Annotated in this window: 46 protein-coding genes and 4 tRNA genes (2 of these 50 cut by a window edge); 35 read left to right on the top strand and 15 right to left on the bottom strand. The window is 52.5% G+C overall.

The window, feature by feature from the left end; all coding sequences use genetic code 11:
• From A6301_RS08130 to A6301_RS08120, 3 genes are all read right to left on the bottom strand, one after another.
• Positions 1-1,912 carry the 5' portion of a Tat pathway signal sequence domain protein gene (locus A6301_RS08130; RefSeq protein WP_234257522.1) on the bottom strand. The gene continues 860 nt to the left of window position 1, outside the view, so only the first 1,912 of its 2,772 coding nucleotides appear in the window; the start codon lies at positions 1,910-1,912; its stop codon lies beyond the left edge, outside the window.
• A gap of 4 nt (positions 1,913-1,916) precedes the next feature.
• The gene (locus A6301_RS08125) at positions 1,917-4,187 is read right to left on the bottom strand and encodes a TonB-dependent receptor (protein WP_107169116.1); all 2,271 of its coding nucleotides are present in this window, start codon (positions 4,185-4,187) and stop codon (positions 1,917-1,919) included.
• A gap of 82 nt (positions 4,188-4,269) precedes the next feature.
• Entirely contained in the window at positions 4,270-5,277 is a 1,008-nt protein-coding gene (locus A6301_RS08120; RefSeq protein ID WP_205540480.1) for an ABC transporter substrate-binding protein, read from the bottom strand.
• 567 nt (positions 5,278-5,844) lie between these two features.
• On the opposite strand from A6301_RS08120, the gene A6301_RS08115 reads away from it, so the two are divergent.
• Genes A6301_RS08115 through A6301_RS08095 form a run of 5 tightly spaced genes read left to right on the top strand, consistent with a single transcriptional unit; the run spans position 5,845 to position 10,249 of the window.
• Positions 5,845-6,726, top strand: a complete 882-nt coding sequence (locus A6301_RS08115; RefSeq protein ID WP_234257521.1) for an energy transducer TonB — start codon at positions 5,845-5,847, stop codon at positions 6,724-6,726.
• A 10-nt stretch (positions 6,727-6,736) separates the two neighbouring features.
• Positions 6,737-7,453 (top strand): MotA/TolQ/ExbB proton channel family protein, encoded by a 717-nt coding sequence (locus A6301_RS08110; RefSeq protein WP_107168989.1) that lies wholly within the window; start codon positions 6,737-6,739, stop codon positions 7,451-7,453.
• A gap of 1 nt (position 7,454) precedes the next feature.
• Entirely contained in the window at positions 7,455-7,856 is a 402-nt protein-coding gene (locus tag A6301_RS08105; protein WP_107168988.1) for a biopolymer transporter ExbD, read from the top strand.
• Between the two features lie 21 nt (positions 7,857-7,877).
• The gene (locus tag A6301_RS08100) at positions 7,878-9,488 is read left to right on the top strand and encodes an ABC transporter permease (RefSeq protein WP_234257520.1); all 1,611 of its coding nucleotides are present in this window, start codon (positions 7,878-7,880) and stop codon (positions 9,486-9,488) included.
• A gap of 17 nt (positions 9,489-9,505) precedes the next feature.
• Positions 9,506-10,249 carry an ABC transporter ATP-binding protein gene (locus A6301_RS08095; RefSeq protein WP_107168986.1) on the top strand — a complete coding sequence of 248 codons (744 nt, stop codon included), beginning with the start codon at positions 9,506-9,508 and terminating at the stop codon, positions 10,247-10,249.
• Between the two features lie 170 nt (positions 10,250-10,419).
• Here A6301_RS08095 and A6301_RS08090 read toward each other — a convergent pair whose 3' ends face one another.
• Entirely contained in the window at positions 10,420-11,313 is an 894-nt protein-coding gene (locus tag A6301_RS08090) for a hypothetical protein (protein ID WP_234257519.1), read from the bottom strand.
• A gap of 401 nt (positions 11,314-11,714) precedes the next feature.
• Between A6301_RS08090 and A6301_RS08085 the strand changes: the two genes are divergently transcribed.
• Entirely contained in the window at positions 11,715-12,458 is a 744-nt protein-coding gene (locus A6301_RS08085; protein ID WP_234257518.1) for a DUF2461 domain-containing protein, read from the top strand.
• Positions 12,459-12,476: 18 nt separating this feature from the next.
• Here the strand turns inward: A6301_RS08085 and A6301_RS08080 are convergent, their stop codons facing one another.
• Both A6301_RS08080 and ilvY read right to left on the bottom strand, forming a co-directional pair.
• Positions 12,477-13,277, bottom strand: a complete 801-nt coding sequence (locus A6301_RS08080; RefSeq protein ID WP_205540476.1) for a lysozyme inhibitor LprI family protein — start codon at positions 13,275-13,277, stop codon at positions 12,477-12,479.
• The gene (gene ilvY / locus A6301_RS08075) at positions 13,274-14,164 is read right to left on the bottom strand and encodes an HTH-type transcriptional activator IlvY (protein WP_107168982.1); all 891 of its coding nucleotides are present in this window, start codon (positions 14,162-14,164) and stop codon (positions 13,274-13,276) included. The genes A6301_RS08080 and ilvY overlap by 4 nt, the downstream gene beginning before the upstream one ends.
• Positions 14,165-14,351: 187 nt before the next feature.
• Between ilvY and ilvC the strand changes: the two genes are divergently transcribed.
• A complete protein-coding gene (gene ilvC / locus A6301_RS08070) occupies positions 14,352-15,830 on the top strand; it encodes a ketol-acid reductoisomerase (RefSeq protein WP_107168981.1) in 1,479 nt (492 codons plus the stop codon).
• 93 nt (positions 15,831-15,923) lie between these two features.
• Here the strand turns inward: ilvC and A6301_RS08065 are convergent, their stop codons facing one another.
• Positions 15,924-16,577 (bottom strand): NADPH-dependent F420 reductase, encoded by a 654-nt coding sequence (locus A6301_RS08065; protein ID WP_234257517.1) that lies wholly within the window; start codon positions 16,575-16,577, stop codon positions 15,924-15,926.
• A gap of 101 nt (positions 16,578-16,678) precedes the next feature.
• On the opposite strand from A6301_RS08065, the gene A6301_RS08060 reads away from it, so the two are divergent.
• Positions 16,679-17,566 (top strand): LysR family transcriptional regulator, encoded by an 888-nt coding sequence (locus A6301_RS08060; protein WP_234257516.1) that lies wholly within the window; start codon positions 16,679-16,681, stop codon positions 17,564-17,566.
• A 43-nt stretch (positions 17,567-17,609) separates the two neighbouring features.
• Here the strand turns inward: A6301_RS08060 and putP are convergent, their stop codons facing one another.
• Complete coding sequence (putP, locus tag A6301_RS08055) at positions 17,610-19,094, bottom strand: sodium/proline symporter PutP (RefSeq protein WP_205540473.1); 1,485 nt, start codon at positions 19,092-19,094, stop codon at positions 17,610-17,612.
• A 195-nt stretch (positions 19,095-19,289) separates the two neighbouring features.
• Here putP and putA point away from each other — a divergent pair, with 195 nt between their 5' ends.
• Positions 19,290-23,237, top strand: a complete 3,948-nt coding sequence (putA, locus tag A6301_RS08050) for a trifunctional transcriptional regulator/proline dehydrogenase/L-glutamate gamma-semialdehyde dehydrogenase (protein ID WP_234257515.1) — start codon at positions 19,290-19,292, stop codon at positions 23,235-23,237.
• Positions 23,238-23,314: 77 nt separating this feature from the next.
• Here putA and ppiC read toward each other — a convergent pair whose 3' ends face one another.
• On the bottom strand, positions 23,315-23,596 hold the full coding sequence (gene ppiC, locus A6301_RS08045) for a peptidylprolyl isomerase PpiC (protein ID WP_011095687.1): 282 nt from the start codon (positions 23,594-23,596) through the stop codon (positions 23,315-23,317).
• Between the two features lie 160 nt (positions 23,597-23,756).
• On the opposite strand from ppiC, the gene rep reads away from it, so the two are divergent.
• On the top strand, positions 23,757-25,778 hold the full coding sequence (rep, locus tag A6301_RS08040) for a DNA helicase Rep (protein WP_107168976.1): 2,022 nt from the start codon (positions 23,757-23,759) through the stop codon (positions 25,776-25,778).
• A 283-nt stretch (positions 25,779-26,061) separates the two neighbouring features.
• On the opposite strand, the gene ppx is transcribed toward rep, so the two are convergent.
• Complete coding sequence (ppx, locus tag A6301_RS08035; protein ID WP_234257514.1) at positions 26,062-27,558, bottom strand: exopolyphosphatase; 1,497 nt, start codon at positions 27,556-27,558, stop codon at positions 26,062-26,064.
• Between the two features lie 6 nt (positions 27,559-27,564).
• Complete coding sequence (gene rhlB / locus A6301_RS08030) at positions 27,565-28,857, bottom strand: ATP-dependent RNA helicase RhlB (RefSeq protein WP_107168974.1); 1,293 nt, start codon at positions 28,855-28,857, stop codon at positions 27,565-27,567.
• Between the two features lie 118 nt (positions 28,858-28,975).
• Here rhlB and trxA point away from each other — a divergent pair, with 118 nt between their 5' ends.
• The 18 genes from trxA (at position 28,976) to A6301_RS07940 (ending at position 46,015) form a co-directional block, all read left to right on the top strand.
• The gene (gene trxA, locus A6301_RS08025; RefSeq protein WP_107168973.1) at positions 28,976-29,302 is read left to right on the top strand and encodes a thioredoxin TrxA; all 327 of its coding nucleotides are present in this window, start codon (positions 28,976-28,978) and stop codon (positions 29,300-29,302) included.
• Between the two features lie 489 nt (positions 29,303-29,791).
• Positions 29,792-31,051, top strand: coding sequence for a transcription termination factor Rho (rho, locus tag A6301_RS08020; protein ID WP_025919665.1), 1,260 nt, complete (start codon positions 29,792-29,794; stop codon positions 31,049-31,051).
• Positions 31,052-31,461: 410 nt separating this feature from the next.
• Positions 31,462-32,559 (top strand): UDP-N-acetylglucosamine--undecaprenyl-phosphate N-acetylglucosaminephosphotransferase, encoded by a 1,098-nt coding sequence (wecA, locus tag A6301_RS08015; RefSeq protein ID WP_107168972.1) that lies wholly within the window; start codon positions 31,462-31,464, stop codon positions 32,557-32,559.
• A gap of 21 nt (positions 32,560-32,580) precedes the next feature.
• Positions 32,581-33,627, top strand: coding sequence for an ECA polysaccharide chain length modulation protein (wzzE, locus tag A6301_RS08010; RefSeq protein ID WP_234257513.1), 1,047 nt, complete (start codon positions 32,581-32,583; stop codon positions 33,625-33,627).
• Between the two features lie 67 nt (positions 33,628-33,694).
• Complete coding sequence (gene wecB, locus A6301_RS08005) at positions 33,695-34,825, top strand: non-hydrolyzing UDP-N-acetylglucosamine 2-epimerase (RefSeq protein ID WP_107168970.1); 1,131 nt, start codon at positions 33,695-33,697, stop codon at positions 34,823-34,825.
• 116 nt (positions 34,826-34,941) lie between these two features.
• Positions 34,942-36,204 carry a UDP-N-acetyl-D-mannosamine dehydrogenase gene (gene wecC / locus A6301_RS08000; protein ID WP_234257512.1) on the top strand — a complete coding sequence of 421 codons (1,263 nt, stop codon included), beginning with the start codon at positions 34,942-34,944 and terminating at the stop codon, positions 36,202-36,204.
• Positions 36,195-37,268, top strand: a complete 1,074-nt coding sequence (gene rffG, locus A6301_RS07995; protein WP_205942470.1) for a dTDP-glucose 4,6-dehydratase — start codon at positions 36,195-36,197, stop codon at positions 37,266-37,268. The genes wecC and rffG overlap by 10 nt, the downstream gene beginning before the upstream one ends.
• A 38-nt stretch (positions 37,269-37,306) precedes the next feature.
• The gene (gene wecD / locus A6301_RS07990; RefSeq protein WP_234257511.1) at positions 37,307-38,038 is read left to right on the top strand and encodes a dTDP-4-amino-4,6-dideoxy-D-galactose acyltransferase; all 732 of its coding nucleotides are present in this window, start codon (positions 37,307-37,309) and stop codon (positions 38,036-38,038) included.
• 4 nt (positions 38,039-38,042) lie between these two features.
• A complete protein-coding gene (gene rffA, locus A6301_RS07985) occupies positions 38,043-39,173 on the top strand; it encodes a dTDP-4-amino-4,6-dideoxygalactose transaminase (protein ID WP_107168967.1) in 1,131 nt (376 codons plus the stop codon).
• A 1-nt stretch (position 39,174) separates the two neighbouring features.
• A complete protein-coding gene (gene wzxE, locus A6301_RS07980; protein ID WP_234257510.1) occupies positions 39,175-40,425 on the top strand; it encodes a lipid III flippase WzxE in 1,251 nt (416 codons plus the stop codon).
• Entirely contained in the window at positions 40,422-41,507 is a 1,086-nt protein-coding gene (locus tag A6301_RS07975; protein WP_234257509.1) for a TDP-N-acetylfucosamine:lipid II N-acetylfucosaminyltransferase, read from the top strand. The genes wzxE and A6301_RS07975 overlap by 4 nt, the downstream gene beginning before the upstream one ends.
• Positions 41,504-42,895, top strand: a complete 1,392-nt coding sequence (gene wzyE, locus A6301_RS07970; RefSeq protein ID WP_205540464.1) for an ECA oligosaccharide polymerase — start codon at positions 41,504-41,506, stop codon at positions 42,893-42,895. The genes A6301_RS07975 and wzyE overlap by 4 nt, the downstream gene beginning before the upstream one ends.
• Positions 42,892-43,641: a lipopolysaccharide N-acetylmannosaminouronosyltransferase gene (gene wecG / locus A6301_RS07965; RefSeq protein WP_107168963.1), complete on the top strand. Its 750-nt coding sequence runs from the start codon at positions 42,892-42,894 to the stop codon at positions 43,639-43,641. The genes wzyE and wecG overlap by 4 nt, the downstream gene beginning before the upstream one ends.
• A 314-nt stretch (positions 43,642-43,955) precedes the next feature.
• Positions 43,956-45,344 carry an amino acid permease gene (locus tag A6301_RS07960; RefSeq protein WP_234257508.1) on the top strand — a complete coding sequence of 463 codons (1,389 nt, stop codon included), beginning with the start codon at positions 43,956-43,958 and terminating at the stop codon, positions 45,342-45,344.
• 142 nt (positions 45,345-45,486) lie between these two features.
• Positions 45,487-45,563: transfer RNA gene (locus A6301_RS07955), tRNA-Arg, on the top strand.
• A 117-nt stretch (positions 45,564-45,680) separates the two neighbouring features.
• Positions 45,681-45,756, top strand: a tRNA-His gene (locus A6301_RS07950).
• Positions 45,757-45,808: 52 nt separating this feature from the next.
• A tRNA-Leu gene (locus A6301_RS07945) sits at positions 45,809-45,895 on the top strand.
• Between the two features lie 43 nt (positions 45,896-45,938).
• A tRNA-Pro gene (locus tag A6301_RS07940) sits at positions 45,939-46,015 on the top strand.
• A gap of 174 nt (positions 46,016-46,189) precedes the next feature.
• Here A6301_RS07940 and A6301_RS07935 read toward each other — a convergent pair.
• A complete protein-coding gene (locus tag A6301_RS07935) occupies positions 46,190-46,999 on the bottom strand; it encodes a transporter substrate-binding domain-containing protein (RefSeq protein ID WP_234257507.1) in 810 nt (269 codons plus the stop codon).
• A gap of 254 nt (positions 47,000-47,253) precedes the next feature.
• Here A6301_RS07935 and A6301_RS07930 point away from each other — a divergent pair, with 254 nt between their 5' ends.
• The gene (locus tag A6301_RS07930) at positions 47,254-48,330 is read left to right on the top strand and encodes an iron-containing alcohol dehydrogenase family protein (protein WP_234257506.1); all 1,077 of its coding nucleotides are present in this window, start codon (positions 47,254-47,256) and stop codon (positions 48,328-48,330) included.
• Positions 48,331-48,393: 63 nt separating this feature from the next.
• Here the strand turns inward: A6301_RS07930 and A6301_RS07925 are convergent, their stop codons facing one another.
• Positions 48,394-49,695 (bottom strand): histidine-type phosphatase, encoded by a 1,302-nt coding sequence (locus A6301_RS07925; RefSeq protein WP_234257505.1) that lies wholly within the window; start codon positions 49,693-49,695, stop codon positions 48,394-48,396.
• A gap of 248 nt (positions 49,696-49,943) precedes the next feature.
• On the opposite strand from A6301_RS07925, the gene purB reads away from it, so the two are divergent.
• From purB to A6301_RS07895, 6 genes are all read left to right on the top strand, one after another.
• Positions 49,944-51,308 carry an adenylosuccinate lyase gene (gene purB / locus A6301_RS07920; protein WP_014916939.1) on the top strand — a complete coding sequence of 455 codons (1,365 nt, stop codon included), beginning with the start codon at positions 49,944-49,946 and terminating at the stop codon, positions 51,306-51,308.
• Between the two features lie 9 nt (positions 51,309-51,317).
• Positions 51,318-51,860: a GNAT family N-acetyltransferase gene (locus tag A6301_RS07915; RefSeq protein WP_107168959.1), complete on the top strand. Its 543-nt coding sequence runs from the start codon at positions 51,318-51,320 to the stop codon at positions 51,858-51,860.
• Positions 51,857-52,648, top strand: a complete 792-nt coding sequence (locus A6301_RS07910) for an amino acid ABC transporter substrate-binding protein (protein WP_107168958.1) — start codon at positions 51,857-51,859, stop codon at positions 52,646-52,648. Before A6301_RS07915 ends, A6301_RS07910 begins: the two co-directional genes overlap by 4 nt.
• Before the next feature lie 139 nt (positions 52,649-52,787).
• Positions 52,788-53,459, top strand: a complete 672-nt coding sequence (locus tag A6301_RS07905; RefSeq protein WP_011095665.1) for an amino acid ABC transporter permease — start codon at positions 52,788-52,790, stop codon at positions 53,457-53,459.
• A gap of 9 nt (positions 53,460-53,468) precedes the next feature.
• A complete protein-coding gene (locus A6301_RS07900; protein ID WP_107168957.1) occupies positions 53,469-54,230 on the top strand; it encodes an amino acid ABC transporter ATP-binding protein in 762 nt (253 codons plus the stop codon).
• Positions 54,231-54,307: 77 nt separating this feature from the next.
• Positions 54,308-55,465, top strand: a complete 1,158-nt coding sequence (locus tag A6301_RS07895; RefSeq protein WP_215482721.1) for a M20 peptidase aminoacylase family protein — start codon at positions 54,308-54,310, stop codon at positions 55,463-55,465.
• A gap of 667 nt (positions 55,466-56,132) precedes the next feature.
• Here A6301_RS07895 and hemY read toward each other — a convergent pair.
• Together hemY and hemX are read right to left on the bottom strand one after the other, a co-directional pair.
• Positions 56,133-57,326 (bottom strand): protoheme IX biogenesis protein HemY, encoded by a 1,194-nt coding sequence (gene hemY / locus A6301_RS07890; RefSeq protein ID WP_107170513.1) that lies wholly within the window; start codon positions 57,324-57,326, stop codon positions 56,133-56,135.
• Positions 57,327-57,328: 2 nt separating this feature from the next.
• Positions 57,329-57,671: the end of a uroporphyrinogen-III C-methyltransferase gene (gene hemX / locus A6301_RS07885; protein WP_234257504.1), read on the bottom strand. The gene runs 782 nt beyond the window's last position; 343 of the gene's 1,125 nt are visible here — the last part of the coding sequence; its start codon lies beyond the right edge, outside the window; the stop codon is at positions 57,329-57,331.

The following is a 57,671-nucleotide window of genomic DNA, read 5'->3' as shown; positions in this document are numbered from 1 at the left end:
CCCAGTGGCGGACATTGTGCCGGGACCCTAGCGGGCTAAAGCGTCCCAGATGATGCACGTCGACTTCACCGGTGTGGCGCGTCATGGCTTCCGCCATACGAAACACGTCGGCGCGTCCGCTGTGCAGGAAGTAATACCAGAGCCACAGATCGGTACTCAGTTCCGAGTTATCCCACGCATAGCCGCCCACATCGTAGCGCCAGACGTGACGGTCGCTGTCATAGGTGTGCATGACATCGCCGAAATCCCAGAAGCCGTACCATTTTCGCTGCTCGACCTCCTGCTGGTAGGCGTCGAAATACGCGCCCAACTGTTTTTCCAGACGGGTTCGGGCCGGTGTTGCAGCGGAGGCGGGAGCCCACATCGATCCAAATGCCTGCGCACGATACAAATCCGGTGAGTTCGCCACCAGCAGCGGCGGTTGCTGCATACGCCGTGCTCGCGTCACCAGATTTTCCGCGTCGGGCGTCGTGGGCAGCACATCGATAAACAGTTCACTGGTGCGCGCCACACCGACCGCCGAGCCGAAGCCCGGTTCGTAATCTTCATAAGTGATTGCCAGCCCTTCACGCTGTTTGTCATGGGTATCCTGGCCTAAGCCGTCATGATAAAAGCGCATATCCATCGGTTCCGCCCACGGCGACCACAGCCAGAGCGTGACGGTCGCCACGTCGGTGTGGGCATTGTCGATTTCCAGACCGGCGGGGTAGCTCTGCCAGAAATTACGCAGGCCGAACGCCACGCCGCCTGTTGGCGTGCCCAGATAACCGACGCCTGCTGCCCGTTCGCCCGTGGCGGACAGCAACCAACCCTGTCCGGCCTCGGTGCGCTTATGGATCTGAAAACCGTCGGGATGGTGCTGGGTCAGGCGGTAGCTGCCAAACGCGGGAATGTAATCCAGCCGTTTGCCAACCTCCGGTGAAAAATCTGCGATCGGCGGCGTTGCTTGCCCGGCTAGCTGGGCTGCGATAACGGCCGCACCGGGGTCGCGGCGTAATCCGCTCAGACCGCGTACCGCTTCACGAAAGAGTCCACCTTGGTCGGAGACGAAGCGTACATGGCGATCGTGCAACTCTCCCTGTAACGGAACGTCAAATGCCAGCCCAAGTCCCTTCAGGCTAAGCTGTTCGTCATCGTTGTCATAGAGGAGGGTGTGTACCACGCGCAGCGAATCGGTGTTCGCGTAGCTGTACAACCGGATAATAAAGGGGATGTGCTTAACCCCTTGTTGCTGCGCATGGTGCGTACCGCGTAGCGCAATCACCGTGCGCTGCGCCCCGCTTTGCTCTACGGTGACCGTGTCGATCACGCCCTGATAGGTGTCCTGTGTCAGCGTACTGTCTGTCTCTGCTCCGCGCTGCATACGCAGTACCAGTCTGCCGTTGGTTAACGCTAGCCGACCCTCTCGCCATATTTCTTCGATCAGGCGAGAACCTGAACGTGGAATGACGCAGCGAATACGGCCGGTATCTATTGTCCAGCCGCGCGCGTGCTCGCTAACCATCTCTGAACCTGTCGGCACGTCCTTAACGGAAATCGGACGCAGCGTCAGGCCGTCTTTCGGCGCGGCATCGCCGCCCAGAGCATGTGCCGACCATTTAATCGAGCCGTCCGGCCAACGGGCGAGCGGCCAGCTTTGCAGGCCATAGGTTTGCTGCTGCGCATCGTACAACGCGAAATCACTATCGCTGCGCACCGCCCCCCGCGGCCAGGGAACGCCCCAGGTGACGCCGGTAAACGAACGGGGGATCTGCCCGTCCAGCCAGCGCAGGCTGACCTGCGGTGCAGTTCCGCCAGCGAGGTTGGAAGCCGCCGCCAAAGGCGCAGCGGCAGAGGTCCAGAACGGTGCCGACAGCGCCAGCAGCGTGCTGTCACGTAGGAAGCGTCGGCGTGAATACGTCATCTGCTTCATGACATTACCCCTTGAAGTCGTAACCGACCGATATTCCGACCATGCGCGGTTCGCCAATCACGCCCGTTGTGGCGCTGGAGCCTCTGACGGAGCGGTAGTAGTTCTTATCCAACGCATTTTTCACCCACAGCGATACGTTCCAACGGTTGTCGCCTTGCTTGCCACTCAGTCCGCTAGACAGATTCAGAACACCATAAGCGGGAATACGGTTGCTCTCGGAATCATCAAGCGTACCGTAAGCCCAGCTCCGCCATGACCATTGCCCGGAAACCGAAGCTTGCAGATTGTTTGGCGTATCCCACTGGTAACGCACGCGCGTGTTGTAGCTCAACTTGGGGGATTTGAAGACGCGCTTTCCTGACATATCGCACGAGACGGCGGAAATTTCTGCCGGGCAGCGGGCGTTAGGGAAGTTCAGATAACTGGCATCCAGCAGCGTACCGGCCAGACTGATGCTCAGGCCATCAAGCGGGCGCAGCGTCAGCTGAGATTCCCCGCCGCGCGAGCGGAATTTCCCGGCATTAATCAGGTAGCTGGTATCCGTTTCTTCGTCATAGGCGTTATTCTGGAAATCTTCAACGACGCTCCAGAACAGCGCGGTATTCCATTCCACTTTGCGCTGTAGCCAGTGGGTTTTAACCCCCAGCTCCGCCGAGCGAGTTTTCTCTGGATCGACGTACAGCGAGTCGATTCCCAACTGCCTTGCTGCCCCAGATGACACGTTCAGGCCGCCGGATTTTTCCCCGTAGCCCAGCGTGAGATAAGGGGTGACGTTGGGTGCCGCAAACCAGTTTAGGCTGACGGAGCCCGAAGGCAGGCGGTTGGTTTGCGAGAGTGGGCCAGAATCAAAGGTTGCGCGGTTCCTGCGGACAAACGTTCCCTCTTTTTTCTCGTAGGTCTGGCGCAGGCCGACAATGACGTCCAGCTTATCGGCGGCGTGCCAGGTTCCGCGACCATAGACGGAATAAACGGTGTCATCTAACGTACCAAAGCGCTGAACGTTAATGCCCTGATAGCCATTTCCTACCCATGTCCGTACGCGATTGTCGTTGTAGTAGCGACTGTTTGCCTCGGTATCGAGGTTCTCTCCCCAGTAATCGACGCCGAGTGAGTAATCGACCTTATTGCCTTTGGGTGAATCTAGCCAAAAACTTTGCGACCAGACGCGATCGCGTACATCGGCACCGCTGTCGTTATAGAGCGGAATGTTCCAGTTATCCGCCGTACTGGGCAAGACGCGGAAATAGCGCAATGAGGAGAGGGAATTCAGGCTAAATCCACTCTTCAGTTTCCAGTTGGCCTCGACCGAGCCTCCGCCTTGCGCAACGCGAATGACGTTCTCGTCATCCATAGCGACCTGACGACCGCCGACGACCTTGAGGCCAGTTTGTTCGGCGCGAGTGCGAAAGGCGTCGGTTGCGCTCACCAGAACCGAAACGGGGCGCTGAGTAGAATCACTGTAGTCGCCGGTGATTCTGAGGCTAAAGCTGTCATTGGGCTGATACAGTAACTGTCCGCGCACGCCGTTATTGGTGCTGCCTCCGAGTTTATGGCCGTTTTCGATATTCGTGACGTTGCCGCCGCGTTCAGTGCGTGACAGATTGATGCGCCCCGCCCAGTGGTCGCTGAGTGGCCCGGATGCCATCAGTTTGGATTGCAGATAGCCGCGTTGTCCGAATGATTGCTCCAGTGAGTATTCGGGGGTGAAGGTCGGTTTGCGGGTGCGAATATCAATCGCGCCGCCGGTAGTATTAAAGCCATAGGCGGCACCCTGCGGGCCTTTGAGCACGCGGGTGCTGTCGATATCCAGCAAATCGTTAGAGATAACGCCGGGGCGAGACAAATAGACGCCATCGACAAACAGACCCACGCTGCCCGGCATACCGATGTTGGTGCCGCTCTCGCCACCATCGCCAATCCCACGAATGGTTACGGTCGTGTCCATCACATCGACGGTATCGACATCCAACCCCGTCACGAGCTGTGACAGCTCCTCAAAGCGGTAGAGCCGCTCTTCTTCGAGCGTTTTGCCGTCGATCACCGATGCCAGCGTGGTCGGTGGCTGAATAGGCGTACGCTGGGCGTTCACTTTCACGCGTTTTAGTTGGACGGGGGCAGCGGTTGTCGCCTCGGTTCGAGGAGCATTGTCCGTTGCGATTTGCGGATCGGCTGCCTGCGTCGTGGCGGGGAGCGTTAAAACGCAGCTCATTAAAATGCCTGACGTTATTTTGTTCTGGTGTTTTTTTAAATACGGTTGGTGCTTTTTAAAATACATGGCGTCTTCCGAATGTCGTCAATAGGTGGCCGATTGCCGTGAATGTCACGGCAATACGTGGGTTATAATTTGGGGGGGTAAATTACTGCGTTGCTTTTAGATAAGAATCATCCAGCCATTTATCGACATCAAATGGTTGTCGAATAAGACGCGATTCATCGGCTAATGTGACGGCACGTTTTAATTTTTCCACGAAAGCGGCATCTAATTCGGGTGAAAGACGCTCAGTTAATGGCGGTAATGTATCCCATTCGACGCGTAATATATTTTCCGGGTAGCCTGACTGAGTGGCTAATAGCTGAATAAATTCATCTTTATTTTTATTGTCGCTAGCCCAGTTTGCTGCTTCTCGCTGAACTTTAACTAAGCGCCGCAGAATATCTTCGTTGCCTTTGGCAAATTTCTCATCCACCAATAGGAAGCCGCTGAGCTGACCCGCCCCGTTCAGGTCGCGGCTGGAGAGTGGAATATCTGCCAGCCCTTTGTCCCGCAATGAAAGCGTATTGCTGCCGCCCCAGGTGGCATCAATCTGTCCGGCGGCTAACGCCGCGCTGGCGGCGGCGAAATCGAGATTAATCAGCTTAACGTCAGAGGGCTTCAGGCCTTGTGAGTCAAGCGCACTAACGAAGGAAAGTTCACCTGCTGTTCCACGAAAGATCCCGATGCGTTTGCCTTTCAGATCGGCAATTTTCTCAATACCAGAGCCTTTTGCCACGGCCAGATAGTGATTGATGCCGCGTGACGCTACGGCGATCACGCGGGTATCCAGGCCGCGCGAACGACCGATAATGCTGGCTAAATCACCCAGATAGGCCACATCGACCTGATGGTTGCCAAACGCTTCATTAATGACGGGGCCAGCGCCTTTGATGAACGTCCAGCGTACGCTGATCCCATCTTTGCTAAACTCGCGCTCCAGCAGTTTTTGACTGTGGATGACATCGAGCAGGCCGCCGCCGCTGGGTTTTGTACCTGCGCCAATGTCTGGCGCGGCAATACGAATTTCAGTGATTGCGGAGGTGAAACCCGACCAGACCATACCCATTGCCAATACGCTGGTCACTAACCATTTTCGTCCTGATGTCGTCATTATTTTTTACCCGCCAGTAATGAAATCGATGAATAGAAATTGTGTTATTGCGCCCGTTTCGAACGGCGTCATATCGTTGCAGAACCACATTTAAAGGCTTGGCAATAAACTGACTAATACAAAAAAAGCATTATTATTTTTAATAAATAGCTAAATCAGTATTCATCGTCTATTTCACCGCTATGCAGCGAACGAAAAAAAACTATTCCAACTATGCATTAGCCTGACAGCAATTTTTCCCTTTAGTCTGAGTGTCGATTATTAACGCTATCGTCTTATTAAATAAAGAATGAAATGAGTATGCTCAAAATAATTCGAGTTTCAGGAAGGCGGCAAGAGAAGGAATCCCGATGAGCTTACACAAGTAAGTGATTCGGGTGAGTGAACGCAGCCAACGCACATGCAACTTGAAGTATTACGAGTATATCGATATGCAGATACATACGTTGACTTTATTAAATAGTCGGGAAGAATTGATTATCCCAATCGCTATTCCAGGTGAGCTATACACTGACACCTGCAACGTGAAATAGGGCGATAAAGATATATTGTCAGGAGCAACCCATCATGACGGAATTACTCTATGCGGGAGCCGCGCCGATATCCCGATCCTATTCACCGGAGCCAATGCCGCAGGTTAACACGCAGCGGGTAAGCGGCGCGGTGCCGCTACGTTTACCGCAGCTCAATACGACGGTTTCATCCCGGCCAGAACGCTGGCTGGCCGTGGTAGCGACGCTGCTATTGCATGCGGCGGTGCTGGCGTTGTTCAACAGTGCGGCGACGCCGCCGGTTACGGTACCTGCCCGGCCACAGCCTGTCAGCGTTGAGCTGGTTGCTTCGGTAACGGAACCTGTGGTGCAAGAGGTCGTTCCGGTCGCCGAACCTGAGACACCGACGCCGCAGCCGCTGGAAGAGCCGACGATAACCGAGCCGCTGCTGGATGAAAGTGCATTGCTACCTCCTGCACCGGAAAAACCGGCCCCGGAAAAAAAAGTGCCGGAGAAAAAATCTGAACCGGTACTGAAAAAGACGCCGGTGAAAAAGAGCACGCCTGCGCCTAAACCGACGCCGCAGCCCCAGACGGAAACCGCATCGGCAGTGGCGCCAACAACGCCTGCGCCGGTAGCGCAACAGGCGGCGGTACAGCCCGTCGACGCGCCGTTAACGCCGCCGCTGGCCAATGCTGATTACCTGCATAACCCTTCGCCGTCTTATCCCGATGTGGCGATTAGCCGCGGTTATGAAGGCACGGTGCTGCTAAATGTGCAGGTGCGTGCTGACGGCAAGGTACAAACCATTCGAATTCATCAATCAAGCGGCTATCCGTCGCTGGATGAGGCTGCCAGAGACACAGTGGTGCGCTGGTCTTTCGTTCCAGCGCGGCGCGGCAACCAGCCTGTTAGCGGTTGGGTGGTGGTTCCTGTCGATTTTTCGCTGAACTCATGAGGTATTGGTTATGACACTCGGACACATTGAACTCTTTTCTGCTGAAGGCGCAGTGGTTCTGTTACTGCTGTTGTTTTCTCTCGTCACCTGGGGGCTGGGGTTGCTGAAGTTTGTCCAGTACCGGCTGGCGCAACGGCGCGATCGGCGTTTCCGTGCGGCTTTCTGGCAGCAGGATGACGTCAGCCAGACGCCAGAAACCAGCGCGAAACAGCCCGGTTCGCTGGCAAACCTTGCTCTGGCTGCCGTTAAAGCGCCGGAGCGGATTAGCGGCCAGCTTGCTTTGAATATTCATCTTCCCGATCGGGTCGAGCGTGCGCTGCAACAGCAGATTCAGCGCGAACGCCGCTCGCTGGAAAGCGGGCTGGCGGTGTTGGCGAGTATCGGCAGTACGTCGCCGTTTATCGGCCTGTTCGGCACCGTTTGGGGCATTATGGCGGCGTTGCAGGAGATCGGACTTTCGGGTTCTGCCAGTCTCGACACTGTGGCGGGGCCGATTGGTAATGCGCTGATCGCCACCGGAATCGGGATTGCGGTCGCGGTTCCTGCGGTGCTGATCTACAACTACTTTTTACGCCGTCTTAAGCTGGCTGTCGCGGATATGGATGACTTTGCCCATGATGTTTACAGCGTGATGCAGGCGAATGATTTTCACGTCAGTACGTTTCAGGCCAGCACAGAGCCATCCTCTGCGGCTTTCTCCGTAAAGAATCTGAGAGAGGTGGTCTGAGATGGCCTTTACCTCGCGTAATGACGACGACGTCATGAGTGAAATGAATATCACACCACTCGTGGATGTCATGCTGGTATTGCTGGTGGTGTTTATCGTTACTGCGCCGATGCTGACCAATGCCATTCCTATTCAGCTACCGAAAACGGCGGCGGTGGCCCCGGCCGATCGCGCCGATCCGATCGTGATTAGTATTGATGGTGAGCAGCGCGTCTTCATCAATAAAGAAAACCTGGCACGCGAGCAACTGGTGCCGCGCTTGCAGCAGGCGAAAGCGGGTAATTCTGATTTGGTGGTGCAGGTACAAGCGGACAAAGAGGCCAATTATGGCGCGGTAGCGGCGCTACTGGCCGATGTTGAGCAGGCGGGGATTACACGTTTATCTCTGCTGACGCAGAAATAACCTAGCCGGATACCGACGCTCATGATGCCCAAATACACACTGCGACTACGTTCCGCTTCTGATGCTTCGCTGTCCACGGGGGCGCTATCGGCGGGATATTCTGCGCTGGCAACGTCGTTGATCGCGTCACTGCTCGTGCCATTGCTGGTATTGGCCGGATGGTGGCTGGCCAGTCGGCACGGGTGGATGTCTGAGCAGATACTGCCTTCGCCGCTGGCGGTCATCGACAGTGCGCGTGATTTTGTCCCCGAAGAACTGATTCATCAGTTGCCCATTAGCCTGATGCGGCTTGCGATGGGCTTCGGCGGCGGCATCGCGCTGGGTCTGGTGCTGGGTAGTTTGTTCGGCCTGAATCGACGCCTGAATGCGCTGTTTATGCCACTCTTCACCGTCATCGCACAGATTCCAACGTTAGCCTGGATACCGCTTTTGATGCTGTCATTAGGCATTGGTGAAGCGCTGAAACTGGTGGTGTTGGTGAAATCGGTGACGGTGCCGGTGACGCTTTACACCTGTGCCGGTATTCAACAGACGCCGCAAAAGCTGCATGAAATGGCGCGTAGCCTGCGTTTACCGCCCATCGCCTTCCTGCGTTACCTGATTCTGCCCGCGATGTTGCCGTATGTGATGACGGGGGTACGGCTAGCGTTTTCCACCGGATGGGTGGCGCTGATTGCAGTAGAGCTGCTGGCATCCAGCGAAGGGCTGGGCTACCTGCTGGTACAGAGCCGTCAGTTGTTCATGTTGGATCTGGTGTTTGTCTGCATTTTGATTATCGGGATACTGGGATTTTCCGGGGAACGCGTGCTGTTGAAGCTGGAACGTCGTTGGATTCATTGGCCTGCGCCGATATTGGGTCGCGATAGCCTGAGCTCTGCGCTGCCGGGTCTATCGCTGACGCCTTGGCTCGCGCCATTGGCTCTGGTTACGTTGTGGCAGGTTAGCAGTACGCGTGAGTGGGTGAACGTGGCTTTTCTTCCTGCACCAAGCAGTGTGATTGATGCGCTGTGGTCGGGTTTGGCTCAGGGGGGACTGTTGGCCGACCTGAATGCCAGCCTGCTGCGTGCGCTCCAGGGCTTTCTGCTGGGGAGCGGGATCGGCGTGCTGGTCGGCGCGGTGCTCGGTGGCTGGCGTATCGCCGATAGGCTGTTTAATCCGGCACTGTCTGCACTGCGCTGTGTGGCGCTATTCGCCTGGCTGCCGCTGATAACGGCCTGGTTCGGTTTAGGGGAAAGCGCCAAAATCGTGTTTATCGCCGTGGCCGCGTTCTTTCCCGTCATGTTGGCAACCCGTCAGGGGATCGCCCAACTTCCCCCTGCGCTATTGGAAGTGGCTCAGGTTTTGCGCCTTACCCCTATGCAGACGTTGCGCGCGCTGGTGTTTCCCAGCGTATTACCGCCACTTTTTTCCGGTTTACGGCTGGCGTTGATGCATGCGTGGACCGGAGCCATTGGCGCAGAGTATTTCATGCCGTCGGGAGAAGGGCTGGGCGGCATGATGATTCGCGCACAGCAACTGCTTGAATCCGATCGCATCATGGCCGGGGTCGTGCTGATTGCGATCGTAGCCGCGTTCTTTTCCCGCTTGATGACCTTATCTGAACGGCGGCTGACGCGCTGGCGCTTTGCGTGATCGTTAACGGAGAATCTATGTCACTGCATTTTCAGCATATTACCAAGTATTTTACCGTCAACGGCGCACCGCTGACGGTGTTACAGGATATTGATCTGTCGCTGCTCGCGGGCGAGCTGGTTGCGGTCATTGGGGCCAGCGGCTGCGGTAAATCGACGCTGCTGCGTTTGGCGGCTGGGATTGATACCACCGAACGTGGGCGTATTCTGATTGGCGATCGGTCTGTGCGCGGTATTCCCGACGATGTCAGCCTGGTGTTTCAAGAACCGCGCCTGTTTCCGTGGCTCACCGTGACGGACAATATCCGCCTTGGCATGCTCAACCTCAATCTTTCCTCTGCGGACGCTGCGCAGCGTATTACACACTATCTTCAGATGATGGGGCTGGAAGCATTTGCCGACGCGTGGCCGCATCAGCTTTCGGGCGGGATGGCGCAGCGTGTGGCGATTGCCCGCGGACTGGTGTCGACGCCACGTATTCTCTTGCTGGATGAACCTTTCGGCGCGCTAGATGCGTTGACTAAGCAGCAGTTGCAAGAACGTCTGGCGGAGATCCGCCGACAAACGGATTTGACGATATTGCTGGTAACGCATGACGTGGAAGAAGCCGTTTTTCTGGCCGACAGGGTGGTGGTGATGTCACCCCGACCGGGTCGGATTAGTGCGATTCTACCAGTCGATCTCGCTTATCCTCGCGATCGAACCAGCACCGCGTTATTGGAACAACGACAAGCGGTCAGTCAGGCGCTGCATCAGGCCTGACCGTTGTGAATATCCGTGAAAAGGGTGTTGTTCAGGCGCTTGCTCCACCTAATGACAGCACCGTTTCGGCTATATCTCTTAGGCCGTTGCGTCAGAGCGACACACATTGCGAATGTGTCGCCCTGATGGACTAACGTTTTGCCACGTATCTTGAATGATGTCGGGTAGCGCTATTTAGCCAAAATGCCGTAGCTGAAAAAATACCCTGATTGCTTAACGAAATCGCCGTGTTGCTTATGTTGTTCAGCAGTATGGGTAGATGTGTTACTGACATAGGCTTGAGTGAAATCAGTGCTCAGCTGAAAATATTGTTTGCTCAGTTTTTCATGAATAGCGCTGTCATCCGTTGTCTGCAACGTCTTTAACAGGTCGACTATTTTTTCTGCCGATTCCTGGATTTTAGGATGAAGACCACTGGTAGCAGGGAGGTCGTAATTAAATTGCATGTTGACTGAATCTTTATTTTTATCTTCGTTAGCGCCGGCGGCAAGATTTTCGCCATAGACATCTGCAATGTATTGAACGAGCTCTGGCTTATCAAAACATTTAGACTTGATGTTACCATTTGATGTTTTATCTCGGGTGGTGATGGAATCAGGGAAGGCTTCACCTAATTGATAGGTGCATTTAAACATGTTGGCATCAATGACCGACGCGTTAGCACTTCTGACGGCCATTTCTATCTGATGACCATTAATCATCACCTCGTAGGTCGTCGGCTTAAAGCTTTTTCCTTTTCCTTCAACGGCATAAATTTCGGATAGTGTATAATAAACCTGGTTGTTCGGATTGATAATTCCGCCGTTGTTATTATCAAAAACCATGAAGGAGAAACGCTCACCTTTATTATTTTCTAATAGATGCTTACCGGGTGAAAGTTTAATTTTGTCGCTATGGTTCGGCAAAACGTCATAACTTTGTCCATCAACCTTGAAGGTAATATTACTTGCAGTCGGGTTGCTGTAATAAAATACGCCTTTCTGACTTGTCGGATCTAAACTATCACAGGCCGAAACAGAAAGTGCAACGAACCCCATTATCCCCAGTTTTAATGCTTCCTTCATTATATAGTTCCCTCATCAAAGGATTTTGTTGTTAATAATTACCTTGCTTAAATTGCAATAATGCTAACATATCAGCTATAGAGGCATGTTCTAAATTAAGTAAAATCCTGTAGCTATTTCTCTGTAAATTCTTATGTAGAAATTACGATACTTTGATTTCCACAAATACTGGCGTGAGGGTAATATTATCTGCTGTTGCTCATGGGATAATGAATATAAATGGATGTTGTCATGGCCGATCCGAGAAGAAAAAAGGTAACGATAAAAATAATTCATGCTTTTGGGAAACTGTAGGAAATAGTGGTTTGGGCGATGAGGTGACCTTTCCGCTGACGATGGCGTTTCGCTACTGGCGGCGTTATCTTTATGCCATCTGACAGCAACAGGGAGGGTATTTCTCTATGGCAACACAGTTTACGGGTTTTTCTCAAGCGGGTTTGACGTTTCTTCAGCAGGTGCGGCAGAACAACGATAAAGCGTGGTTTGACGAGCATCGATCCATTTACGATGAGCAATTGGTTGCGCCATTTCGCACGTTGGTAGATGAACTCAGTCTGACCATGCTACAGATTGACGACCACTTTGAAATCCGCCCGGCAATCGGTAAAACCCTCTCCCGTATTCATCGCGATACGCGTTTTTCCCATGATAAATCACGCTATCGCAGCCATATGTGGCTCACTTTCAAGCGTACCCGCAAAGATTGGACGGATGCCCCGGTGTATTTCTTTGAAATCACGCCGGATACCTGGCGCTACGGGCTGGGCTATTACAGCGCGACGCGCAATACGATGGATCTGTTCCGTCAGACGCTGCGTGGTAACCCGTCACAGTTCCTTGAGGTGGCGAGCTGTCTGGGAGACACCTTCACTCTGGAAGGGGACAGCTACAAACGCCCGCTGATTAAAGAGCAGGAGCCGGAACTGGCGAACTGGTATAACCGTAAATCGTTTGCCGCGATATCTACCCGGCAGGATATGGAAGCGCTGTTTTCCGGCGATCTGGTGACGGTGTTAGCTCGCGGATTTACCCAGCTTGAGCCGCTCTATCATTACCTGATGAATGTCGAAACCATGAAAAAAGCCGCGCAGGAAACAGAGTCCGATACGCGGGCATTTTCGGCGGATAAGTGGTTTGAACGTTAGCGCCAGAGTGAGCCAACGCTACGGCGTTTTTTGCGGCTCCAGTGGCGTTTTATCGCGCTCTAGCAAATAGTTAAACAGGTAACCTTCTTCCTGATTGCTGCCGAAGGTAGCGATTTGCAGATGATCATCGTCAATGCAGGTGAGCAGTATTTTCACCTGCTGGCCGAAGCTGCTTTCACCTTTGCCAATGGCTTGCGTATCGCTCATCTGACGGGCGGTGAAGCCGGAATCATCCAGCTTGTTACCATAGCGGAATGCAATGGACGCGCCGCCTTCAAGCTTGCCACGCTGGTTGGTCATGGTCAGGCTAACAGCATGATAGGGCGCTTTCTGGTCATACATTTCCCGAAAATACTCTCCCAGATCGCGGTACTCCTCGGCGGAAAGCCCCGACATCACGTACTCATAGCTGAATGAACCGTGGAAACAGGATGTGCTTTTCACGGGGGTAATCGGGGAAGGCAGCGCGTGCTGCGCGATGTCATTTAGGTAGCGCAGCCGGTTTAACTGCTGCTGATAACGTTGTCGCAGGCAGTCTTCGTCTTTGCACTGGTCGCGCGTGGTCAGCCAGCCGCGCTGAAATTGATTGAGCGTTTTTTCCCACGGCGCGCTGTTGCCGTACGCCGTCAGGAACGCGCGGGATGCCTTCCAGGCCTGAGCCAGCTCTTCATCTAGCTGCCCGAGCAACGGGCTGGCGCAAATCAACGTTTCCTGCGTCGAGGTGGCTTTTTCGCAGGGGAAACTGGCGGCGTGCGCAGGGTCGCTGAGTGAGGCGAGTACCGCTCCTGCTGCGATGATGGTCGCGAAGGCTATCTTCATGATGCGTCCTGTAATATGTCCCAAAAGGCGGCAATCAGCGGTTCGCTAAGCCGTTTTTTCTGTACGCAAACGCCCAGCTCAAGCGGTTCCATCACCTGTTCGGCAAAGACAGAGACGCGGTTGCGTACCGGCTCCGGGCTGTTTTCCAGTACCACGTTGGGAATGAGCGCAATGCCACAGCCTAACGCAACCATCGATACCATCGCTTCATGCCCGGAGATGGTGGCGTAAATCTGTGGGTTGGTGATGTGATTGCGGCGGAACCACTGATCGATGCGCTTACGCACTGGGCCGTGTTCCGGCAGGATGAACGGAATCTGCGACCAGTCCGGTTCTGATTGGCGTACCAGCGACTGAACCGGGCAGGGAAGCGCCGGGATAATCAGCGCGAGAGGCAGTTCATCGAGCGGCATGAAGTCAACGCTCGCAGGCAGCGCTTCCGGGCGTCCTGCAATCCCCAAATCTCCATCGTTCGACTGAATTTTCTCAACGGCATCGGCGGCATCGCCGGTTGTCAGCTTGATTTCCACTAGCGGATGCAGCGCCCTGAAGCGATCCAGAATCGGTGGCAGATGGCTGTAGGCGGCGGTGACGGAGCAGAATATCCGCAGTTCACCGCTTAATGACGGCCCGTGCTGGTCTATCGTGTGGCGTAGCTGCTGGTATTGCAGCAGCGTTTGTTGAGCGAATAGCTTTAGGTGATCTCCGGCATCGGTGAGCTGCACGGTACGGTTATCGCGCAGAAACAGCGTCTGCCCTAAATCCTCTTCCAACCGCTGAATTTGTCGTGACAGCGTGGACGGGCTGATGTGCATCGCTTTGGCGGTACGGCCAAAGTGTCGGCTTTCTGCCAGATGTAGGAATAATTTGAGATCACGTAAATCCATGCGATGCAGGCCTCGTTTTTTATCTTGCAGCCGTTTTTTTATCTTGCATATAGTGCAATATGACGTTGCTAATATATCAATTTAAGCAACGCAATTCCTGTCATATGATGGGGTCATAGTGAATTCCCATCTGGCGGGAATCCTTTTCTGAATAACAGACAAACAAAAACCGTATACGGAGCACGACATGGCTAACTATTTCAACACATTAAACCTGCGTCAGCAGCTGGATCAATTGGGCAAGTGCCGCTTTATGGGGCGTGATGAATTTGCCGATGAGGCGAGCTACCTGAAAGGGAAAAAAGTGGTGATCGTCGGTTGTGGTGCTCAGGGTCTGAATCAGGGTCTGAACATGCGCGATTCTGGTCTGGATATCGCTTATGCCCTGCGTGCTGAAGCGATTGCGGAAAAACGTGCCTCATGGCGCAAAGCGACTGAAAACGGCTTCACCGTTGGCACCTACGAAGATCTGATCCCGCAGGCCGATCTGATCGTTAACCTGACGCCAGACAAACAGCACTCTGCCGTGGTTCAGGCAGTACAGCCGCTGATGAAACAGGGTGCAGCGCTGGGTTACTCTCACGGCTTCAACATCGTTGAAGTGGGCGAGCAAATCCGTAAAGACATCACTGTTGTGATGGTGGCGCCGAAGTGCCCAGGTACGGAAGTGCGTGAAGAATACAAACGTGGTTTCGGCGTACCGACGCTGATCGCGGTTCACCCTGAAAACGATCCAAAAGGCGAAGGCATGGCAATCGCCAAAGCGTGGGCGGCGGCAACGGGCGGCCACCGTGCTGGTGTTCTGCAATCTTCTTTCGTTGCAGAAGTAAAATCTGACCTGATGGGTGAACAGACTATTCTGTGTGGTATGTTGCAGGCCGGTTCTCTGCTGGGCTTCGACAAACTGGTTGCTGAAGGCACCGATCCTGCCTATGCAGAAAAACTGATTCAGTTCGGCTGGGAAACCATCACCGAAGCGCTGAAGCAAGGCGGGATTACGCTGATGATGGATCGCCTGTCTAACCCGGCGAAACTGCGTGCTTACGCACTGTCTGAGCAACTGAAAGGCATCATGGCTCCGCTGTTCCAGAAGCACATGGATGACATCATCTCCGGCGAATTCTCTAGCGGTATGATGGCTGACTGGGCGAACGATGACGTGAAACTGCTGACCTGGCGTGAAGAGACCGGTAAAACGGCGTTCGAAAATGCACCGCAGTTCGACGGTAAAATCGCTGAGCAAGAATACTTTGATAACGGCGTGTTGATGGTTGCGATGGTGAAAGCGGGCGTTGAGCTGGCGTTTGAAACCATGGTGAGCTCCGGCATCATCGAAGAGTCGGCTTACTACGAATCACTGCATGAGCTGCCGCTGATCGCCAACACCATCGCGCGTAAGCGTCTGTATGAAATGAACGTGGTTATCTCTGATACCGCAGAATACGGTAACTACCTGTTTGCCAACGCTGCCGTTCCATTGCTGAAAGATGCGTTCATGGCATCTCTGCAACCGGGCGATCTGGGCAAAGCGGTCGCGGGTACTGAAGTAGACAACGCGCAACTGCGTGATGTTAACGAAGCTATCCGTAACCACCCAATCGAAACCGTAGGCCACACGCTGCGTGGCTACATGAAAGACATGAAGCGTATCGCTGTCGCAGGTTAATGTTCGCTTTTACGTTTAGCGAAACACGATAATTTCTATGCTGCTCCCTCTGGGAGCAGCATTTTTTTATCCGCAGTTATCCCTAAGCCTGAGTTATCTCTGTTGTGTATCGGCAGTGCTTTCACGTGGGGCCAGTGCCAGCGCAGTGATTAATTCCGCTTTTGTCATCCGTACACAGTAAGACGGCATGTTCCTTTCAAAGCGCCATCCTTCAGACAATTTTCCCGCATCGACAACATCAAATCCGAAGGCATCATAGAGTTCAGCCACAATGGCTTTTTCCTGCTCGTCGTCACCCGCGAGCGGTAGCGCACGGCGATTGGCTGAGCCTGTCGGGAGCCCATCGCTTTCAAGTTGTGTCATGGGGATAGCATTGAACGCTTTGGTGATCCTGGCGTCTGGTAAATAACGCGCCAGTAGCTCGCTGGTGGTGGTACTGCGCGTATCCAGTGCGGTGACCTTACCATCTCGCTCGGTATAGTAATTGACGGTATCGATGACGGATTTTCCCCGTAAAACCTGTTCAGGGAGCTTATCGATGGCGGTAAAGGGAACGGCGATAACCACCATGTCGCCAAAGAGCGCTGCCTGAGTGGCGGTGCCGATATCGCAGCCGATCATGGGACGGAGGCTGAACAGTGACTGGGGATCGCGCGAGTTGCTGAGCATGACCTGATGACCGTTCTGAAGCGCTAATTTAGCGATTGCCCGCCCAACAAAGCCCGCACCAATAATGCCAATTTTCATCTTTCTCTCCTTAATGCTTTTGAGAAGAGAATCTTAATTGCCTACAATTTGAAGATAAATTGTGCTTTTAAGCGAAAACAAACAACAAATATGAGTGAATCATGGATCGGCTGACCAGCATGAACATCTTTGTCAAAGCATCGGAGTTGGGGTCTTTTGCCGCCGCGGCAGAGGTGCTGGGCACCTCACCTCAGATGGTGGCGAAGCAGGTGGCGTGGCTCGAAGCGAGGCTTGGCGTTCGGTTGCTGAACCGTACGACGCGGAGGCAAAGCCTGACGGATATTGGTCTGCGCTATTATGAGCGTTGTAAGGTTGTGCTTGCTGAAGCGGAAGATGCTGATGCCGTTGCCCGTGAAATGCAGGTGACACCTTCGGGAATGATTCAGGTTAACGCGCCCGTTACCTGGGGATCGCATCTGTTCGCGCCGTTTATCACACACTATCTTGCTCGCTATCCTGACACGCAAATTGCGCTGACGCTGAACGATCGTCTGGTTGACCCGATAGAAGAGGGGTTTGAAGTTATCATTCGCATCGGTGAATTGGCGGATAGTTCAATGGTGGCTTGGCCACTTCAGCCTTACTCATTGATCGCTTGCGCATCGCCTGACTATCTGGCGCGTGAAGGCATGCCAGATACGCCATCGAGTCTCGCACGCCACGCGTGCCTTATTTATGGCGTGCGCACCGCCGTGACGTCTTGTCGGTGGGTATTTCAGAAGGACGGTCAGACGGAAGAAATCAGGCCGGAAGGTCGGCTTTTTGCTAATGACTGGAATGCGCTGCTGCATGCTGCGATAGAGGGATATGGTATCACGCTTGGGCCGGAGGCCGTGTTACGTAAGGAAATTGACCGTGGGCGTCTGGTACAGGTGCTGTCTGACTATCATGGGCCTGCTCGCCCGGTTCACGTCATGGTGCCGGTGGGACGGCGGGCAGCGGTTAAAGTGAAAACCTTTGTCGATGCAGTCAGAGCCCATTTCGGGTAAAGATAAGCCCGTGGCACGGCGAACGATGCCACGGGCATTATGACTAAACGGACTGGTATTCCGCTTCTGCCTGCTTGAAGCGGTCGGTAATCGCTTTTGACGGCGCTTTACCCAGCAGGCTGACGATGAAAATAGTCAGGCTGTTGAAGATAAATCCGGGGATGATTTCATACAGACCCAGCCAGGCATACTGCTTCCAGATCAGTACCGTTGCCGCACCTACGATCATGCCGAGCAGTGCGCCGTTGCGCGTCATACGCGGCCACAGCAGAGAAATCAAAATCACCGGTCCGAAGGCGGCACCGAACCCTGCCCAGGCATAGCTCACCAGACCGAGTACACGGTTTTCAGGGTTAAGCGACAGCGCGATAGCAATGATAGCGACGAATAGCACCATCGCACGCCCTACCCACACCAGCTCTTTCTGGCTGGCATTCTTGCGCAGGAAGGGCTTGTACAAATCTTCGGTGATGGCGCTGGAGCACACCAGCAGCTGGCAACTCAACGTACTCATCACGGCAGCCAAAATCGCAGACAGCAGCACGCCAGCAATCCACGGATTGAACAGCAGCATGGACAGCTCGATAAAGACGCGCTCGCTATTTTGCGCCACGTTACCGGCCTGGTCCGGGTTGTTGTGGAAGTAGGCGATGCCGAAGAAGCCCACCGTCACGGCACCTGCCAGACACAGAATCATCCAGGTCATACTAATGCGGCGTGCGTTATGAATGGTGTGGTGTGAGTCAGCGGCCATAAAGCGTGCCAGAATGTGCGGCTGGCCGAAATAGCCCAGACCCCAGCCCATCAGCGAGATGATAGCGACAAAGTTGAGCCCTTTGAACATATCCAGATTGGCCGGATTTTTCGCTTCAATCACCATGAGTGAAGTATCTATTCCTCCCAGCGATAAAATGACCATCACCGGCGTCAGGATCAGGGCGAAAATCATCAGGCTGGCCTGAACGGTGTCCGTCCAGCTCACGGCCAGAAATCCACCGATAAAAGTATAGGCGATAGTGGCTGCTGCTCCTGCCCATAATGCCGTGCCGTAGCTCATGCCAAAGGTACTTTCAAACAGACGAGCCCCCGCGACGACGCCGGAAGCACAGTAGATGGTGAAGAAAACCAGAATGACTATCGCGGAGATCACGCGCAGTAATTTACTGTTATCTTCAAAACGATGGGTGAAATAGTCAGGCAGCGTCAGCGCGTTGTGGTTGACCTCGGTATGTACGCGCAGGCGTCCAGCGACCCACTTCCAGTTCAGGTAGGCACCTAACGTCAGGCCGATCGCGATCCAGCTTTCAGAAATGCCGGAAATGAAGATGGCGCCCGGCAATCCCATCAGCAGCCAACCGCTCATATCGGAAGCGCCAGCCGACAGGGCAGTGACGACGCTTCCCATCCGACGTCCACCCAGGATGTAATCGCCAAAGTTATTGGTGGCGCGGTAGGCAAACAGGCCGATGAGGACCATCCCGAAAATATACACCAGAAACGTCACCAGCATGGGTGTGCTTATTGTCATTCAACTCTCCACATTTTTTTCGTGCCGCTGTCGCGGCGACGCTGTGTTTTATAGTAATCACTCAGGCCGGAACGAGGCCTGAAGGTGATGATGGGTAGCAACCGTTCCATTTGTTAACAAGGTTGCACAAAGTTGCAACATGGTTGATATTGACGTTATCCCGATGTGCATCTTCTAATCACAGGAGTGGACGCTATGGGCTTTACCACGATGGGTGTAAAACTCGATGAGGAAACACGTGAGCGCATCAAGGCGGCAGCACAGCGTATTGATCGTACACCGCACTGGCTGATCAAACAGGCTATTTTCCATTACCTCGAACGCCTCGAAAGTGGCCTCGACACTCCTGAAACACCGCAATGGGCGAACGTGAGCCACATTGAAGTAGAAGAGATTATGCCGCAATCTCGAGAAGAAGAAACCTACCAACCCTTTCTTGATTTCGCCGAGCAGGTTCTTCCCCAGTCCGTTATCCGAGCGGCCATGACTTCTGCTTATCGTCGCCCCGAAAATGAACTGGTACCCATCTTGCTGGAACAAGCAAGACTTACCGATGAATTATCGCAATTAACGCAGAAACTGGCTTATCGACTGGCAGAGAAATTACGCAGTCAGAAAGCCGGAAACGGGCGTGCGGGTATCGTGCAAGGACTGTTACAGGAATTCTCACTGTCTTCTCAGGAAGGCGTGGCGCTAATGTGTTTAGCCGAAGCGCTGCTGCGTATTCCTGATAAATCTACACGCGATGCGCTGATCCGCGACAAGATCAGTCGGGGAAATTGGCAGGCGCACCTCGGCCATAGCCCGTCTCTTTTCGTGAATGCCGCAACCTGGGGACTGCTGTTTACCGGCAAGCTGGTGGTGACACACAATGAAGCGCACCTGTCGAATTCGCTGAATCGCATCATCGGTAAACGCGGTGAACCGCTCATTCGCAAAGGCGTCGATATGGCTATGCGGCTGATGGGAGAGCAGTTCGTCACGGGGGAAACCATCGGTGAAGCGCTGGCGAATGCCCGTGAGCGAGAGAACAAAGGCTTCCGTTACTCTTACGATATGTTAGGTGAAGCGGCGCTGACGGAGCCTGATGCTGCCGCGTATTTGTCGGCCTATCAGCAGGCAATTCATGCTATCGGCAAAGCCTCGAACGGGCGTGGGATTTACGAAGGACCGGGTATTTCCATCAAGCTATCGGCATTGCATCCGCGCTATAGCCGTTCGCAGTATGATCGCGTGCTTGATGAGTTGTATCCGAGGTTGTTATCGCTGACGCTGCTGGCGCGCCAGTATGATATCGGGATTAATATTGACGCTGAGGAAGCCGAACGACTGGAGATCTCGCTCGATCTACTGGAAAAACTCTGTATGGAACCGCAACTGGCGGGGTGGAACGGTATCGGGTTTGTCATTCAGGCTTACCAGAAGCGCTGCTCGTATGTGGTAGATGTGTTGATTGAGCTGGCACAGCGCAGCCATCGGCGGTTGATGATTCGCCTGGTGAAAGGGGCATACTGGGACAGTGAAATCAAACGGGCGCAGGTTGACGGGCTGGAAGGCTATCCGGTCTACACGCGTAAGGTCTATACCGATGTGTCTTATCTGGCGTGCGCCCGCAAGCTGTTGGCCGTACCGAATCTGATTTATCCGCAGTTCGCCACGCACAATGCGCAGACGCTAAGCGCGATCTACCACATGGCGGGCAACAATTATTATCCCGGTCAATATGAATTCCAGTGCCTGCATGGCATGGGGGAACCGCTCTATGATCAGGTGGTTGGCGCGGTTGCAGACGGTAAATTGAACCGACCGTGCCGCATTTATGCCCCGGTCGGAACCCATGAAACGCTGCTGGCTTATCTGGTACGGCGTCTGCTGGAAAACGGCGCGAATACCTCGTTTGTTAACCGCATTGCGGATACCTCAATGGCGCTGGAAACGCTGATTGCCGATCCGGTTAGCGGCGTAGAGGCACTGGCAAAAGTGGAATGGAGTATGGGCGCACCGCATCCGCGCATTCCTCTGCCGCGTCAGCTATATGGTCGGAAGCGGCAAAATTCGAGCGGGCTGGATCTCTCGAATGAGCATCGGCTGGCCTCGCTCTCCAGTGCGTTGCTGGGTCACGCGACACAACCGTGGTACGCCGCGCCAATGATTGAGGGGGAAAGCGAGGCAAGCGAAGAAAAGCCCGTGGTGAATCCCGCCGATGTGCACGATGTGGTGGGCTATGTCCGTGATGCCTCCGTGGCAGATGTTGAACGGGCAATAGATGCCGCAGTGCATGCCAGCGCCATCTGGTTTGCGACGCCGCCCGCTGAGCGAGCCGCGATATTAAATCAGGCCGCTTCGCTGATGGAAGAGCAGTTGCAAAGCCTGCTGGGGCTGTTGGTTCGGGAGGCGGGGAAATCCTTCAGTAACGCGATTGCAGAAGTGCGCGAAGCGGTGGACTTCTTGCGCTATTACGCGAGTCAGGTGCGAGACACCTTCACCAATGATACCCATCGTCCTCTGGGTCCCATCGTTTGCATTAGTCCGTGGAATTTCCCGCTGGCAATCTTTACCGGACAAATTTCTGCTGCACTGGCGGCAGGAAACAGCGTATTGGCGAAACCGGCTGAGCAAACGCCGCTGATTGCGGCGCAGGCGGTACGTATTCTGCATGAAGCGGGAATCCCCTTGGGCGTATTGCAACTGCTGCCGGGGCAGGGGGAAACCATCGGTAGTGCATTGGTGAACGACGAGCGAGTACGTGGCGTGGTGTTTACCGGTTCGACGGCCGTAGCCAAAACCCTGCAACGTAGCATCGCTGGCAGACTCGATCCACAGGGGCGTTTGACGCCGCTGATTGCCGAAACGGGCGGCCTGAATGCCATGATTGTCGATTCCTCTGCACTAACGGAACAGGTGGTGAATGACGTTATTGCCTCTGCGTTCGACAGTGCCGGACAGCGTTGTTCTGCGCTGCGTCTGCTGTGCCTACAAGAAGATATCGCGGATCGCACGCTGGCTATGCTGCGCGGCGCGATGGCGGAGTGTCGAATGGGGAATCCTGAGCGGTTATCGACCGACATCGGCCCGCTGATTGACGCGGAAGCGAAAGAGAACGTGGAACTGCATATCCAGACGATGCGGGCGAAAGGCCATACCGTATTTCAGGCTGCGCGTCCGCAGGACGAGGAGACATGGCGGCACGGAACGTTTGTAAAGCCGACCCTGATCGAACTGGGCAAGATAGACGAGCTGAAAAAAGAGGTTTTTGGTCCAGTTTTACACGTCATTCGCTATCAAAGCCAGCAGTTGGATACCGTAATTGAGCAGATCAACGCGGCGGGTTATGGCCTGACGCTGGGCGTACATACGCGTATTGATGAAACCATCCAGCGTGTAACGAACAGGGCGAAGGTGGGTAATCAATATGTGAACCGCAATATGGTGGGAGCCGTTGTCGGTGTTCAACCGTTTGGCGGAGAAGGCCTATCGGGAACCGGACCAAAGGCAGGCGGACCGCTTTATCTATACCGCTTACTGGCACATCGACCGGACGGCGCGCTTGCGGCAGAATTTGCACAGCAGAACCGTGAGCAGGCGCTGCTGGCGGGACTACAGGCGTTGGAAGACTGGGCGATTAGCGGTGAACGTCACGATCTGGCGGCGCTGTGCCAGCGTTATAAAGAGCATAGTGTTAGTGGAACAACGCTACAGTTGTCTGGCCCGACAGGGGAAAGTAATACGTATACGTTGTCGCCACGTGAGCGGATTCTATGTCTGGCAGATAATGAGGACGACCGTTTGATTCAGGCGGCAGCGGTGCTGGCAACGGGCGGAAAACTCCTGTGGCCTGAAGGTGAACAGGAGAAAACGCTCTACGAACGTTTACCGCAGAAGGTGCAGTCGTGTATTCAGCTTGTACATGACTGGCAACGCCATGATGAGGTGTCTTTTCACGGCGTCATTTATCATGGCGATGCCGATCGGCTACGGCAGATCAGCGAAGCGCTTGCGGAACGTGATGGCCCGATTGTCCTGCTGTTAGGCTATACGCAGGGTGATACCCACGTTCAACTGGAGCGATTGCTGGCCGAACGTTCCCTGAGTATCAATACCGCCGCCGCAGGCGGTAACGCCAGCCTGATGGCGATAGGTTAATAAGGCATTCAATAGAAAAAGCGCGCCAAACCGTAAGGTAGGCGCGCTTTTATGTTCAGAAGCGTTGGTATAACGGCTTAGTTGCGGTACAGCACTTTGATCACATGGTAACCAAACTGGGTTTTCACCGGACCAAACGGTTTCAGCAATTCGCAGGAAAACACCGCCTTATCGAAAGCTGGCACCATGTCGCCTTTACGAAACTCACCCAAATCGCCGCCGTTACGTTTTGATGGGCAGGTTGAGTGTTTTTGCGCCAGTTTCTGGAAATCGGCACCTTTTTCTAATTGAGCCAGAATGTCGTTAGCCAGTTGCTCGGTATCGACTAGGATATGTAGGGCTGCTGCGGTATTTGCCATGTTATTACCTTTTTTGCAAAAGAGATTCCGGCGCGCAATGTAACATTTGCAACGCAAGATGTGGACTGCGACGTGCTTTCCTTAATAACAAATCCCCGGTCAAGATCGATACGGCTTTCTGCTACAATCGCCTTCCGTTTTATCAGTGAGCAAGATCGTTATGCGCTTAAACCCCAGCCAACAGCATGCCGTCGAATTCGTCACCGGACCTTGTCTGGTTCTGGCGGGCGCTGGCTCAGGCAAGACCCGCGTGATCACCAACAAAATTGCGCACCTGATTCGCCAGTGTGGTTATCAGGCCCGGCACATTGCTGCTGTGACGTTTACCAACAAAGCGGCGCGTGAAATGAAGGAACGCGTGGCACAAACGCTGGGGCGTAAAGAAACACGCGGGCTAATGATTGCGACGTTTCATACGCTGGGGTTAGAGATCATCAAGCGTGAATATGCCGCGCTGGGTATGAAAGCCAATTTCTCCCTGTTTGACGATCAGGATCAGATGGCGCTGCTGAAAGAGCTTACGGAGCAGTGGCTGGAAAACGATAAGGTGCTGCTGCAACAGTTGATCTCAACGATCTCAAACTGGAAAAACGATCTGATCGATCCTGCGGGTGCGGCGGCGACCGCACGATCCGAACGCGACAAGCTGTTTGTGCATTGCTACTCGCTTTACCACGAACACCTGCGTGCCTGTAACGTGCTGGACTTCGACGATCTGATTTTGCTGCCCACGCTGTTGCTGAAGCAGAATGCTGAGGTGCGTGAACGTTGGCAGAACCGCTTACGCTACCTGCTGGTTGATGAATATCAGGACACCAACACCAGCCAGTACGAGCTGGTGAAACTGCTGGTCGGCACCCGCGCGCGTTTCACCGTCGTAGGCGATGACGACCAGTCTATTTACTCTTGGCGCGGCGCGCGGCCACAGAATCTGGTGCTATTACAGCAGGATTTCCCCGCGCTTGACGTGATCAAACTGGAACAAAACTACCGTTCATCCGGGCGTATTCTGAAAGCTGCCAATATTCTCATCGCTAATAACCCGCACGTTTTTGAAAAGCGGCTGTTCTCGGAGCTAGGTTATGGTGATGAGCTCAAAGTGATTACCGCCAACAACGAAGATCACGAGGCCGAGCGTGTTGTTGGCGAACTGATTGCCCATCACTTTATTAAAAAGACCCAGTACGGCGACTATGCCATTTTGTATCGTGGTAACCACCAGTCGCGTCTGTTTGAAAAGATGCTGATGCAGAACCGTATTCCTTATCGCATCTCCGGTGGCACGTCTTTTTTCTCTCGACCTGAAATCAAAGATTTACTGGCTTACCTGCGTGTATTGACTAACCCGGACGATGACAGTGCGTTTTTACGTATTGTGAACACGCCCAAACGTGAGATTGGCCCAGCGACGATGAAGAAGCTGGGCGAGTGGGCAGGACAACGTAATAAAGGCCTATTCAGCGCAAGTTTTGATCTTGGGTTGAGCCAATCTCTGACTGGGCGTGGGCTGGAATCTCTGCAACGGTTTACGCAGTGGCTGGCGGAGATTGCCCGTCTGGCGGAGCGTGAACCTGTGGCAGCCGTGCGCGACCTGATTCATGGGTTGGACTACGAAAGCTGGCTCTACGAAACCTCACCCAGCCCAAAAGCCGCAGAGATGCGGATGAAGAACGTCAATCAGTTATTCAGTTGGATGACGGAAATGCTGGAAGGCTCCGAACTGGATGAACCCATGACGCTGACGCAAGTAGTGACGCGCTTCACACTGCGGGACATGATGGAGCGCGGAGAGAGTGAAGAGGAACTGGATCAGGTACAACTGATGACGCTGCATGCATCCAAAGGACTAGAGTTTCCGTACGTCTTTTTGGTCGGGATGGAAGAAGGTTTGTTGCCGCACCAGAGCAGCATTGATGAAGACAACGTCGACGAAGAGCGCCGTCTGGCATACGTGGGAATTACACGTGCCCAGCGCGAGCTGTTCTTCACGCTGTGTAAAGAACGCCGCCAGTATGGCGAGCTAATGCGCCCAGAACCGAGTCGCTTCCTGCTTGAACTGCCACAAGATGATGTGGTGTGGGAAACGGAAAGAAAAGTGGTGAGCGCACAAGAGCGTATGCAGAAAGGCCAGACGAACGTTGCCAATATTCGGGCGATGCTGGCGAAAGCAAAAGGGGAATAACCATCCCCGTCATACTTCAAGCTGCATGTGCGTTGGCTTCTCTTACTCACCCCAGTCACTTACTTATGTAAGCGCCTGGGGATTAATGAGTCTCATAAATGAGACTCACCCTTCGGGCCAGCGTTCACGCTGTTCAAATCGGTCTGGCACCGATTTGTCGTGCGCTTGCCGCGTTACGATGCTCATCACTGAGCATCGCCCTAAAGAGCCAACGCTTCACGTTGTTCAAAACGTTAACGTTTTGTCCTGCAACTCGAATTATTTAGGGGATAATATATATCCGTTAAGCCGGGGTTTCTTCCAGCATCAGCGGCCAGTGTACATAGCTCTGCCAGCGGCTTTCCTGTTCCAGCATTTCTGCTCGTAGCGGGTGCTGAGCCAGCCAGCCAGCAGGCAGAATCAAACGCAATGCTTCACCTTCTACGCGTAACCGCACTGCCGGCAATGTGTCATCGCGACGGCGGCTGGCAAAAATAATTGCCAGACGCAACAGGCGGCATAGGCGCTGTGCCTGATTGACCGGTAGCGCATTCTGCTGACTGAGCGGCATCAAATCGACGGGGTTAATTTGGTTTTGCAGAAGTGTGGCTAACAGCTTCTTCTGGGCTGGCGTAAAGCCGGGGAGATCGCTATGGCGAATCAAATAGGCTGCATGCTGGGGAGACTGCCGAAAATCAATGCTCAAACCGATTTCGTGCACCAGACAGGCGCTGCGCAGCAACTCGCGACATCGACTATCTAACTGCCAGTCACGGGCAACTTGTTGCAAAAAGTTGTCTGCCAGCGTACTGACGCGTTTAGCCTGCTCGGTATCCAGCAGATAACGGCGTTGTAGCGTCTCTAGTGTGCGGTGGCGGATATCCTGATCGACGGGCAAATTCAACATGCCATAGACCAGCCCTTCACGCAGCGCGCCTCCAGCCAGCGTCATGGTTTTGATGTCGAGCTCTTGGAAGATCGCCAATAGAATGGCGAGCCCGCTGGGGAAAACCAGCGCACGTTCTAGCGTCAGGCCTTCAATTTCTAACTCTTCCAGCTTATCGCACTGAATCGCATGCTCTTTAAGCTGTCTGAGCTTCGGCAGAGTAATGTATTCATCCATTCCCTGCGCGACCATAATTTCCTGTAGTGCTTGCACTGTACCGGAAGCGCCGACGCAGATTTGCCACCCTTGCTCGCGCAAGGAAGTTGCGACAGGGCGCAACATCTCACGCGCCGCGTGTTCAGCGCGTTCAAAGTTACCGGCTTCGAGGTTGCGGTCGCTGAAATAGCGATCCAGCCACGTCACGCATCCCATTGGGAGGCTGATCAACTGGGTCGTTTTTGCACCGATGCCTGTTGCCAGTTCGGTACTGCCACCGCCAATATCCACAACCAGACGCGCATCCGGGCCGCCCGTGGTATGTGCTACACCTTGATAAATCAAGCGCGCTTCTTCTTCACCGCTGATAACCTGAATCGGCAAGCCCAGAATTTCCTGAGCCCGTTGCAGAAAGTCGTCAGCGTTCGTTGCCAGTCGCAGAGTTGCGGTCGCGACGACACGCACCTGATCCTGCGGAATGTCCTGCAACCGTTCGGAGAACAGTTGTAGACACTGCCAGCCACGCTGCATGGCTTCCTGTGAGAGCCGATTCTGCTTATCCAGCCCTGCTGCAAGGCGGACCTTACGCTTTATTTTCGCCAGCGTCTGAATGCTGCCTGCGGTTTCCCGTGTGACCAGCATATGGAAGCTGTTCGATCCGAGATCGATGGCAGCGTAAAGTGAAGAAGAGCTCTGCATCAACGGTTAGTCCGCTCGTTTACGGTTATTACGGGGCGCTCCGCTGCGGCGTGGCGCATTACTATGTCGGCGCGGGCCATTATTAGAACGCGGTGGGCGTGTTAAACGCTTCGGCGCAGGTAAATCGCTCATTAGCGCGTCACTGTTGTATTTACTGACCGGGATACCGTGGCCGATGTAGGTTTCGATAGCCGGGAGATTCAATGCATACTCTTCGCAGGCCAGGCTGATAGAAAATCCGCTTTGCCCTGCACGACCAGTACGGCCAATGCGGTGAACGTAGTCTTCGCAGTCATCCGGCAGGTCGTAGTTGAAAACGTGGGTCACAGAAGGAATGTGTAAACCACGCGCTGCAACGTCCGTTGCTACCAGAATATCCAGATTACCTTGAGTAAATTCTTCCAGAATACGCAGACGTTTTTTCTGCGCGACGTCGCCCGTCAGCAGCCCAACACGATGGCCGTCGGCAGCCAGGTGACCCCAGATGTCTTCACAGCGATGCTTGGTATTCGCGAAAATAATGCAGCGATCCGGCCATTCTTCTTCCAACAGCGTCTGGAGCAGGCGCATTTTCTCTTCGTTGGACGGATAAAATAACTCTTCTTTAATGCGGTGACCGGTTTTCTGTTCCGGTTCAACTTCCACGTACTCTGCGTTATTCATCTGTTCAAACGCGAGTTCACGCACCCGGTAGGAGAGCGTAGCGGAAAAGAGCATGTTCAGGCGCTGTGACGTGGCTGGCATACGACGGAACAACCAGCGGATATCTTTGATGAAACCGAGATCGTACATGCGATCCGCTTCGTCAAGCACGACGACCTGAATCGCGCCCAGATTAATATGGTTTTGTTTGGCATAGTCGATCAGGCGACCCGTGGTGCCGATCAAGATATCAACGCCGCTTTCCAGCACTTTAAGCTGTTTGTCGTAGCCGTCGCCACCGTAGGCTAAACCCAGTTTTAGCCCAGTCAGGTGAGATAGCGCTTCTGCGTCAGAGTGAATCTGGACAGCCAGTTCACGAGTAGGTGCCATAATTAAGGCACGTGGTTGATTGGTTTGACGCTCTGCGTTTGCAGGGTGTGAAAGCAAATAATGGAAAGTAGACGCAAGAAAAGCCAGCGTCTTGCCGGTACCGGTTTGCGCCTGACCCGCAACATCACGCCCTGACAAAGCTAATGGCAGAGCTAACGCCTGAATAGGCGTACAGTTATGAAACCCTTTACTTTCAAGGGCTTCGATAACCTGCGGGTGCAGGGCGAAGTCGGAAAACTTCTGTTCAGTTAAGTGTGTTTTGCTCATAGTGTGGTAGAATATCAGCTAACTATTGCTTTACGAAAGCGTATCCGGTGAAATAAAGTCAAGCCATTGTTGGTTAATGCTACACCAACGAGCTAGAAATAATCCTGTGGAGTAAAATATGAGCGATAAAATAATTCACCTGACTGATGACAGCTTTGGTACGAAAGTATTGCAGGCTGATGGCGCTATCTTGGTTGATTTCTGGGCTGAGTGGTGTGGTCCTTGTAAAATGATCGCTCCTATTCTGGATGAAATTGCCGAAGAGTTTGAAGGTAAACTGACGGTGACCAAGCTGAACATTGATGAAAATCCTGCAACTGCACCGAAATATGGTATCCGTGGTATTCCTACGCTGCTGTTGTTTAAAAACGGCGAAGTCGCGGCGACAAAAGTCGGCGCACTGTCCAAAGGGCAACTGAAAGAGTTCCTGACGGCAAATCTGTAATTAGCTTGCCCCTGGAAAGGGGGGGCCGACGGGCGCGATCGGTCAATATGCAATTCTCATATTGACTGCTTGCTGCTCGTCGGGAAGCGTGTTAGATTCTTCATCACTGCATATCGTACTTGCCTATGTTTAAGCCCTTAGGCTTAAGCCTAAAAGTTAGAGTCTAAAGCATTATTCTGTGTCGAAATCGAAAGAACATTGTTTTACAAAGTCTTTTTTGAAAAGCAATTGTTTTACAACACGTTTGTGATCCGATTTGGGCAGTCTACGAGTTTTACAATAATTGGTTTTATGTGTCTTCGATCTCCTGCCGTTGATTTATGCGGATATCGTTTATGCGGATGTCGTTTTGCGCGGATTTAATGCGCTTCAGGTGTGAAACCAGACAGGAATCCGGTGGTTGAAGGCTGTTATAGAGGCACGGATGATCCTGCCATACCATTCACGTTAATAGTTCGAGATTTACCCCGAGTTAAAGAACCCACCACTATGAATCTTACCGAATTAAAGAATACGCCAGTTTCTGAGTTAATTACTCTTGGCGAAAATATGGGACTGGAAAACCAGGCCCGCATGCGTAAACAGGATATTATCTTCGCGATTCTGAAGCAGCATGCCAAAAGCGGCGAGGATATTTTCGGCGATGGTGTGCTGGAGATATTGCAGGATGGCTTCGGCTTTCTCCGCTCCGCAGACAGCTCCTACCTCGCAGGCCCCGATGATATCTACGTTTCTCCCAGCCAAATCCGCCGTTTCAACCTCCGCACTGGTGACACCATTTCTGGCAAGATTCGCCCGCCGAAAGAAGGTGAGCGCTATTTTGCACTGCTGAAAGTTAACGAAGTTAACTACGACAGACCTGAAAACGCCCGCAACAAAATCCTGTTCGAAAACTTAACGCCACTGCATGCAAACTCTCGTTTGCGTATGGAGCGCGGTAACGGTTCGACAGAAGATCTGACGGCGCGTGTATTAGATCTGGCTTCGCCAATTGGTCGTGGGCAACGTGGCCTGATCGTTGCACCGCCGAAAGCAGGTAAAACCATGCTGCTGCAGAATATTGCGCAGAGTATTGCTTACAACCATCCTGACTGTGTGCTGATGGTGTTGCTGATTGACGAACGTCCAGAAGAAGTGACCGAGATGCAGCGTCTGGTGAAAGGTGAAGTGGTTGCGTCAACGTTTGACGAACCTGCTTCCCGTCACGTTCAGGTTGCTGAAATGGTAATCGAAAAAGCGAAGCGTCTGGTTGAGCATAAGAAAGACGTTATCATTCTGCTGGACTCCATTACCCGTCTGGCGCGTGCTTATAACACCGTTGTTCCAGCGTCGGGTAAAGTGTTGACCGGTGGTGTGGATGCCAACGCCCTGCATCGTCCGAAGCGTTTTTTCGGTGCTGCTCGTAACGTTGAGGAAGGCGGTAGCCTGACCATCATCGCCACCGCACTGGTTGATACCGGTTCTAAGATGGACGAAGTGATTTACGAAGAGTTTAAAGGTACAGGTAATATGGAACTGCACCTGGCGCGTAAAATCGCAGAAAAACGCGTGTTCCCGGCGATTGATTACAACCGTTCCGGTACGCGTAAAGAAGAGTTGCTTACTACCTCTGAAGAATTGCAGAAGATGTGGATTCTACGCAAAATCATCCACCCAATGGGTGAGATCGATGCGATGGAGTTCCTCATCAACAAGTTGGCGATGACGAAAACCAACGATGAATTCTTCGATATGATGAAACGTTCATAAATCCGGGCGTTCATCTATATATACCCTAAATAATTCGAGTTGCAGGAAGGCGGCAAGCGCACGACAAATCGGTGCCAGACCGATTTGAACAGCGTGAACGCTGGCCCGAAGGGTGAGTCTCATTTATGAGACTCATTAATCCCCAGGAGCTTACATCAGTAAGTGACTGGGGTGAGTAAGGGAAGCCAACGCACATGCGGCTTGAAGTATGACGGGTACATTACGGATAACTCGGGGAACGCCACGCTGGGTCGTGGCGTTTTTTTATCCCTCAATTAATCGGCTGTGAATGTGTTGTCTGCGAGAAAGGTGCGGTTACCACTTCAATTTGTACTGGCGATCAACATGGGCGATAGGATATAAGGCGTAAACCGAGTCTATACTGAACAGCTACAGCGCAGCTGTTAACGGTGAACTTGCTCACTATGAGTACCGAATTACTATTTATTTTCTTGTTTTCTCTGGGCTTTCTTTTTTTTGCTCGCAGCATCGCGGGTAAAATAGGACTTGTCGATCGTCCCAATTACCGTAAACGTCATCGGGGTCTTGTGCCTCTGGTCGGCGGCATTTCCGTGTATGCGGGTATCTGCTTTACCTACTTTATTACCGATCAATACATCCTCAACTTCCGTCTGTACCTGTTATGTGCAGGTGTGCTGGTGTTTGTCGGCATGCTGGACGATCGTTTTGATATCAGCGTGAAAATTCGTGCCGTTGTGCAGGCGTTTGTCGCGGTAGTGATGATGGCCTTTGCTGGCTTGACGATACACAATCTAGGGCACATTTTCGGCCCATGGCAGATGGGACTGGGGCCGTTTGGCTATTTGGTTACGCTGTTTGCCGTTTGGGCTGCGATCAATGCGTTCAACATGGTCGATGGGATCGATGGGCTGCTCGGTGGATTATCCAGTGTTTCCTTTGGAGCGATGGGTATTTTGCTGTATCTGAGCGGCCATACGAATCTGGCATTGTGGTGTTTCGCCATGATCGCGGCGACGTTGCCTTATATTCTGCTTAACCTTGGCATGTTTGGGCGACGTTATAAGGTCTTCATGGGTGATGCGGGTAGCACGATGATTGGCTTTACGGCCATCTGGCTCCTGATTCAGACGACGCAAGGCCCACAGCATCCGATTAATCCCGTTACCGCGCTGTGGATTATCGCTATCCCGCTGATCGATATGATCGCCATTATGTATCGACGTTTGCGTAAGGGGATGAGCCCGTTCTCGCCTGACCGACAGCATATTCATCATTTAATGATGCGAGCCGGTTTTTCTTCCCGTCAGGCGTTTGTGCTGATTACGCTTGCTGCCGCCTTGTTGGCGGTAGTCGGCGTGTTGGGAGAATATTTCTTTTTCGTACCTGAGTGGGTCATGTTGGCATTATTCTTGCTTGTTTTTTTACTGTATGGCTACTGCCTGAAACGAGCATGGCGGGTCGCCCGTTTTATCAAGCGAGTCAAACGCCGTATGCGGCATTCCGATGAGCAAAAGCAGTCATCCTGACCAAATAACTTTGGGGAAGTAATGAAATCAGAGAACTTGTCTACCGGGAATGCGTTGATTGATAACGAACTGGATATCCGTGGGTTATTTCGCTTGTTGTGGCGTGGAAAGGTGTGGCCGATAGCAATCGGCCTGCTTTTTGCCGTTGTGGCACTAGGCTATTCCTATCTTGTGAAACAGGAGTGGAGCGCGACAGCGATTACCGACAAGCCGACGGTCAATATGCTGGGTGGATATTATTCGCAGCAGCAATTCCTGCGTAACCTCGACGCGCGATCTTTTTCCACCCCTCCGCCTGAACAACCCCCTATTTCAGCAGATGCTTATGGTGAGTTCATCATGCAATTAGCGGCCTATGATACTCGCCGTGATTTCTGGTTACAGACCAACTATTACAAGCAACGTCTGGAAGGCGATGCCAAGGCGGATGCAGCCCTGCTAGATGAAATGGTCAACAATATTCAGTTTGCGGCGCGCGATGATGGGAAAAAAACCAATGATTCCGTTAAGTTAGTGGCCGAAACTTCTGCTGATGCGAATACGTTGCTCCGCCAGTATGTGGCTTTTGCCAGTCTGCGTGCTGCCAGCCATCTGAATGAAGAGATTAAAGGTGCTTGGGCTGCCAGAACCATTTTCATGAAGTCGCAGATCAAGCGTCAGGAAGCGGTAGCAAAAGCGATTTACGATCGTGAGGTTCGCAGCGTTGAGCTGGCGCTGAAGATCGCACAACAGCAAGGTATTAGCCGTAGTCAGACGGATACACCGGCTGATGAAATCCCCGCATCGGAAATGTTCCTGCTTGGTAGACCGATGCTACAAGCCCGACTGGAGACGTTACAGACCAGCGGCCCTCACTACGAACTGGATTACGATCAAAATCGTGCGATGTTGGCAACGCTGAACGTTGGGCCAACGCTCGAAGCCAGTTTCCAGACGTATCGTTATTTGCGGACGCCGGAAGAACCGGTGAAGCGTGACAGCCCGCGCCGGGCATTTTTGATGGTGATGTGGGGTGCGATTGGTGCGCTTATCGGTGCGGGTATTGCCTTGACGCGCCGTCCGCGCTAACTGGCTTGCTGCTTTGCGTTTGATGCTCAGTGAGCATCTGCGTCTAACCTGATTAAAGAGATTCAATGTGAAAGTGTTGACTGTTTTCGGCACCCGGCCGGAGGCCATTAAAATGGCGCCGCTGGTTCATGCCTTGGCTCAGGATGGAGCCTTTGAATCGAGAATTTGCGTAACAGCCCAGCATCGGGAAATGCTGGATCAGGTGCTGCGTTTGTTCGATATTACGCCGGATTACGATCTGGATATTATGCGACCGGGACAAGGACTCAGTGAGATATCCTGCCGGATTTTATCGGGGCTTGAGCCCGTTATGAAAGAGTTCAAACCGGACTTGGTGTTGGTACATGGCGATACCACCACGACGTTGGCAACCAGTCTGGCGGCTTTTTATCAACGTATACCGGTCGGTCACGTAGAGGCGGGTCTGCGCACTGGCAACCTGTATTCGCCTTGGCCGGAAGAAGCTAACCGTAAGCTGACGGGGCACTTGGCGATGTACCATTTTGCTCCGACGGAAAATTCCCGACAAAATTTGCTGCGTGAGCATTTGTCCGATCGACATATTTTTGTCACGGGCAATACGGTGATTGATGCGCTGTTTTGGGTACGTGATCGGATCGTCGGCAATGCTACGTTACGCCGTAGTCTCGATGAAAAATATGCCTTTTTGGACGACGATAGAAAGCTGATTCTGGTTACCGGGCATCGGCGTGAGAGTTTTGGCGGTGGTTTTGAGCGCATTTGTAGCGCGCTGGCAGATATTGCCCGGCGACACCCTGAAGTGCAGATCGTGTACCCCGTTCATCTGAACCCTAACGTTAGCGAACCGGTGAATCGTATCCTGAGCGGTATTGATAATGTCATGCTGATTGCACCACAGGACTATCTGCCTTTCGTGTATTTGATGAATCGCTCTTATATGATTTTGACCGACTCGGGCGGCATTCAGGAAGAAGCCCCGTCGCTAGGCAAGCCGGTATTAGTGATGCGCGATACGACGGAACGACCGGAAGCGGTGGAAGCAGGTACCGTCAAACTGGTCGGTACGGAAGTGGCGAGCATTGTCGATGCGGTGTCTATGCTGTTGACGGACGAAGAGGCATATCAGGCAATGAGCCGCGCCCATAACCCCTTTGGTGATGGTCAAGCCTGTCAACGCATTGTTGATGCTTTAAAAAATCGCCAGGAGCGATTTTAAACGTCGCTTGCGACGATCCGAAGGGTGTCGGGCAGGGATAGCCCGACATAAAAAATCGCCAGGAGCGATTTTAAACGTTGCCTTGCGGCGGCAGACATAAAAATTAGGGTGATACTATGAGCTTTACTACCATTTCCGTAATCGGTTTGGGCTACATCGGTTTGCCGACTGCGGCTGCCTTTGCGTCACGCCAGAAAAAAGTCATCGGTGTCGATGTGAATAAACTGGCCGTCGAAACGATTAATCGCGGTGAAATCCATATTGTCGAACCCGATTTGGATACGTTGGTCAAGGTCGCGGTAGAAAATGGTTACCTTCAGGCGCTGACGAAGCCTGTACCGGCCGATGCCTTTCTCATTGCCGTTCCGACGCCTTTCAAAGGCGATCACGAACCCGATCTCGCCTACGTTCAGGCGGCGGCAGCCTCCATCGCGCCTGTTCTGAAGAAAGGCGATCTGGTGATTCTGGAATCGACTTCCCCTGTGGGAGCGACAGAGCAAATGGCCGAGTGGCTTGCCGATGCGCGAGCGGATTTGACGTTTCCGCAGCAGGTTGGGGAAACGGCAGACATCAATATTGCCTATTGCCCTGAACGCGTACTACCCGGTCAGGTTGTGGTGGAGTTGATTAAGAACGATCGCGTTATTGGCGGTATGACTCCCGTGTGCTCTGCCCGCGCCAGCGAACTGTACAACATCTTTCTGGAAGGTGAGTGTGTGGTTACTAACTCCCGCACTGCCGAAATGTGTAAGCTGACCGAAAACAGTTTTCGCGACGTTAACATCGCTTTTGCCAATGAACTCTCGCTGATTTGTGCCGAACAAAACATTAACGTATGGGAACTTATCCGATTGGCAAATCGCCATCCCCGCGTCAATATCCTGCAACCTGGACCTGGTGTTGGCGGGCACTGTATTGCGGTCGACCCTTGGTTTATTGTGTCGCAGAATCCGCAGCAGGCACGTTTGATTCACACTGCCAGGCTGGTGAACGATGGTAAGCCGCTTTGGGTAGTCGATCGCGTAAAAGCGGCCGTAGCGGATTATCTGGCACAGACGGATAAACGCGCTAGCGAGGTTACGGTGGCCTGCTTTGGGCTGGCGTTCAAGCCTGATATCGACGATTTGCGCGAAAGCCCTGCTGTAGGGATTGCGTCGATGATTGCACAATGGAATACCGGCGCGACGTTAGTCGTCGAACCGAATGTCAAACACCTGCCGTCCGTGTTGGCCGGGCAGGTAAAACTGGTCGATACCCTCAGCGCATTAAAAGAAGCCGATGTGCTCGTGATGCTGGTAGACCACCGTCAGTTTAAAGCGATTAACCCAGAAGATGTGAAACAACAGTGGGTCATTGATACCAAAGGAGTATGGCGTTGAAACGTATTTTAATTACCGGTGGAGCCGGGTTTATTGGTTCAGCATTGGTCAGATACATTCTGACTGAAACGCAGGACAGTGTCGTTGTTGTCGATAAACTGACTTATGCTGGGAACCTGTCTTCTCTGGCTCCGGTCGCTGATAGTGATCGTTTGGCGTTCGAGCAGGTGGATATCTGCGATCGCGCTGAACTGGATCGCGTCTTTGCGGCTTACCAGCCCGCATTGGTGATGCATCTGGCAGCAGAAAGCCACGTCGATCGCTCTATCGACGGCCCCGCAGCGTTTATCGAAACCAATATTGTTGGTACCTATACCATGCTGGAAGCGGCACGCCACTACTGGCAGAACCTGGCTGATGTGGACAAAGGTGCGTTCCGTTTTCACCATATTTCTACCGATGAAGTGTTTGGCGATCTGCATGGGACGGACGATCTGTTTACCGAAACCACGTCTTATGCGCCGAGCAGCCCTTATTCGGCGTCGAAAGCGTCCAGCGACCACCTTGTTCGCGCCTGGCTGCGCACTTATGGGCTCCCGACGGTTATCACCAACTGCTCGAATAACTACGGCCCTTACCACTTTCCTGAGAAGCTGATCCCGCTGGTCATCCTGAATGCGGTCGCGGGCAAACCGCTACCGGTTTACGGCGACGGCGCACAAATTCGTGACTGGCTGTTTGTCGAAGACCACGCTCGTGCACTGTATAAAGTGGTGACGGAAGGCGAAATCGGTGAGACGTACAACATCGGTGGCCATAACGAACGTAAAAACATTGAAGTGGTGCAGACGATTTGCGAGCTACTGGAAGAGCTGGCACCGAATAAGCCTGCTGGCGTGGCGTATTATCGCGATCTCATTACCTACGTGAAAGACCGCCCAGGTCACGATATGCGTTATGCGATCGATGCTGGGAAAATTGAACGTGAACTGGGCTGGCGTCCAGAAGAAACGTTTGAGACAGGCATGAAAAAAACCGTCAGTTGGTATCTGAATAACGAAAAATGGTGGCGCAGCGTGCAGGACGGTTCCTATACCGGTGAGCGTTTAGGGCTGAACGACTAAACGTCGTGTCATATGGCAGAAAAGAAAGGGGCGAAACGATGACCTATCCGACATCAGCAGGACAGGTAGACATTCGCGCCACGGTTGAACCGCTGGGTTGGGAGAGCGAATTCTTCCAGCTTGACAGCGGTAAGCTGAGTTTTTCGCCTGCTGCGCCCGTGTTGACGTGTGATGCGCTGAACGCATTTGCGCTGACGCAGGCCAAAATAGCGGCAGACAATCTGGTGTTGGCGGATGCATTGGCCGATCTCGGGTTTCGTTTGGTGGAGGGGGAAGTCGATCTCTGTCTGTCGCTGCACCCTGCTACCGCTATTACGCCACTACCGCGCTGGCGTGAAGCCACACCCGACGATATTCCTGTGCTGAGGGACGCGGCATCACGCGTTTTTGCGCTGAGCCGCTTTCGTTCCCCGTGGTATCAGCCGGAAGATAGCGGGCGCTTCTATGCGCAGTGGATTGAAAATGCCGTGCGCGGGACGTTCGACCACTGCTGTTTGCTGGCGGAAGATGCCGCTGGCAATCCACAGGGATGGGTCACGCTACGCAGAGTGAATGACAGAGATGCACGTATCGGGCTACTCGGTGTTTGGCCTGGTGTTACGGTACGGGGCATTGGTTCACAGCTGATGGCGCTGGCGGAAACGTGGTGCCGGCAGCAAGGGTTGATACGCCTTCGGGTCGCAACGCAGGTTGGCAACGTGGCGGCGCTTCGTCTTTATCTTCGCCGTGGTGCTACGATTGAGAGCACGGCGTATTGGTTATACAGGTGATCACATGATTCCATTTAATGCGCCACCGGTTGTCGGTACGGAACTGGATTATATGCAGGCTGCCATGAGCAGCGGTAAATTGTGCGGCGATGGCGGGTTTACTCGCCGTTGTCAGCAGTGGCTGGAACATTATTCCGGCAGCAAGAAAGTCCTGCTTACGCCTTCCTGCACCGCGTCGCTGGAAATGGCCGCTATCCTGCTGGACGTTAAGCCCGGTGATGAAGTGATCATGCCGAGCTATACCTTTGTTTCTACCGCCAACGCCTTTGTGCTGCGCGGGGCAAAGATCGTGTTTGTCGATATCCGCCCGGATACCATGAACATTGACGAAACGAAGATCGAAGCGGCAATTACGGAAAAAACGCGCATTATCGTGCCGGTTCACTACGCGGGTGTCGCCTGCGAGATGGACGCGATTATGGCACTGGCGAAAAAATACGATTTATATGTTGTGGAAGATGCGGCACAGGGCGTGATGTCCAGCTACAAGGGGCGCGTTCTGGGGTCTATCGGCCACATCGGCTGCTTCAGTTTTCACGAAACCAAAAACTACACCTCGGGCGGCGAGGGTGGGGCTACGCTGATTAATGACGCCAGACTGGTGGAACGGGCGGAAATCATTCGTGAAAAAGGCACCAACCGTAGCCAGTTCTTCCGTGGACAGGTGGACAAATACACCTGGCGCGACATTGGCTCAAGCTACCTGATGGCAGATATTCAGGCCGCCTATCTCTGGGCACAGTTGGAAGCGGCGCGGCCGATCAACGAGCGTCGCCTGAAGCTGTGGCAGAACTACTATGCTGCATTTAAATCGTTGGCCGATGTCGGGCGACTTACCTTGCCGACCGTGCCTGCCAATGGCATTCATAACGCGCACATGTTTTATATCAAACTGCGCGATCAGGACGATCGCAGTGCGTTTATCAATTACATGAAAGAAGCCGAGATCATGACGGTCTTTCATTATATCCCGCTACATAGCTGCCCGGCCGGTCTGAACTTTGGTCGTTTCTCCGGTGACGATCGCTACACTACGCAGGAAAGCGAACGGTTGGTGCGTTTACCACTGTTCTACAACCTGTCAGACGTCAATCAGCGCACCGTCATCAATACCATTCTGAGCTTTTTCTCCTGATATGTCGTTGGCGAAAGCATCGATATGGACGGCAGGCTCCACGCTGATAAAAATCGGCGCGGGACTGGTTGTCGTCAAACTGCTGGCGGTCATGTTTGGCCCCAGCGGTGTGGGGATGGCAGGGAATTTCCGCCAGTTAATTACGGTGTTGGGTGTACTCGCCGGTGCGGGGATTTTCAACGGCGTTACCAAATATGTTGCGGAGTACCAGCAACAGCCAGAACGACTGAGGCCGCTGCTAGGTACATCTATCACGCTGGTGCTGGGATTCTCCACCTTTCTGGCAATACTCTTTCTGGCGGCCGCAACGCCTATCGCCAATCTGCTGTTTGGGCATGACGACTATCGCGATGTGGTGCGCGCGCTGGCATTTATCCAGATGGGAATCGCCTACGCCAACCTGTTTCTGGCGATCCTCAAAGGCTATCGGGATGCGATAGGCAATGCGCTGGCCGTTATCGGCGGTAGCCTGATTGGGCTGGCGGCCTTTTGGCTCTGTCTGCGGCTGGGCGGCTATGTTGGTGCACTCGCAGGGCTGGCGCTGGTGCCTGCATTGTTGGTCATTCCGGCAGGCATCATGCTATTACGTCGTACGCCGCTGTCGCTGGCCTCGCTAAAACCGGCATGGGATCGTGCTATCGCTGGGCAGTTGGGCAAATTTACACTGATGGCGTTGATGACTGCCGTGACGCTGCCCGTTGCGTACATCATGATGCGTAACCTGCTGGCGGCGCATTACAGCTGGGATGAAGTGGGTATTTGGCAGGGCGTCAGCAGTATTTCCGATGCTTACCTGCAATTTATTACCGCCTCCTTTACCGTGTATCTGTTGCCAACGCTCTCGCGTCTGACGGACAAGGCTGCGCTGGCGCAGGAAATTGTACGCTCGCTGAAGTTTGTACTGCCCGTCGTAGCGGGTGTCAGCTTTTGCGTGTGGCTGCTGCGAGATTTTGCTATCTGGCTGCTGTTCTCCAGCCAGTTTACCGCAATGAGAGATCTCTTCGTTTGGCAGTTGGTAGGCGATGTAATGAAAGTGGGCGCTTACGTCTTTGGCTATTTGGTCATTGCAAAAGCAGCGCTGCGCTTTTATCTGCTCACGGAAGTCAGCCAGTTTCTCCTGTTAACCGGTTTTTCTCACTGGTTAATTCCGCTTTATGGCGCACAAGGCGCAGCGCAGGCCTATATGGCAACCTACTTGGTCTATTTTTTGCTTTGTTGCTGCGTATTCATTATTTACCGTAGGCGAGCATGACGACACTGATTCATGTCTTGGGATCTGACATCCCACATCATAACCAGACCGTTTTACGTTTTTTTAACGACGTACTGGCGACGGAACTCCCCGAACAGCAGATTCGGCATTTCATCGTGGCGTCCCGCGACGGCATTTCGCCAGCCGATTTTCCTGCATTGCGTATCGAAACCTGCGTGGATAAAAAAACGCTGGCTGAAGCGGTTATCGCCAGAGCAAAATCGAACCGCAAGATGCGCTTTTTCCTGCATGGGCAGTTTAACCCCACGCTGTGGCTGGCGTTGCTGAGTGGGAAAATCAAAGCTGAGCAGGTTTTCTGGCACGTGTGGGGCGCGGATTTGTATGAAGAAGCAAGCAGTCTGAAATACCGCCTGTTTTATTGGCTTCGGCGTATGGCGCAGAAGCGTGTCGGACATGTGTTTGCCACGCGTGGCGATCTGGCGTGGTATCAGCCGCGTGCGCCTCGTGTACCGACGTCATTGCTGTATTTTCCGACGCGGATGAATCCAGCGCTAACGGGCATGCAGGTGGATAAAGCGCTGGCTGGGCCGATGACGATTCTGGTCGGCAATTCTGGCGATCGCACGAATCGTCATCAGGAAGCGTTGCAGGCGATTCACAAACAGTTCGGGAACAATGTGCGGGTTATTGTGCCCATGGGCTACCCCGCGAATAACGCGTCTTACATCACACAGGTGGAAAAGGACGGTTTGGCGCTATTCGGCGTGAAAAATTTCCAACTGTTGAAAGAGCAACTGGCGTTTGATGATTATCTCAACATGCTACGCACTTGTGATTTGGGCTATTTTATTTTCGATCGCCAGCAGGGAATCGGGACGCTATGTCTGCTAATTCAGTTTGGTGTGCCGTTTGTGATCAGTCGGAAAAATCCGTTCTGGCAGGACCTGACGGAGCAAGGTCTACCGGTGTTGTTTTACGGTGATCAGATGGATGAAGCGTTGGTGCGCGAGGCACAGCGCCAACTGGCATCGGTAGATAAACACCAGATTGCGTTCTTCAATCCCAATTATCTGCAAGGCTGGCGGGATGCGCTGGCGTTGGCGGCGGGAGAACCAACATGACGCTGGGGCAATTTGGCGGGTTGTTTGTCGTCTACCTGATTTCTGTCATCTTTATCCTGAGCCTGACCTGGATGGAGTTTCGGCGGGTACGTTTTAATTTTAACGTGCTGTTTTCTCTGCTCTATTTATTGACGTTCTATTTTGGTTTTCCATTTACCTGTGTGCTGGTGTTCCGGTTTGGCGTTGACGTCGTCCCCGTGCAATACCTGCTTCAGGCTATGCTGTCCGCAACGGCATTCTATGCGATCTATTACGTCAGCTATAAAACGCGATTACGCCAGAAAACCGCCGCGCCACGTGCGCCACTTCTGACGGTGAATCGGGTTGAAGCCAACCTGACCTGGCTGCTGCTGGCGTTGATCGCGGTAGCCACCGTCGGCATTTTCTTCCTCAACAATGGCTTCTTGCTGTTTAAACTGCGTTCTTACAGCCAGATATTCTCCAGTGATGTGTCCGGCGTGGCGTTGAAACGCTTTTTCTACTTCTTCATTCCGGCCATGCTGGTGGTGTATTTCCTGCGACAGACGCAGCGTGCATGGCTGATGTTCCTCATTGGAACGGTCGCGTTTGGGATGTTGACGTATGTGATTGTCGGCGGTACGCGTGCGAATCTGATCATCGCCTTCGCGCTGTTTCTGTTTATTGGTATCGTGCGCGGCTGGATTACACTCTGGATGTTAGCTGCGGCTGGCGTGTTTGGGGTTATCGGGATGTTCTGGCTAGCGCTGAAGCGCTACGGGTTGGATGTCAGCGGCGATTACGCCTTTTATACCTTCCTCTATTTAACTCGTGACACCTTTTCGCCCTGGGAAAATCTGGCGCTGTTGTGGCAGAACTATGACAAGATTGAATTTCAGGGACTGGCACCTATCGCCCGCGATTTCTACGTATTTATTCCCTCCTGGCTATGGCCCGATCGTCCGAATCTCGTGTTAAACAGTGCAAACTATTTCACTTGGGAAGTATTGAATAACCACTCAGGGCTAGCGATATCCCCCACGCTGTTAGGCTCATTGGTGGTAATGGGCGGGGTGCTGTTTATCCCGCTGGGGGCGATCGCTGTGGGGCTGGTTATCAAGTGGTTTGACTGGGTGTACGAGCTAGGGAAGAACGATAGCAACCGCTATAAGGCCGCTATCTTGCAGGCGTTCTGCTTCGGTGCAGTATTCAATATCATTGTTCTGGCGCGTGAAGGCGTCGATGCTTTCGTTTCACGCGTGGTGTTTTTCTGTCTGGTATTTGGCCTATGCCTGCTCGTAGCGAAGTTGCTTTACTGGCTGCTGGAAAGCGCTGGACTCATCCGGCAGCGTTTGAGGCGCATACGTGCCACGCCGCTAGCGCCCACACCCAGCGCCGTACAGGATACTGTGATAAAGGAGCAGATATGACAGCGTTGAAAACGAGAGAGGCTATTCCCCTGTATGCTATCCGTGGTTTGTCCATTCATGGTTTTCGCAATAGGGCGCAGTTTGTTGACTATCTGTTTGCAGGCGAGCGGGTTGAAACGGGGACGCTCATCGCGATTAACGCTGAGAAAGTGCTAACGGCGGAAAAAGATGTGGCGCTGCGTACGTTGCTCGATCGTGCAGAGTATAAGTATGCGGACGGTATCAGCATTGTACGTTCCATTCGGCGCAAATATCCAGAGGCTGACGTCACACGTATTGCGGGTGCTGACCTGTGGGAAGCGTTGATGGAACGGGCAGGCAAACAGGGAACGCCGGTGTTTTTGGTGGGGGGTAAACCTGATGTGCTGGCACAAACGGAAGCAAAACTACACACTCAGTGGAACGTCAATATTGTCGGCAGTCAGGATGGCTATTTTGCGCCGGAGCAGCGTGATGCGCTGTTTGAGCGCATTCGTGCTAGCGGCGCACAAATTGTCACCGTCGCGATGGGGTCGCCACGACAGGAAATTCTGATGCGCGATTGTCGCCACCACTATCCTGATGCGCTGTATATGGGCGTCGGTGGAACATACGATGTCTTTACCGGGCATGTGAAACGCGCTCCGCTCGTGTGGCAAAATTTAGGACTGGAATGGCTGTATCGTTTGCTGTCCCAGCCGAGCCGTATTTTTCGGCAGTTTAGGCTGTTGAAATATGTCGCCTATCACTACAGCGGTCGTCTGTAACTTCATTGAATTGGCGCGTTAAACGCGCCAATCTGTCTCTCATTGTCTTTCCCTCGCAGCCGTTCCCTACAGTAGATAACCCTGATCTTTCATTCCTATTCGACTTCAATTGTCTGTTTGCCAAACAATCAGAAAGACAGAATTCTATCTTTGACGTATTCGTCGTCCCTGATGTGTTATTCCCGTTCACATTACGGTATTTTCATGGCCGCCAATTTGAGGCGAGGAACATTTTTTCTAATAGATCGCATTTCTGAAATAAGAACAATAACTGGCAATAGCTGGGATAAACACAACATAAAGACAGAGGATATATGGCAGAAGATGTAAAGCAGGAAAAACTCCATCGAGGGTTGGAAGCCCGACATATTGAGTTGATTGCGCTGGGTGGCACAATCGGTGTCGGGCTATTTATGGGCGCGGCCAGCGCGCTGAAGTGGGCGGGGCCATCAGTATTGTTGGCCTATATTGTTGCCGGGATTTTCGTTTTCTTCATCATGCGTTCAATGGGCGAAATGCTCTATCTGGAGCCGGTAGCGGGATCGTTTGCCGTCTACGCACATAAATACATGCATCCCTTCTTCGGTTATCTCACCGCGTGGGGTTATTGGTTTATGTGGATGGCGGTCGGGATTTCGGAAATTACCGCTATTGGCGTGTATGTTCAGTATTGGTTCCCTGATTTACCGCAGTGGATACCTGCTATTGCCGCCGTTGCGCTGGTTGCAGGCGCAAACCTTGCGGCAGTAAGACTGTATGGCGAAATCGAGTTCTGGTTTGCGATGATTAAAATCACCACCATCGTTGTGATGATCGTAGTCGGTGTCGGTATTATTTTCTTTGGCTTTGGTAACCATGGTCAGGCGACCGGGTTCAGTAACCTGACCGAGCACGGCGGTTTCCTGGCCGGAGGCTGGAAAGGCCTGCTGTTTGCCCTCTGTCTGGTGGTGGCATCCTACCAGGGTGTTGAGCTGGTGGGCATTACCGCGGGTGAGGCGAAAAATCCGCAGGTGACGCTGAAGCGTGCGATCAATAACATTCTGTGGCGCATCCTGATTTTCTATGTGGGCGCGATCTTCGTTATCGTCACGATTTTCCCTTGGAATGAAATCGGTACGTCTGGCAGCCCGTTCGTTCTTACGTTTGCCAAAATCGGCATCACTGCGGCGGCGGGCATCATCAACTTTGTGGTATTGACGGCTGCGCTGTCAGGCTGCAACAGCGGCATGTACAGCTGTGGTCGTATGCTGTATTCGCTGGCTAACAACCGTCAGCTTCCTGCTTGGTTAGGTAAAGTGACGGCCAGCGGTGTACCCGCAGCGGGCGTCATGATTTCTATTCTTTGTCTGGTGGCTGGATCGCTTTTGAATTACGTCATCCCTAACCCGGAAAAAGTGTTTGTTTATGTCTATAGCGCTAGCGTGCTGCCGGGTATGGTGCCGTGGTTTGTGGTGTTGATCAGCCAACTGCGTTTCCGTGAGCAGCATCGTGCCGCGCTGGCCGCACATCCGTTTAAATCGATACTGTTCCCGTGGGTAAACTACCTGACGATGGCGTTTTTGCTGTGTGTGCTGGTGGGAATGTATATAAATATCGATACGCGGATGTCTTTATTGGTCGGTATCACTTTTTTAGCCGTGGTCAGCTTGTGTTATTTTGCGCTGGGATTGGGCAAAAAAACGTCGCTGGCAGGGGGTAAATAGCTGTGTTTGGGGGCGGGAAGCGCGGATTTGTACGTTATTTAGCTTGAAATGAGCAAAGCATAAGCAAACGCATCATTTCGATAAAAAAGCACTAGACAGCCAGTCGCTAAGTCCGTAATATCCCGTCCCGCAACGGCGCTAAGCGCCCGTAGCTCAGCTGGATAGAGCGCTGCCCTCCGGAGGCAGAGGTCTCAGGTTCGAATCCTGTCGGGCGCACCATTATATTGTGTAAACGAGTATGTTGTGTGCAAGAGCTGCGGTGGTACACTTTTCTTCGCAAAGAAAGTATCCCGTAAAAAGGAAGTACCGCGTAATAAGATGTAAAATGTGGTGATGGTGGCTATAGCTCAGTTGGTAGAGCCCTGGATTGTGATTCCAGTTGTCGTGGGTTCGAGTCCCATTAGCCACCCCAGATTTAGCAGTAAATTAGCGGTTTTTCGTTAATAAAATAGTTTGTGAGTTATGCGAAGGTGGCGGAATTGGTAGACGCGCTAGCTTCAGGTGTTAGTGTTCTTACGGACGTGAGGGTTCAAGTCCCTCTCTTCGCACCACACAAACGAGAACATCAGTGATGTTCACAAAAAGCAGTAAATTCGGCGAGTAGCGCAGCTTGGTAGCGCAACTGGTTTGGGACCAGTGGGTCGGAGGTTCGAATCCTCTCTCGCCGACCAATTACAAGAAAAAGCACATCGAAAGATGTGCTTTTTTTTCGTCTGAAAATCATGTCACGACGATAAACCCTAATTTTTTATTTGAGATTATACGGGTAGAGTGCGGATATGAACGGTTGTGTCTCCGCACTTTGATTTTTACCAATAGACTGGATTTTTACCGATAGGCTGTTTTTATTGAGCCTTGGATTCATGCCCCAGCACACCATCGTCACCGAAATACTTTTCGGCCAATCCGTTCAACTGGCGGTTGCTTCTTAATGTGTCGAGCTTTTCGTTAAAAGCGGCGAGCAGGGTGTCGCCTTGTGGATTTTTAGCAAACGGAAAACTAACGAGTTCATGAGATAACGGCTCCCCAACCAACTTGAGCGGCAGTTTATGTTTGTTGATTTCGGCTAGTAGAATCGGGCGTGAATTGACATAGCCCTGTACGCGGTTATTGATGACATCATTGACCGCACCATCCCGAGTCTCGTAGGTTCTAATGGTAATATTGTTTTTGGGAAAAGCGTTACGCAGGTTCGTGACGTGTGTCGATCCTAGAACCCCTGCAATTGTTTTTCCGTCCAGGTCGGATAAAGACTGGATATCGTCATTTTTTATACTTGTGACCACCTGTGAAGCATAAGTGAGGTAGGATTTAGAAAAATTGTATTTTTTCTGACGAGCCTCGGTTTGGACGAAATTATTCGCGATAGTATCAAGTTTTCCTGCCTCTAACTGCCCCAACAAACCGCTGAAGTCCGACGTTGTCCACTCGACCTTATATCCCAGTTCATTCGCTATTTTTTCAGCGACTTCTACATCATAGCCAACGAGTTTACCGTTTTCTTTATAAGAACCTGGAAAACTCTGTCCGGTGGTTCCAATGCGTAAAACCTGTGGCTGATCTGTAGAAGCCGAATTATCACACCCAGCTACGGCGACGGCGATCCCAGCCGCGAGCAAGAGTGTTTTAGGTTTAATAAAGAAGCGTGCTTGCATAGTGGAATCCCTATTCCCTAGTGTCATGATGATATTAATTTGGGTTTTAATATAATTATTTGATAGATATAGATTTAAGAGCCTAAAGTGAACTATATCACTGCGAAAAATGAGTGGTTTATATCGTAACGCTATAATTTATTCCCTTTGCTTTCGTTACAAATTTCATCGGGATTCTTAAACTAATAAACCAATCTATGGGCTTTCCTCGTGGTTATGAAAGAATGGCAACTGCCAGTTAAAAAGGAATTCTTGTGTTATCTATAAAATCTCCCCTTGCTTATCATCATCAGGCTGATTTGTGTCGTCATGTCGGTGGACTGATTCACTCGTTTAGTCAGAACATTGCGATTTTAACCAGCCCAAGTGCCTGGCAAGCGGTTGAGAATGAAGTGACTGGCAGCCTTAAGAACAACGGAATTGCTTTTGATGTGCATTTCTTAACCGGAGAATGTACGCGTGAAAGTGTGGAATACCACCGTGAAAAAATTGCACGGAATAACATTCAGTTTGTCGTAGGGATTGGCGGCGGGCGTGTGCTGGATTGTGCTAAGGCCATAGCGGATGGACTGGAAGATGGGCAGGTTGCCACACTACCAACGATAGCGGCTACCTGCGCGGCCTGGTCGCCAATTAGTATTCTTTATAATGATCAAGGCGGGCATCAGGGGACTGTTGTGCTCAAACGGATGCCTGTCCTTGTCATGGTTGATAGTTCCGTCATTGCACGTAGCGATACACGTTACTTGAAAGCCGGGATCGTTGACGCGTTGGCGAAATGGTATGAATTTCAGCCGTACTTGATCTCGTGTAGCGATAGTCTGGCACTGAGTCTCAAGATACAGGCCGCCACTTTTGCCCGTGATATCTTTGAACAATGGGGAGAGCAGGCGATACGCGATAACGAAAATCAGCAGGTGACGCCTGCGTTGCAGAAGGTTATTGATGCGGCGATTGCTGGTGCGGGACTGGCTAATAGTATGAGGGATGAAAACCCTGCTCCGGGTGTTGCTCATGCTATTCATAACCGTTTGACCTATATCCCCGAATTGCACGATTGGCTACATGGTGAAAAGGTCGGATTTGGATTGCTAGTACAATCTCTTCTGGCTCACGACAGCAAGTGTGTTGATGAGGGTTTATTGGAGCAGTTATATCGCTATGGTATGCCTTTATCGCTTCCGATAGCAGGGGAGCAATATGAGGAAACGGTGAAGCATATCGTGACACACTTTAAATTCCCAACGGATAGCGCGGCGTTATTGCCGTTCTCTCTCTCTCCTGACGCACTGAGCCGCGCGATTCTGGCGGTGGAAAATGTGCGTAGATAGCCATGCTGTCCTGCCGGATTCATCAACCCGGCAGGATATTACTGTTTTCGATGAACTCGCGAACTATGGCGCGTAATACACCATCGCTAATGCGCTGCTATCGATACTTTTTCGCATTGATTCTAGCGTGGTATCAAAAGGACATAGCGTGCCTTGTTCTGTCTGCTGGCAGCCCTGAGACGTAAATTCCTCTTTCAGTAACGGCTGCTGCTCGCCCAGCGGTGTCAGCGAACGGATCTGATCCAGCGACTGTGTCTGGAAATAAATACGCAAAAAACGCTGCTGAGTCGTGGTATCGCGCCAGCGCTCAAAGACCAGACTGCCCGCGGGCGGGATGTTATCGGCGGTATCACCGGGTAGTTGCCAGTGAAATTGCAATAGCGTGCGCAGATAGGCGATGTTAGTGTCGTGGGCGACATACAGCAAGTAAGGTACTGCCGGCGGCTCGCCTTGTGCGGTGTCCTGTTCTGCTGATGTCCCTTGCGCCAGTGCCTGTGCGATTTGCTGCATCAATAGCGAACCGCCGCGCTGTGCAATGTAGGGAACATCATTGGTGACGTCGTATTTAGCCGTCATCGGAGCCATCAACGGGGTGAGATCCTGCGTGTTGCGGACATGGCCGAAGGCAACCTGTGCCAGCGGCAGGTTTTCGCTATATTCCAGCAGGAAAACCTCGCTCATATTTGCCAGCGTATTTAGGCCGCTGATAGAAGTTGAACCGTCTTTATCCTGTTTGAGCGCCCACGGTTTATCAAACACCAGGCAGGGTTTGTCTGCTGCGCATACGACCTGTTTTAACCGCTCGATACTGGGCTTAAGACGCTGATAGGCACTATCCAAGTCGCCGCCCATCGCTTTCAACACCTCGGCTTTTGCCCGTTCGGGGTCGAGTGTGCCAATTCCCATTTTATCCCCGTGGAACAGCGGATCGTGCTTTTCATCCTCAACGGCGTGCGTCGCAACGCCGCAGCCGGGGAACATGCCGTCCATGTAGGCCTGCGCGGTTGCGCGAGTGCGCTGTAACGGGCTGGCAAGCACATAAATCTGCTGCTCTACTGGGCAACCCGAAGCGAATAAATGCTGCTGACGGTAATATTCGCCCTCATAGCGGCCTTTTAGCACGGTGGCGGCATAGCCATGTCCGGTTAACTCGCCATCCCTTGTTACCCACTGCGGCCATTGTCGTGCCGTGCCGGATTCTAACTCGGTCGTGTTGGATTCGGTCGGTGGACGAACGCCATGGCGGCTGACTTCAACCACCTTCTCCAACTGGTAGCGATCCTGGGCTTGGGTAGAGAACGTTGAAATAATCGGTATGACAATCAATAAAATACGGATCGTTCGCGATGTGTAGTGGGAAAGCATGATAATCCTTCGTCAGCAGTGATACGAGCAAGGGATTTCATTGTAGAGAGGAGAAAGTGACAAGCGGGTTTCTCAGCCCAAGGGAGAGTGTTAGCGAACGTTTCCAGATGCATACTTTGCAATCAAACTTTTTGATCTAAGATAGATCCGAAAGGTATAAAGCGCATAATTTCCGCATGTTATATTTTTAAAAATTAAAAAGACGACATAAAACCCCGCCTGATAAATCCAACACTAACGAGTTAATTATGGCATCACATCTTATTGATTTTCTTCTTATAGGGAATAATTTTGGCACGCCTGAAATGCGCGGCGTTTGGTCTGAGCATAACCGCCTGACTAAACAGGTCGAAGTAGAAGTTGCCCTGGCGCTTGCCGAGGGTGAACTGGGTGTCATTCCGCTGGATGCGGCAAAAACCATTGCAGAAAACGCTGACGCAAGCGCGCTTAACGTTGAAGAGATTGCAAAAGATGCCGCACGCATGAAGCACTCTCTGATGCCGACGATTGCCGCGATTCAGAAACAGTGTGGCGCTGCGGGTGAGTTTATTCACTACGGCGTGACCACGCAGGACATCGTTGATACCGCGACAGTGTTACAGCTGAAACAATCTTTTGATATTGTCGTCAGAGATACACAATTGCTGGCCGTTGAACTGAAACGTCTGGCGAAGAAATATCAACATACGCTGATGGCCGGCCGTACCCACGGTATGCAGGCGCTGCCCACCACGTTTGGCTTCAAGCTGGCCGTCTGGCTGGATGAATTTATCCGTCACCTCGAACGTCTGGGTGAAATCAAAGAGCGTGTTTTGGTCGGTAACATCAATGGTGCCATCTGCACCTATGCCTCTTTTGGCGAGCAAGGGCCGGAAATCGAGCGTTTGACGCTGGATAAACTGGGGCTGAATACGCCGAATATCGGCTGGCAGTCTGCCCGCGATCGCTTCTCCGAATATGCCTCCGTTACGGTGCTGATCAGCGGTACGCTGGGCAAAATCGGCAACGAACTGTATAACCTGATGCGCACCGAGATTAACGAAATTGAAGAACCGTTCTCTGAAGGGAAAATCGGTTCTACCACGATGCCGCATAAACGTAACCCTGCCGCGTTGGAAGGGCTGGCGAGCCTGACAGCACCGCTGTTTAAGAGCGCCGCGCTGATTCATGAATCCATGAAAGTTGAGCATGAGCGTGATGCGATGAGCTGGCGTGCGGAGTGGATCGCGCTGCCGGAAATCAACATCTATCTGTCTGCTCAGCTTCAGAACGCGCTTGGCATCCTGCGTGGTATGTCCGTCAACGAGAAGCAAATGCTGGCGAACCTCGATCTGCAAAATGGCCTGCTGCTGTCCGAAAAAGTCATGTTCGAGATTGGTAAACGTCTCGGTAAGCAGACTGCTCACCATTTGGTTTACGAATGCTCTATGCAGGCATTTGAGCAGAATCAGTCCTTTAAATCGGTATTGCTAGCCCATCCGGTGCTTTCCGAACAGGTGACCGCCGCCGATCTGGACGAATGGCTGAATCCGGCGAACTACGTCGGCAGCGCGCCGCAGAAGGTCGATGATGTGATTCGCTATGCGGATAACTCCGGCTTGTTACCAGCATAAGGTGAAACCATGAGTATCGTATTTCGTCAGGCTACGCTTGCGGATGATGAAACTTTTTTGGCGCTGGCGCTGGCGGCGTTTGAGCCGATTCGTCAGCTCGGTATCAATTTTTCCGCCGCCCATGCGGATATCGACATGGTGCGCACGCATATCGCCTCACACGGCGTTTATGTGATGGAAAAAGGCGGGGAAATGGTGTCGTCATTCACCATCCGCTATCCGTGGGGGCCTGAGCCTGGCCCGTTCGGTTTACCGCATCTGGGTTGGTTTGCGACGCACCCTGGCTATAAAAAACAGGGGTTGGGTAAGCAAATGATGGGCTGGCTCGAAGAAGAAATTCTGATTAACCAGCTCAAAGCGCCGGCGGTGTCGTTGGGCACTGCGCAAAACCACCCGTGGCTGATTGAGATGTACAGAAATTATGGTTTCAGGGAGGTCGGGCAGACGAATCTGGGAAAAGGACACCTGACAATCTGGATGGAAAAAATCCTTGATAACCAATTGTATGACCAGTGGAAAGATAAAAACTCAAAAAGAGAGGCAGTAAAATGATGAAAAAAGTAACGTTGTCTGTTCTGGCGCTGACGACCGCCTTTCTTGTTGCCGGCTGTGATTCTGGGAAGAGCGGCACCGAGCAGGAAAAAGTATTGAAAGTGGGTTCAACAGGCCAAAGTTATCCAAGTGGTTTCAAGCAAGATAACAAACTGGTTGGGTTTGACGTTGAAGTCACTGAAGCCATTGCTAAAGATCTGAACTACAAAGTTGAGTGGGTTACCGCTGATTTCAGTGGCCTGATGGGGCAATTGGAAGCGAAAAAGCTGGATACCGTGGCAAACGTGGTAGCCATTACTCCTGCGCGTCAGGAAAAATACAATTTTGCCCAGCCGTACAGCTTCTACGGCAGCCAGATTGTGACGCATAAAGACAACACGGATATTAATACATTGGCCGACCTGAAAGGGAAGACGGTTGCTGGGGTTCTGGGTTCTAACCACGTTAATAACCTGAAAAAAGCCTTTGCCGATGGCAGCGTAAACATCCGTACCTATGAAACACGCGATGGCGCGATGAACGATGCACTGTCCAAACGCGTTGAAGGCTACGTGAATTCACGTCCGATCCTGCTGGCGGAAATCAATAAACGTAATCTGCCGTTCAAACTGGTTGGCGAACCGCTGGTGATTGAAGAAGTCAGCTTCCCGTTCCATAAGGACGAGAAAGGCGATGCGCTGCGTAAACAGTTCGATGCACAATTGACGAAAATGCGTGAAGATGGACGTCTGAAATCTATCTCCGAAAAATATTTTGGCGAAGACATCACGGTATCACCGGCTAAATAACCTCACGTTGTCATCTCGGCTGAGTCGCCATCTCGCTTGATGACTCGTTATGTAGCCAGATGATTTGTTATATAGCCAATAGTCATAACCCTGTTCCACCGGCGCAGTATGGCCGGTGGATGCATTAATGGTATTACTTATGAATATCGATCTTGCCTACCTGTTAAAGGTCTTTCCCCAGGTATTAATGTATTTGCCGACCACGCTGTTTCTTGCCGTGGTATCGATGTTTTTTGCTATGGTTCTCGGCCTTATCCTGGCGTTAGTCCGTGAAAGCAAGATCGTCGTCGTGGTAAAAATCGTTGAGCTCTATATCTCGCTGTTCCGCGGCATTCCATCGCTGGTTCAGCTGTTTATTATCTATTTCGGCCTGCCGCAGCTATTTCCTGGTTTATCCAATCTGGATGCGATGACGGCCGCGATTATCGGCTTTAGCTTGAAAACCTCCGCTTACATGGCCGAGATTTTCCGTGCGGGTCTGGCCTCGGTGGATTTCGGCCAGACGGAAGCGGGCCTGTCCATTGGCATGAGCAAAGCGCAGGTCTATCGCCGCATTGTGTTGCCGCAGGCGATGTTGAATGCGCTGCCAGCGACGGGGAACACCTTCATTTCCTTGATTAAGGATACCTCGGTAGCGTTCGCGCTGGGCGTCTCCGAACTGTTCGCGGAAGGCAAGATGATTGCCGCTGAATCTCTGCGTTTCTTTGAGACCTTCCTGGTCGTGGGTCTGATTTACTGGATGGTGATTGTGGTTTACGCCTGGCTGCAAAAACAGCTGGAGAAGAAACTGAATCACTCGCTACAGCGATAAGGGGCTGACATGATCAGTGTAAAGAATCTTTCTAAACGCTTTGGCGATCAGGTGGTGTTGGACAACATTAGCCTCGATATCGCGAAAGGCGAAGTCGTGGCGATTATCGGCCCATCCGGTTCGGGTAAATCCACGCTGCTACGCTGTCTGAACCTGCTGGAAACACCAGAGTCAGGCACGATAAAAATTGGCGACCAAACGCTGGATACGCATCGTTATTCCTCCAAGGAGGCCTACGCGCTGCGCCGTCAGACGGCGATGGTGTTCCAGAGTTATAACCTGTTTAAGAACAAGACGGCGCTGGAGAATGTAACGGAAGCGCTGATTGTCGTGAAAAAAATGCCGAAGAAGCAGGCGGATGAAATCGGTCTGGCGCTGCTGGAGCAGGTTGGTCTGTTGCCGCAGGCGGCGCAGTATCCGGTGACGTTGTCCGGCGGGCAGCAGCAGCGCGTGAGTATTGCACGTGCGCTGGCGGTCGATCCGAAAGCCATTTTGTTTGATGAACCAACCTCGGCGCTGGACCCGGAAAGGGTACACGAAGTGCTTCAGGTGATTCAGAAGCTGGCGAAAAACGACACTACAATGGTGATCGTTACCCATGAAATGCAGTTTGCGAAAGAAGTGGCCGACCGGGTGATCTTCATGGCGGATGGTCACATCGTTGAGGAAGGCCCGGCGGAGCAGGTGATTAGCTTCTCGGACAACCCGCAAACCCAGCGTTTCCTGCGTCAGTTGACCAAGCTGCCTGAGCCGCTTGAATACGATATTTAACGCACACGTAGACACACCTGCACGCCTGAACAAGGCCGCCCTGCCAGACAGGGCAAGATAATGTGGAGCAAGAATTGATGAGAACAGCACCTCAGCACGAGCCTCTGGCTCAGTTTATTCAGGCATTTCGCCACGATTTACACCGCAACCCTGAACTGTCGAATCAGGAGTTCGAAACCACGAAAAAGATTCGTGCGGTATTGGAAAAAGAAGGGATTCGCGTTCTCGATCTGCCGTTGAAAACCGGTCTGGTCGCAGAAGTCGGTGGTCTACAGGATGGCCCACTGGTCGTGGTGCGATCCGACATCGATGCCCTGCCGATTGAAGAAGAATCCGGCGTAGAATTCACGTCACTCAACAAAGGGGTGATGCACGCCTGCGGTCATGACTTTCACTCTTCCGCTGCGTTGGGCGCGGCGATTTTGCTGAAGAAAATCGAGCCGGAGCTGAAAGGCACGGTGCGGATTTTGTTCCAGGCGGCTGAAGAAACCGGGCTGGGCGCACCGGAAGTGATTGCGGTTGGTGCGTTAGACAATGCGGTGGCGATTTTTGGTATTCACAACGATCCGACGCTGCCCGTTGGCGTCATCGGTGGGAAAGACGGTGCGCTGACGGCGGGCGTTGACCGCTTTGAGATCAAAATTGCGGCGAAAGGCTGCCATGCAGCGAAGCCGCATGAAGGCAACGATCCGATTATCATTCTGGGCCAGTTGATTTCTGCCGTACAGACCATCATCAGCCGCACGGTGTCGTCTGACAATAACGCGGTGGTGTCGATTACCCAGGTTCATAGCGGCAGCACCTGGAACGTTATCCCGGATACCGCCTACGTTGAAGGTACGGTCAGAACGTTCAACCAAGACGCGCGTGATTTAATTGAACAGCGTTTCCGCCAGATCGTTTCCGGGATCGCCAGCACCTTTGGTGCGGAAATTGAGTTCCTGTGGCACGCAGGACCGCCATCGGTGATCAACACGCCAGAGTGGGTTGAGTTTGCGCTGAACGTGGCAAGTGACGAAGGGTTTGAAGCACGCCGCGTGGAAGCCAGCCCGATTGGTGAGGATTTCGCGTTCTATCAGCAGAAACTGCCGGGTACGTTCATGATGGTCGGCTCCGGTGGACCGTATGCGCTGCACCACCCGAAATTCCGCGTTGACGACAGCGCACTGTTCCCGACGGCACACTATCTGTATCAGATGGCGAAGCAGAGTCTGGAACAGCTCTCCTCTCGCTAAGTTCTTCTGTTAAATAATGCAATCCGCGCCAGTTTTCCGGCGCGGATATTTTTTTATTTTTTCAGCTGAATTAGCAGCTTTGACAACACTGTCGGAAAAACACGACACTTGGGGTGATCGAGTGTCGTAAAAAAGAGACATTTAATTTATTGATTAATAATGATTAATATTTTATTTGATAAATTCGTCTCTGAATGGAGACAGTTTTTGTGAGTTCGATCTCGTTTTTACTCCCCAGTGTGTTTTTGCTTTTATCGCAGTGAAGAAATAAAAATAGTATTTATTATTAGTTGGTTATCGTGAATTCATGAATCGATAGCAATAAAATTATGCATGTTGGCATAATTTATGCTTAAATAAGCGGGTAGATGCTCATTCCACCTTCTATGCTTGCTTCGGCTTCATAATCCTGGGAATGACGCAGAGCCAATTTGAGGTGCCTATCGTCCAACTCCAGATGAAGATGTGAATCTCCATCGGGCTTTCCGGACATAACGTTGAGTGAGGCACCATACTGTTGTCTGACAGACCTGATATTTTCAACGCTTACCGTTTATCGGTAAGCGTTTTTTTTCGTCTGCTGAAAATGTTTGGTAACTGCCTGCTCCCGAAACATAAAAATAATAAGGCTCCAGAAAGGAGCCTTATGAAGGGGATAACCTGGTGATTAGTTAGCGGGTTGCTGTAGCGTGAGCAGTAGCCCCTCACGCCGCATTTGTGCCGCTTCATCCGGCAGATGCAGCCGCTCTAATGCATCTGCACGCCAGGCATAATCATACGCGTCTGGGCGCAGTTCCAACGCGGTGCGGAAGGCATCGCTTGCCAGCTGCCATTCACCGTGTTTCATCAGCAACTGGCCTAACGTGCTGTTTAACAGCGGTGTTGCACCGTGTTGCTTGATGTACTGATGTAGCATTTTTTCCAACTGCTCGGGGTTGCCAGCTTTGAGGCGAGGCATCAGCAGGATCAAACGTTCGTCATATTGACGTTTGAGCCCATCGAGAATGATCTTCTGGGCAGTATCATGATCGTCACACTCGATCAAATGCTCAGCCATCGCGATCTGAAGTGGAATCTCGTGACGTACTTTGCGGCTCTGATTATTCCACCATGATTTCAGCCCTTCGCTGCCACCATCTGCCATCGTTTGATTCATCAGGCCGATATAGGCCTGCTGTTGTAGATCCAGCAAACGCGCTTCGGGGTACAGATTGATCTTGCGCATCGCAGGCAGAATATCCAGCAGTGCGCTATAGGCGTGAGTGCGCAGGAAAGCCTGTTCCGCTAAACGCAACACTTCAGGGTGACGAGGTGCGACTTCCAGCAATTTGTCCACGCCGTGACGTGCAGCATGATCTTCATTACGCGCTAGCTGAATGCGCACGCGCGTAATATCTACCGGAAGCTGGTCGGTATCTGCAACTTCGGCGGCACGCTCCAGATATTGCTTGGTGCGGAATTCATCACCGCGCTGCTGCGCGGCTTCTGCTGCCAGTAGGTAGTTAACTACGGGCTGCTCGGCATGATCGGCATTGCGAGTTAGCAGTTTTTCTACCTGTAAATAATCCCCCTCGGCCAGCTTGAGCAGCGCAGCTTTGGTCTGCTTTCTAGCGCGGGTGCGTTTGCGACCGAGGAACCAGCCCCGCGTGCGGGAGCCGGTGCGAAAGAGCCGACGCAGCAGCCACTCTACCGCTAGAAAGGCGAGGAAAAATAGCACCAGCATAATAACCAGAGCGGTCACGCTGGTTTGAATGTCATAGTCATCCGTCTGAATCAGGACGTAACCTTGGTGACCTGCGACGATTGGGCCGATCACAACGCCTGCGATCAGGATCAGGAACAGCAATAAGACCTTTAGCATGCTCACTCTCCCTGCTGTGTGGCTGGCGCCTGAGCCAGTAAATTACGAACGCGCGTTTGCATCAATTTTTCTAACAGTGCCTGACTTTGTAACTCGGCTGGGACATCCAGTGAGACCGACTGTTGGCTTAAGGCATCAAGCTGATCCAAAAAGGCCTGCGTCGTGGGGTCGGTAGTATCGAAGTAGGCGCGGACCCAGGTTGCGGCCGTTTCCAGCGATTGTTTGTACACTTCGTTCTGGTGACGAGGAATGGCCTGTGCGGCGACCAACAGGCGTGAGCGGATATTCTCACGTAGATACACATCCTGATTCGGTGCCAGCAGTGGTTCTGCGGCACTGTCACGG

The organism is Pectobacterium sp. IFB5596, assembly GCF_021432585.1.
GTDB lineage: Bacteria > Pseudomonadota > Gammaproteobacteria > Enterobacterales > Enterobacteriaceae > Pectobacterium > Pectobacterium punjabense.
This window is presented reverse-complemented; position numbering and strand designations above follow the sequence as displayed.

Excerpts from the sequence above, each read along its gene's own strand:
- A6301_RS07895 (WP_215482721.1), top strand. The coding sequence starts at position 54,308 with ATGAGAACAGCACCTCAGCACGAGCCTCTGGCTCAGTTTATTCAGGCA.
- putA (WP_234257515.1), top strand. The coding sequence starts at position 19,290 with ATGGGCTTTACCACGATGGGTGTAAAACTCGATGAGGAAACACGTGAG.
- A6301_RS07905 (WP_011095665.1), top strand. The coding sequence starts at position 52,788 with ATGAATATCGATCTTGCCTACCTGTTAAAGGTCTTTCCCCAGGTATTA.
- A6301_RS08115 (WP_234257521.1), top strand. The coding sequence starts at position 5,845 with ATGACGGAATTACTCTATGCGGGAGCCGCGCCGATATCCCGATCCTAT.
- wecD (WP_234257511.1), top strand. The coding sequence starts at position 37,307 with ATGACCTATCCGACATCAGCAGGACAGGTAGACATTCGCGCCACGGTT.
- A6301_RS07915 (WP_107168959.1), top strand. The coding sequence starts at position 51,318 with ATGAGTATCGTATTTCGTCAGGCTACGCTTGCGGATGATGAAACTTTT.
- ilvC (WP_107168981.1), top strand. The coding sequence starts at position 14,352 with ATGGCTAACTATTTCAACACATTAAACCTGCGTCAGCAGCTGGATCAA.
- A6301_RS08065 (WP_234257517.1), bottom strand. The coding sequence starts at position 16,577 with ATGAAAATTGGCATTATTGGTGCGGGCTTTGTTGGGCGGGCAATCGCT.
- A6301_RS08125 (WP_107169116.1), bottom strand. The coding sequence starts at position 4,187 with ATGTATTTTAAAAAGCACCAACCGTATTTAAAAAAACACCAGAACAAA.
- wzxE (WP_234257510.1), top strand. The coding sequence starts at position 39,175 with ATGTCGTTGGCGAAAGCATCGATATGGACGGCAGGCTCCACGCTGATA.
- A6301_RS07925 (WP_234257505.1), bottom strand. The coding sequence starts at position 49,695 with ATGCTTTCCCACTACACATCGCGAACGATCCGTATTTTATTGATTGTC.
- rep (WP_107168976.1), top strand. The coding sequence starts at position 23,757 with ATGCGCTTAAACCCCAGCCAACAGCATGCCGTCGAATTCGTCACCGGA.
- purB (WP_014916939.1), top strand. The coding sequence starts at position 49,944 with ATGGCATCACATCTTATTGATTTTCTTCTTATAGGGAATAATTTTGGC.
- A6301_RS08120 (WP_205540480.1), bottom strand. The coding sequence starts at position 5,277 with ATGACGACATCAGGACGAAAATGGTTAGTGACCAGCGTATTGGCAATG.
- wecG (WP_107168963.1), top strand. The coding sequence starts at position 42,892 with ATGACAGCGTTGAAAACGAGAGAGGCTATTCCCCTGTATGCTATCCGT.
- ilvY (WP_107168982.1), bottom strand. The coding sequence starts at position 14,164 with ATGGATTTACGTGATCTCAAATTATTCCTACATCTGGCAGAAAGCCGA.
- A6301_RS07910 (WP_107168958.1), top strand. The coding sequence starts at position 51,857 with ATGATGAAAAAAGTAACGTTGTCTGTTCTGGCGCTGACGACCGCCTTT.
- ppiC (WP_011095687.1), bottom strand. The coding sequence starts at position 23,596 with ATGGCAAATACCGCAGCAGCCCTACATATCCTAGTCGATACCGAGCAA.
- A6301_RS08100 (WP_234257520.1), top strand. The coding sequence starts at position 7,878 with ATGATGCCCAAATACACACTGCGACTACGTTCCGCTTCTGATGCTTCG.
- A6301_RS07935 (WP_234257507.1), bottom strand. The coding sequence starts at position 46,999 with ATGCAAGCACGCTTCTTTATTAAACCTAAAACACTCTTGCTCGCGGCT.
- A6301_RS08095 (WP_107168986.1), top strand. The coding sequence starts at position 9,506 with ATGTCACTGCATTTTCAGCATATTACCAAGTATTTTACCGTCAACGGC.
- rhlB (WP_107168974.1), bottom strand. The coding sequence starts at position 28,857 with ATGAGCAAAACACACTTAACTGAACAGAAGTTTTCCGACTTCGCCCTG.
- hemY (WP_107170513.1), bottom strand. The coding sequence starts at position 57,326 with ATGCTAAAGGTCTTATTGCTGTTCCTGATCCTGATCGCAGGCGTTGTG.
- A6301_RS08080 (WP_205540476.1), bottom strand. The coding sequence starts at position 13,277 with ATGAAGATAGCCTTCGCGACCATCATCGCAGCAGGAGCGGTACTCGCC.
- A6301_RS08060 (WP_234257516.1), top strand. The coding sequence starts at position 16,679 with ATGGATCGGCTGACCAGCATGAACATCTTTGTCAAAGCATCGGAGTTG.
- rffA (WP_107168967.1), top strand. The coding sequence starts at position 38,043 with ATGATTCCATTTAATGCGCCACCGGTTGTCGGTACGGAACTGGATTAT.
- rho (WP_025919665.1), top strand. The coding sequence starts at position 29,792 with ATGAATCTTACCGAATTAAAGAATACGCCAGTTTCTGAGTTAATTACT.
- wecC (WP_234257512.1), top strand. The coding sequence starts at position 34,942 with ATGAGCTTTACTACCATTTCCGTAATCGGTTTGGGCTACATCGGTTTG.
- A6301_RS07900 (WP_107168957.1), top strand. The coding sequence starts at position 53,469 with ATGATCAGTGTAAAGAATCTTTCTAAACGCTTTGGCGATCAGGTGGTG.
- ppx (WP_234257514.1), bottom strand. The coding sequence starts at position 27,558 with ATGCAGAGCTCTTCTTCACTTTACGCTGCCATCGATCTCGGATCGAAC.
- wzzE (WP_234257513.1), top strand. The coding sequence starts at position 32,581 with ATGAAATCAGAGAACTTGTCTACCGGGAATGCGTTGATTGATAACGAA.
- putP (WP_205540473.1), bottom strand. The coding sequence starts at position 19,094 with ATGACAATAAGCACACCCATGCTGGTGACGTTTCTGGTGTATATTTTC.
- A6301_RS08090 (WP_234257519.1), bottom strand. The coding sequence starts at position 11,313 with ATGAAGGAAGCATTAAAACTGGGGATAATGGGGTTCGTTGCACTTTCT.
- rffG (WP_205942470.1), top strand. The coding sequence starts at position 36,195 with ATGGCGTTGAAACGTATTTTAATTACCGGTGGAGCCGGGTTTATTGGT.
- trxA (WP_107168973.1), top strand. The coding sequence starts at position 28,976 with ATGAGCGATAAAATAATTCACCTGACTGATGACAGCTTTGGTACGAAA.
- A6301_RS07975 (WP_234257509.1), top strand. The coding sequence starts at position 40,422 with ATGACGACACTGATTCATGTCTTGGGATCTGACATCCCACATCATAAC.
- A6301_RS07960 (WP_234257508.1), top strand. The coding sequence starts at position 43,956 with ATGGCAGAAGATGTAAAGCAGGAAAAACTCCATCGAGGGTTGGAAGCC.
- wzyE (WP_205540464.1), top strand. The coding sequence starts at position 41,504 with ATGACGCTGGGGCAATTTGGCGGGTTGTTTGTCGTCTACCTGATTTCT.
- A6301_RS08110 (WP_107168989.1), top strand. The coding sequence starts at position 6,737 with ATGACACTCGGACACATTGAACTCTTTTCTGCTGAAGGCGCAGTGGTT.
- A6301_RS08105 (WP_107168988.1), top strand. The coding sequence starts at position 7,455 with ATGGCCTTTACCTCGCGTAATGACGACGACGTCATGAGTGAAATGAAT.
- A6301_RS08085 (WP_234257518.1), top strand. The coding sequence starts at position 11,715 with ATGGCAACACAGTTTACGGGTTTTTCTCAAGCGGGTTTGACGTTTCTT.